Annotated in this window: 60 protein-coding genes and 1 pseudogene (1 of these 61 cut by a window edge); 31 read left to right on the top strand and 30 right to left on the bottom strand. The window is 59.8% G+C overall.

From position 1 onward, the window contains the following. The 5 genes from tusB to CLU80_RS02085 all read right to left on the bottom strand — a co-directional run. Positions 1 to 144, bottom strand: partial view of a sulfurtransferase complex subunit TusB gene (tusB, locus tag CLU80_RS02105; protein WP_099756634.1) — the 5' portion only. Its footprint begins 150 nt before the window's first position; only the first 144 of its 294 coding nucleotides appear in the window; the start codon lies at positions 142 to 144; its stop codon lies beyond the left edge, outside the window. Continuing rightward, positions 144 to 500 (bottom strand): sulfurtransferase complex subunit TusC, encoded by a 357-nt coding sequence (gene tusC, locus CLU80_RS02100; protein WP_095048061.1) that lies wholly within the window; start codon positions 498 to 500, stop codon positions 144 to 146. Before tusC ends, tusB begins: the two co-directional genes overlap by 1 nt. Position 501: 1 nt before the next feature. Next, entirely contained in the window at positions 502 to 894 is a 393-nt protein-coding gene (tusD, locus tag CLU80_RS02095) for a sulfurtransferase complex subunit TusD (RefSeq protein WP_095124703.1), read from the bottom strand. A gap of 171 nt (positions 895 to 1065) precedes the next feature. After that, the gene (locus CLU80_RS02090) at positions 1066 to 1770 is read right to left on the bottom strand and encodes a YoaK family protein (RefSeq protein ID WP_099756633.1); all 705 of its coding nucleotides are present in this window, start codon (positions 1768 to 1770) and stop codon (positions 1066 to 1068) included. Between the two features lie 25 nt (positions 1771 to 1795). Continuing rightward, positions 1796 to 2125: a DUF6388 family protein gene (locus tag CLU80_RS02085; RefSeq protein WP_099759333.1), complete on the bottom strand. Its 330-nt coding sequence runs from the start codon at positions 2123 to 2125 to the stop codon at positions 1796 to 1798. A gap of 134 nt (positions 2126 to 2259) precedes the next feature. Between CLU80_RS02085 and CLU80_RS02080 the strand changes: the two genes are divergently transcribed. Beyond that, positions 2260 to 2610, top strand: coding sequence for a hypothetical protein (locus CLU80_RS02080; protein WP_093434342.1), 351 nt, complete (start codon positions 2260 to 2262; stop codon positions 2608 to 2610). A 119-nt stretch (positions 2611 to 2729) separates the two neighbouring features. Here the strand turns inward: CLU80_RS02080 and CLU80_RS02075 are convergent, their stop codons facing one another. Further along, complete coding sequence (locus CLU80_RS02075; RefSeq protein WP_093434345.1) at positions 2730 to 3155, bottom strand: GNAT family N-acetyltransferase; 426 nt, start codon at positions 3153 to 3155, stop codon at positions 2730 to 2732. A 147-nt stretch (positions 3156 to 3302) separates the two neighbouring features. On the opposite strand from CLU80_RS02075, the gene CLU80_RS02070 reads away from it, so the two are divergent. From CLU80_RS02070 to CLU80_RS02060, 3 genes and pseudogenes are all read left to right on the top strand, one after another. Beyond that, a complete protein-coding gene (locus CLU80_RS02070; protein ID WP_093434348.1) occupies positions 3303 to 3740 on the top strand; it encodes a hemerythrin domain-containing protein in 438 nt (145 codons plus the stop codon). A gap of 221 nt (positions 3741 to 3961) precedes the next feature. Next, positions 3962 to 4597: a lytic polysaccharide monooxygenase auxiliary activity family 9 protein gene (locus CLU80_RS02065; protein ID WP_099756632.1), complete on the top strand. Its 636-nt coding sequence runs from the start codon at positions 3962 to 3964 to the stop codon at positions 4595 to 4597. Positions 4598 to 4640: 43 nt separating this feature from the next. Then, positions 4641 to 5642, top strand: a pseudogene (locus tag CLU80_RS02060) (chitinase); the annotation flags it as partial. Positions 5643 to 5769: 127 nt separating this feature from the next. Here CLU80_RS02060 and CLU80_RS02055 read toward each other — a convergent pair. Together CLU80_RS02055 and CLU80_RS02050 are read right to left on the bottom strand one after the other, a co-directional pair. After that, a complete protein-coding gene (locus CLU80_RS02055; protein WP_099756630.1) occupies positions 5770 to 6189 on the bottom strand; it encodes a DUF6896 domain-containing protein in 420 nt (139 codons plus the stop codon). Next, the gene (locus tag CLU80_RS02050) at positions 6186 to 10964 is read right to left on the bottom strand and encodes an RHS repeat-associated core domain-containing protein (protein ID WP_099756629.1); all 4779 of its coding nucleotides are present in this window, start codon (positions 10962 to 10964) and stop codon (positions 6186 to 6188) included. The genes CLU80_RS02055 and CLU80_RS02050 overlap by 4 nt, the downstream gene beginning before the upstream one ends. 195 nt (positions 10965 to 11159) lie before the next feature. Here CLU80_RS02050 and CLU80_RS02045 point away from each other — a divergent pair, with 195 nt between their 5' ends. After that, complete coding sequence (locus CLU80_RS02045; protein WP_099756628.1) at positions 11160 to 11750, top strand: NUDIX domain-containing protein; 591 nt, start codon at positions 11160 to 11162, stop codon at positions 11748 to 11750. A 1-nt stretch (position 11751) separates the two neighbouring features. Here CLU80_RS02045 and CLU80_RS02040 read toward each other — a convergent pair whose 3' ends face one another. Then, a complete protein-coding gene (locus CLU80_RS02040; protein WP_099756627.1) occupies positions 11752 to 12267 on the bottom strand; it encodes a methylated-DNA--[protein]-cysteine S-methyltransferase in 516 nt (171 codons plus the stop codon). A 153-nt stretch (positions 12268 to 12420) separates the two neighbouring features. On the opposite strand from CLU80_RS02040, the gene ggt reads away from it, so the two are divergent. The 3 genes from ggt (at position 12421) to CLU80_RS02025 (ending at position 15960) form a co-directional block, all read left to right on the top strand. Next, entirely contained in the window at positions 12421 to 14148 is a 1728-nt protein-coding gene (gene ggt / locus CLU80_RS02035) for a gamma-glutamyltransferase (protein WP_093441230.1), read from the top strand. A 66-nt stretch (positions 14149 to 14214) separates the two neighbouring features. Beyond that, entirely contained in the window at positions 14215 to 14748 is a 534-nt protein-coding gene (locus CLU80_RS02030) for a cysteine hydrolase family protein (RefSeq protein WP_099756626.1), read from the top strand. Positions 14749 to 14946: 198 nt separating this feature from the next. Next, positions 14947 to 15960 (top strand): lysozyme inhibitor LprI family protein, encoded by a 1014-nt coding sequence (locus CLU80_RS02025; RefSeq protein WP_099756625.1) that lies wholly within the window; start codon positions 14947 to 14949, stop codon positions 15958 to 15960. Positions 15961 to 15991: 31 nt separating this feature from the next. Here the strand turns inward: CLU80_RS02025 and CLU80_RS02020 are convergent, their stop codons facing one another. Beyond that, entirely contained in the window at positions 15992 to 16624 is a 633-nt protein-coding gene (locus tag CLU80_RS02020; protein ID WP_099756624.1) for a TetR/AcrR family transcriptional regulator, read from the bottom strand. 143 nt (positions 16625 to 16767) lie between these two features. On the opposite strand from CLU80_RS02020, the gene CLU80_RS02015 reads away from it, so the two are divergent. Together CLU80_RS02015 and CLU80_RS02010 are read left to right on the top strand one after the other, a co-directional pair. Continuing rightward, positions 16768 to 17226, top strand: a complete 459-nt coding sequence (locus CLU80_RS02015; RefSeq protein ID WP_099756623.1) for a GNAT family N-acetyltransferase — start codon at positions 16768 to 16770, stop codon at positions 17224 to 17226. A 128-nt stretch (positions 17227 to 17354) separates the two neighbouring features. Continuing rightward, a complete protein-coding gene (locus CLU80_RS02010; RefSeq protein WP_099756622.1) occupies positions 17355 to 17990 on the top strand; it encodes a hypothetical protein in 636 nt (211 codons plus the stop codon). Positions 17991 to 18030: 40 nt separating this feature from the next. On the opposite strand, the gene CLU80_RS02005 is transcribed toward CLU80_RS02010, so the two are convergent. Further along, on the bottom strand, positions 18031 to 18576 hold the full coding sequence (locus CLU80_RS02005; protein WP_007908120.1) for a hypothetical protein: 546 nt from the start codon (positions 18574 to 18576) through the stop codon (positions 18031 to 18033). Positions 18577 to 18629: 53 nt separating this feature from the next. Beyond that, positions 18630 to 18947: a DUF7693 family protein gene (locus CLU80_RS02000; RefSeq protein ID WP_099756621.1), complete on the bottom strand. Its 318-nt coding sequence runs from the start codon at positions 18945 to 18947 to the stop codon at positions 18630 to 18632. Positions 18948 to 19104: 157 nt separating this feature from the next. On the opposite strand from CLU80_RS02000, the gene CLU80_RS01995 reads away from it, so the two are divergent. After that, positions 19105 to 20550, top strand: a complete 1446-nt coding sequence (locus CLU80_RS01995; RefSeq protein WP_099756620.1) for a SulP family inorganic anion transporter — start codon at positions 19105 to 19107, stop codon at positions 20548 to 20550. Between the two features lie 571 nt (positions 20551 to 21121). Here the strand turns inward: CLU80_RS01995 and CLU80_RS01990 are convergent. Continuing rightward, a complete protein-coding gene (locus CLU80_RS01990; protein WP_093441201.1) occupies positions 21122 to 21634 on the bottom strand; it encodes a carboxymuconolactone decarboxylase family protein in 513 nt (170 codons plus the stop codon). Between the two features lie 131 nt (positions 21635 to 21765). Between CLU80_RS01990 and CLU80_RS01985 the strand changes: the two genes are divergently transcribed. Beyond that, positions 21766 to 22581 (top strand): AraC family transcriptional regulator, encoded by an 816-nt coding sequence (locus tag CLU80_RS01985; protein ID WP_095048045.1) that lies wholly within the window; start codon positions 21766 to 21768, stop codon positions 22579 to 22581. 3 nt (positions 22582 to 22584) lie between these two features. On the opposite strand, the gene CLU80_RS01980 is transcribed toward CLU80_RS01985, so the two are convergent. Next, a complete protein-coding gene (locus tag CLU80_RS01980) occupies positions 22585 to 23478 on the bottom strand; it encodes a DMT family transporter (RefSeq protein WP_099756619.1) in 894 nt (297 codons plus the stop codon). An 89-nt stretch (positions 23479 to 23567) separates the two neighbouring features. Between CLU80_RS01980 and CLU80_RS01975 the strand changes: the two genes are divergently transcribed. From CLU80_RS01975 to CLU80_RS01960, 4 genes are all read left to right on the top strand, one after another. Beyond that, a complete protein-coding gene (locus CLU80_RS01975; RefSeq protein WP_099756618.1) occupies positions 23568 to 24899 on the top strand; it encodes an aminotransferase-like domain-containing protein in 1332 nt (443 codons plus the stop codon). 52 nt (positions 24900 to 24951) lie between these two features. Then, positions 24952 to 25338 carry a c-type cytochrome gene (locus CLU80_RS01970; RefSeq protein WP_093441176.1) on the top strand — a complete coding sequence of 129 codons (387 nt, stop codon included), beginning with the start codon at positions 24952 to 24954 and terminating at the stop codon, positions 25336 to 25338. A gap of 197 nt (positions 25339 to 25535) precedes the next feature. Then, positions 25536 to 26231 (top strand): hypothetical protein, encoded by a 696-nt coding sequence (locus CLU80_RS01965; protein WP_099756617.1) that lies wholly within the window; start codon positions 25536 to 25538, stop codon positions 26229 to 26231. Between the two features lie 112 nt (positions 26232 to 26343). Further along, positions 26344 to 26637 carry a hypothetical protein gene (locus tag CLU80_RS01960; RefSeq protein ID WP_099756616.1) on the top strand — a complete coding sequence of 98 codons (294 nt, stop codon included), beginning with the start codon at positions 26344 to 26346 and terminating at the stop codon, positions 26635 to 26637. Here CLU80_RS01960 and CLU80_RS01955 read toward each other — a convergent pair whose 3' ends face one another. The 3 genes from CLU80_RS01955 to CLU80_RS01945 form a co-directional block, all read right to left on the bottom strand. After that, positions 26638 to 28278 (bottom strand): sensor domain-containing diguanylate cyclase, encoded by a 1641-nt coding sequence (locus tag CLU80_RS01955; RefSeq protein WP_093441156.1) that lies wholly within the window; start codon positions 28276 to 28278, stop codon positions 26638 to 26640. A 147-nt stretch (positions 28279 to 28425) separates the two neighbouring features. Beyond that, entirely contained in the window at positions 28426 to 28749 is a 324-nt protein-coding gene (locus CLU80_RS01950; protein ID WP_099756615.1) for a hypothetical protein, read from the bottom strand. Between the two features lie 166 nt (positions 28750 to 28915). Continuing rightward, complete coding sequence (locus CLU80_RS01945) at positions 28916 to 29479, bottom strand: chorismate mutase (RefSeq protein WP_093441152.1); 564 nt, start codon at positions 29477 to 29479, stop codon at positions 28916 to 28918. 199 nt (positions 29480 to 29678) lie between these two features. On the opposite strand from CLU80_RS01945, the gene CLU80_RS01940 reads away from it, so the two are divergent. Continuing rightward, positions 29679 to 31034: an MATE family efflux transporter gene (locus CLU80_RS01940; RefSeq protein WP_099756614.1), complete on the top strand. Its 1356-nt coding sequence runs from the start codon at positions 29679 to 29681 to the stop codon at positions 31032 to 31034. Between the two features lie 74 nt (positions 31035 to 31108). Then, complete coding sequence (locus CLU80_RS01935) at positions 31109 to 31666, top strand: YceI family protein (RefSeq protein WP_099756613.1); 558 nt, start codon at positions 31109 to 31111, stop codon at positions 31664 to 31666. Between the two features lie 15 nt (positions 31667 to 31681). Here CLU80_RS01935 and CLU80_RS01930 read toward each other — a convergent pair whose 3' ends face one another. The 3 genes from CLU80_RS01930 to CLU80_RS01920 form a co-directional block, all read right to left on the bottom strand. Beyond that, the gene (locus tag CLU80_RS01930; protein ID WP_007908149.1) at positions 31682 to 31894 is read right to left on the bottom strand and encodes a YXWGXW repeat-containing protein; all 213 of its coding nucleotides are present in this window, start codon (positions 31892 to 31894) and stop codon (positions 31682 to 31684) included. Between the two features lie 42 nt (positions 31895 to 31936). After that, on the bottom strand, positions 31937 to 32260 hold the full coding sequence (locus CLU80_RS01925; RefSeq protein WP_007908150.1) for a YXWGXW repeat-containing protein: 324 nt from the start codon (positions 32258 to 32260) through the stop codon (positions 31937 to 31939). Between the two features lie 181 nt (positions 32261 to 32441). Then, positions 32442 to 32927, bottom strand: coding sequence for a DUF3592 domain-containing protein (locus CLU80_RS01920; RefSeq protein ID WP_099756612.1), 486 nt, complete (start codon positions 32925 to 32927; stop codon positions 32442 to 32444). A gap of 151 nt (positions 32928 to 33078) precedes the next feature. Between CLU80_RS01920 and CLU80_RS01915 the strand changes: the two genes are divergently transcribed. Beyond that, positions 33079 to 33765 (top strand): GNAT family N-acetyltransferase, encoded by a 687-nt coding sequence (locus CLU80_RS01915; RefSeq protein ID WP_099759332.1) that lies wholly within the window; start codon positions 33079 to 33081, stop codon positions 33763 to 33765. 64 nt (positions 33766 to 33829) lie between these two features. Here the strand turns inward: CLU80_RS01915 and CLU80_RS01910 are convergent, their stop codons facing one another. Continuing rightward, the gene (locus CLU80_RS01910) at positions 33830 to 34270 is read right to left on the bottom strand and encodes a hotdog fold domain-containing protein (RefSeq protein ID WP_099756611.1); all 441 of its coding nucleotides are present in this window, start codon (positions 34268 to 34270) and stop codon (positions 33830 to 33832) included. Between the two features lie 163 nt (positions 34271 to 34433). Between CLU80_RS01910 and CLU80_RS01905 the strand changes: the two genes are divergently transcribed. Further along, entirely contained in the window at positions 34434 to 35066 is a 633-nt protein-coding gene (locus CLU80_RS01905; protein WP_099756610.1) for a TetR/AcrR family transcriptional regulator, read from the top strand. Between the two features lie 349 nt (positions 35067 to 35415). Here the strand turns inward: CLU80_RS01905 and CLU80_RS01900 are convergent, their stop codons facing one another. Together CLU80_RS01900 and CLU80_RS01895 are read right to left on the bottom strand one after the other, a co-directional pair. Next, positions 35416 to 36534 carry a DmpA family aminopeptidase gene (locus tag CLU80_RS01900; RefSeq protein ID WP_099756609.1) on the bottom strand — a complete coding sequence of 373 codons (1119 nt, stop codon included), beginning with the start codon at positions 36532 to 36534 and terminating at the stop codon, positions 35416 to 35418. 159 nt (positions 36535 to 36693) lie between these two features. Next, a complete protein-coding gene (locus CLU80_RS01895) occupies positions 36694 to 37809 on the bottom strand; it encodes an extracellular solute-binding protein (protein ID WP_099756608.1) in 1116 nt (371 codons plus the stop codon). Positions 37810 to 37919: 110 nt separating this feature from the next. On the opposite strand from CLU80_RS01895, the gene CLU80_RS01890 reads away from it, so the two are divergent. Next, on the top strand, positions 37920 to 38693 hold the full coding sequence (locus tag CLU80_RS01890; protein ID WP_093441120.1) for a helix-turn-helix transcriptional regulator: 774 nt from the start codon (positions 37920 to 37922) through the stop codon (positions 38691 to 38693). Between the two features lie 149 nt (positions 38694 to 38842). On the opposite strand, the gene CLU80_RS01880 is transcribed toward CLU80_RS01890, so the two are convergent. Further along, positions 38843 to 39784: a class I SAM-dependent methyltransferase gene (locus CLU80_RS01880; protein WP_099756607.1), complete on the bottom strand. Its 942-nt coding sequence runs from the start codon at positions 39782 to 39784 to the stop codon at positions 38843 to 38845. A gap of 199 nt (positions 39785 to 39983) precedes the next feature. Here CLU80_RS01880 and CLU80_RS01875 point away from each other — a divergent pair, with 199 nt between their 5' ends. Both CLU80_RS01875 and CLU80_RS01870 read left to right on the top strand, forming a co-directional pair. After that, on the top strand, positions 39984 to 40397 hold the full coding sequence (locus tag CLU80_RS01875) for a response regulator (RefSeq protein ID WP_093441112.1): 414 nt from the start codon (positions 39984 to 39986) through the stop codon (positions 40395 to 40397). 78 nt (positions 40398 to 40475) lie between these two features. Next, a complete protein-coding gene (locus tag CLU80_RS01870) occupies positions 40476 to 41144 on the top strand; it encodes an HAD-IA family hydrolase (protein ID WP_099756606.1) in 669 nt (222 codons plus the stop codon). A gap of 126 nt (positions 41145 to 41270) precedes the next feature. Here the strand turns inward: CLU80_RS01870 and CLU80_RS01865 are convergent, their stop codons facing one another. Further along, positions 41271 to 41930, bottom strand: a complete 660-nt coding sequence (locus CLU80_RS01865; RefSeq protein WP_099756605.1) for a methyltransferase family protein — start codon at positions 41928 to 41930, stop codon at positions 41271 to 41273. A gap of 216 nt (positions 41931 to 42146) precedes the next feature. Next, on the bottom strand, positions 42147 to 43043 hold the full coding sequence (locus CLU80_RS01860; protein WP_099756604.1) for a LysR substrate-binding domain-containing protein: 897 nt from the start codon (positions 43041 to 43043) through the stop codon (positions 42147 to 42149). Positions 43044 to 43155: 112 nt separating this feature from the next. On the opposite strand from CLU80_RS01860, the gene CLU80_RS01855 reads away from it, so the two are divergent. From CLU80_RS01855 to CLU80_RS01845, 3 genes are read left to right on the top strand one after another with little or no spacing between them, the layout of a single operon-like run. Then, entirely contained in the window at positions 43156 to 44178 is a 1023-nt protein-coding gene (locus tag CLU80_RS01855; protein WP_099759331.1) for an aldo/keto reductase, read from the top strand. Continuing rightward, positions 44175 to 44972: an SDR family NAD(P)-dependent oxidoreductase gene (locus CLU80_RS01850; protein WP_099756603.1), complete on the top strand. Its 798-nt coding sequence runs from the start codon at positions 44175 to 44177 to the stop codon at positions 44970 to 44972. Before CLU80_RS01855 ends, CLU80_RS01850 begins: the two co-directional genes overlap by 4 nt. 21 nt (positions 44973 to 44993) lie before the next feature. Next, positions 44994 to 45404, top strand: a complete 411-nt coding sequence (locus CLU80_RS01845) for an SRPBCC family protein (protein WP_099756602.1) — start codon at positions 44994 to 44996, stop codon at positions 45402 to 45404. Between the two features lie 131 nt (positions 45405 to 45535). On the opposite strand, the gene CLU80_RS01835 is transcribed toward CLU80_RS01845, so the two are convergent. Together CLU80_RS01835 and CLU80_RS01830 are read right to left on the bottom strand one after the other, a co-directional pair. Beyond that, positions 45536 to 46930, bottom strand: coding sequence for a sensor histidine kinase (locus tag CLU80_RS01835; RefSeq protein WP_099756601.1), 1395 nt, complete (start codon positions 46928 to 46930; stop codon positions 45536 to 45538). Then, complete coding sequence (locus CLU80_RS01830; protein WP_007914996.1) at positions 46908 to 47591, bottom strand: response regulator transcription factor; 684 nt, start codon at positions 47589 to 47591, stop codon at positions 46908 to 46910. Before CLU80_RS01830 ends, CLU80_RS01835 begins: the two co-directional genes overlap by 23 nt. Positions 47592 to 47898: 307 nt before the next feature. Here CLU80_RS01830 and CLU80_RS01825 point away from each other — a divergent pair, with 307 nt between their 5' ends. Next, complete coding sequence (locus tag CLU80_RS01825; protein WP_093441079.1) at positions 47899 to 48828, top strand: hypothetical protein; 930 nt, start codon at positions 47899 to 47901, stop codon at positions 48826 to 48828. Positions 48829 to 48852: 24 nt separating this feature from the next. Here the strand turns inward: CLU80_RS01825 and CLU80_RS30105 are convergent, their stop codons facing one another. Beyond that, on the bottom strand, positions 48853 to 49062 hold the full coding sequence (locus CLU80_RS30105) for a hypothetical protein (RefSeq protein WP_286079691.1): 210 nt from the start codon (positions 49060 to 49062) through the stop codon (positions 48853 to 48855). On the opposite strand from CLU80_RS30105, the gene CLU80_RS01820 reads away from it, so the two are divergent. The 4 genes from CLU80_RS01820 to hcnC all read left to right on the top strand — a co-directional run bounded on the left by CLU80_RS01820 (position 49055) and on the right by hcnC (position 52810). Then, entirely contained in the window at positions 49055 to 49594 is a 540-nt protein-coding gene (locus CLU80_RS01820; protein WP_099756600.1) for a hypothetical protein, read from the top strand. The genes CLU80_RS30105 and CLU80_RS01820 overlap by 8 nt on opposite strands. 240 nt (positions 49595 to 49834) lie before the next feature. Further along, on the top strand, positions 49835 to 50152 hold the full coding sequence (gene hcnA / locus CLU80_RS01815; protein WP_099756599.1) for a cyanide-forming glycine dehydrogenase subunit HcnA: 318 nt from the start codon (positions 49835 to 49837) through the stop codon (positions 50150 to 50152). After that, positions 50149 to 51558 (top strand): cyanide-forming glycine dehydrogenase subunit HcnB, encoded by a 1410-nt coding sequence (gene hcnB, locus CLU80_RS01810; RefSeq protein ID WP_093441066.1) that lies wholly within the window; start codon positions 50149 to 50151, stop codon positions 51556 to 51558. The genes hcnA and hcnB overlap by 4 nt, the downstream gene beginning before the upstream one ends. Continuing rightward, positions 51551 to 52810, top strand: coding sequence for a cyanide-forming glycine dehydrogenase subunit HcnC (gene hcnC, locus CLU80_RS01805; RefSeq protein ID WP_099756598.1), 1260 nt, complete (start codon positions 51551 to 51553; stop codon positions 52808 to 52810). Before hcnB ends, hcnC begins: the two co-directional genes overlap by 8 nt. A 113-nt stretch (positions 52811 to 52923) precedes the next feature. On the opposite strand, the gene CLU80_RS01800 is transcribed toward hcnC, so the two are convergent. Next, a complete protein-coding gene (locus CLU80_RS01800; protein ID WP_093441057.1) occupies positions 52924 to 54732 on the bottom strand; it encodes a monovalent cation:proton antiporter-2 (CPA2) family protein in 1809 nt (602 codons plus the stop codon). Positions 54733 to 54828: the final 96 nt, after the last annotated feature.

The raw sequence follows: 54828 nt of genomic DNA, 5'->3' as shown, positions 1-54828 counted from the left end.
GGTGAACGGCGCGGTGCCCGGTTGCAGAGCATAGACCGCGTCGCCGGACAGCAACACAGCATCAGCGCTGCCGATCAGGCGCAGGCAACTGGTCAGGCGATCGTCGCCAAACGGGGAATGAGACAACACATGCAAAGTCGACATCAGAGGGTGATCACCTGGTCGTAACGGTCAATAAGGGCGGTGATTTGCTCGGCGGCCAGCGGCTGCGCTTCGTCCAGCGACAGAGTGCCGAGGCCACGAGTGCTGGCGCTCTCTGCGCAGTAGAACAACTCTTCGACACCAAACATCGGTAGCGCTTGCAGGTTAGCGCTCAAGTCTTTCTGTTGCAGGGCCTTGGCGCTCTGCCCGGCGGCGAGTTGTAAGACGCCATCATCGAGAAACAGCAAGCCAATGGGCAGATCGAAGGCGCCACCGGCCAGCACGATGTCCAGCGCTTCGCGGGCCGCGGGGCCAGACCATGGTGATTGACGGCTGATGATCAACAGGGATTTAGCCATCTCACGCACCTCCGAAGCAGATCAAGCGGTCAGCGTCTTGTACCGCGTCATGCAACTGACCGAGGCCGGACAATTCCCACGGCGCGCTCACGGAAACGGCGTCACGCTGATAGCGCTTGGCTTCTTCAGCGTCCAGCACGCCACGGCGCAGGGCGGCGGCGATGCACACCACGCCGTCGAGCTTTTGCTCGGTGATGAAGGTGCGCCATTGTTTGGGCAGGTCCAGTTCGTCCTGCGGGGTGACCACCGCGTCCGAAGCGTTGTAAACGCCGTCCTGATAGAAAAACAGCCGGACAATTTCATGCCCACCGGCCAGCGCGGCTTGTGCAAACAGCAGGGCGCGGCGCGAGGAGGGCGCATGGGCGGCGGAAAACAGCGCAATGGCGAACTTCATGACGGACTCGATCAGCAAAACTGCGGCCATGATAAAGCTTTATCGAGGCTGCCGCGAAACCTTGTAGGAGTGAGCCTGCTCGCGATAGCGGTCTGTCAGTTGGTGAAGATGAAGAATGTGCCGGCGTCTTCGCGAGCAGGCTCACTCCTACAAAGATTTTGTTGTCCTCGGTTAGCGCGGCATATAGCCCAGTTGCCAGCGCCGTGGGATTTTCAGCGAGACCAAGCCGATCACCGCCGCCAGCAAACCGCTGACAAACAACGCCTTCAGTCCCAAATGATGTTCCAGCACCGCCCCCAGAATCGCGCCGATAAACATCCCGCTCCACGGCACCAGTTGCACCCGCCAGCCGCTGCGCCGTTCGCCAAGCATCCAGCGCCCCAAACCACGGCCGAACCGCGACAATGCGCCAGTCACGTAAGTCAGTCCGACCGGCAAGCCGTTCACCTCTTCGACCGACGCGTTGAGCATGCCCATCGCAATGATCGCCGCCATCAGCGCCGGCAGTTGGGTGTCGAATGGCCAGGCGGCCGCCGCACACAGCAGGGTGGCGATACACAGCAGCAACGGCAGCGCCCGGCGGCCACCGAAACGGGCAACGATAACGCCCAAGGCGTTCCCGGCTATAAAAGTGGCGACGAGGATCAACAAACGCAGGGTCAGCCCGATATCACCATCGCTGATCGCCACGGCAAGTCGGGTGGTGTTGCCGCTCATGAACGAGACGAAGTCGCCGCTGGCCATAAAGCCGATGGCGTCGGTCATGCCGGCCAGTACCGAGAGGCCGGCCACCAGCGCCAGACCAATCCGCCCGCGCCACTTCTGAGTGTGCAGATGCCCGGGGCTGGCGCGGTGAGTCGAGGCGGATGGCAGCATCGGTAGAAGTGTCCTTGGGCGGCGGTTATGGTTCTATGCCATACAGATCGCAATATTCTGGCCAGCCCATATGAGCCATTTCTGCGACTTCACGATGCACCTCAAGGCGCTGCGCTTGGTATTCCTCAGGCGTTGCGGCCGTCAGTAGCAGTGTCAGCTCCCAGGCAAACAGACCTTGTTCTTCCGCTTCGGCCTCAAATGCTTCATGCAGTCGCTCCTCACGATACTGCGCCTGCGTTTCGCCTTTGGCCTGAGCCAGTAGCGGGTTGAGGTGGTCGAGGGATACGCGTAGTTCGGGACGCGCCTCGAGAAATACTTTCAGGGCGTGTTCATGTCGCTGGTCGGTAGGCGCCATGTGTTTTCCTTGTGAGGCTGATGACCTTAGGTTGCCGCAGCGGCCTGCGCCTGTCGCGCTATAAATGCAGTAAAGCAGAACGATTCCTGCTGCTGCGATGATACAGTCCGCTTTTTTCTGAATGAGCGAATGCAATGCGAATTCTGATGGTAGCGCTGGCCGCGACACTGCTGGCCGGTTGCGCAGGCTCGGTGATGGACGATGCTCGCACGAAAACCCCGTACAAAGTGTTGACGTCGGACAAAGCCGAAAAAGACGTGGCGCGTTGTGTGCAGTTCGGCTGGCAGGACGAAGCGGTGTTTGGCGTGGATGCGGCGGCGTATCTGGAACCGCGTAAATCGGGCGGTACGACGGTGTATACCCGTTCGGCAGAGTCTTTTGTCGATGTGCTCACCGAAGCATCGGGTACGACGCTGAATTACTACGCGCAGAAGGATGACTTTGTCGCCAAGCGCCGGTTGGCGGCGTTGGCGACCTGTCTGTAGGGCCAATGGTCGCGGTGAGGTTCAAGCCGCCTTCGCGAGCAAGCTCGCTCCCACATCGATTCTTTGTCGATCACTCATCCAGTGTGGGAGCGAGCTTGCTCGCGAAGGCGGCGTCACATTCAACCGTTCAGGCGCTTCTGGAAAAAATGCCGCTTGTGCCCCGGCGGATAATCGACAATCTCACCAAACTGGCTGTACCCGAGTTTCTTGTAGAACTCCGGTGCCTGAAAGTCGAACGTGTCGAGCCATGCGCCGATGCAGCCTTTCTCCCGCGCCAGCTCTTCGGCCATGCGCATCAGTTTCGAGCCAATACCCTGGCCCCGGCCTGCTTCAGGCACTGACAGCAAATCGATGAACAACCACTGGCAGACCAGCCGGCCATAGAGTCCACCCAGAATCTGATCGTGATCGTCACGCACCAGCAGGGTGAGCGGTTCGGATACCGCGATCCCGGCCTTGGCCACGTTATAGGCATGCAGGGGGGCGAGAATCGCTTGGCGTTCTTCTTCTGTGGAATGTTGTGACAACTCGATGCGCAAGTTCATGCCTGACTTCCTTGTGGTTTGAACCCGCAGCCTATCCTGCCCGGCGGTGATATTCCAAGCCCCTCTCAACCCGGTGGAACTGCCGCCCACGCGCCGGGGTCTAGCTGTTACAGCGTCATTCCAGCACGCGGTTGATGAGGATCCCCCATGAATATTTTCGAAGCCCTTCGCGAAAGCCATGAGCGCCAGCGTAGCTACGCCAAAACCCTGATCGAAACCAGCGGCGACACCCCGGAGCGGGTCGAGGCGTACAAACAACTCAAAGCCGAACTCCAGGCCCACGAAACCGCCGAAGAACGCCATTTCTACATTCCGTTGATGGAGCTTGACGAGGGTGTCGATCTGAGCCGCCATGCCATCGCTGAACACCATGAAATGGACGAGATGATGGAAGAACTCGACGAGACCGAGATGTCCAGTCCGGCGTGGTTGGCAACCGCGAAGAAGCTGTCGGATAAGGTTCATCATCATTTGAAGGAAGAAGAACAGAAGTTCTTCCAGATGGCCGGCAAATTGCTCAACGAGAAACAGAAAGTACAACTCGCCGGGCAATACGAAAAGGAGTTCAAGGCACAGTTGCCGTGAGTACTGAATGGCAGTTTTTGCAGCATCGGCGTGTAATCTTTTGGCGTCATCTCGGGTGGGTATTATCGTAAAAGACTGGATACACATCCAGTATTTGCAGTGTTTTGCTGGCCTTCATCCGCTGACTGCGACAAAACCGCCGATGGACAAAAAATTCGCCTCCGTTAGCTTGAAGACCTCTCCTCGGAAAGGAGAGTTCTTAAATCAACGGAGTGAAAAACATGAATCAACCACAAGCACAAACCCAACTGCGACATGGTCGCGTCATCTCTCCTGCCAGCCGCGGTGCGGTGGCCATTGAGCAAGGACTGCTCGGTGCCTGGCAGGTCAATGAAATGGAAGGCGGGAAAAATTTCCCGGCGCTGGCAGCGGGGCCGTTTCCGGCGCCATACCAGAGCGACTCGGACAGTGTCACGCCCCCGGCCGACGGCTACATCCTCAGTGGTGGCAAGAGTGATGCCCGCGACTGCGTTAACTTCACCCATGAAGAAATGAGCAAGAAACTCGGTCGTCCATTCACTTGGCCGCTGCTCAATGTCACCCCGGGACAAACCCTCGAAATCAAGTGGGAATACACCGCGCCCCACACCACTCGTGGCTATCGCTGGCTGATCACCAAGGACGGCTGGGACCCGAAGCAGCGCATCACCCGTGCGCAACTGGAAAGCCAACCGTTCTTCGAGGACTTCTACACTCAGGTGCCGTATTACAGCTACCCGAATGAGCTGAAGGCCAAGGTCAATCACGCGGTGAAACTGCCGGCCAACAAAAAAGGCCATCACGTGATCGTGCTGATGTGGATCGTCGCCAACACCGGCAACGCTTTCTATCAGGCCTTCGACGTCGACTTCAAATAACGGCGCTGCGTCGCCAAACCCACACGTTCTGAAGGATTAGAACATGTCAAAAATCGATTTCTCTTTAGTGCAAAACGCCGCGAGCGATGCCGCGTCGCTGATGCCGAGCATTGCCGGCAAAAAGATCCTCATGGGCTTCTGGCACAACTGGCCCGCAGGCCCGAGCGATGGTTATCGTCAGGGCCGCTTCGCCAGCCTGTCGCTGGAAGAGGTGCCCAAGGAATACAACGTCGTCGCGGTAGCCTTTATGAAGGGCAGCGGCATTCCGACCTTCAAGCCGTTCAACGTTTCCGATGCCGAGTTCCGCCGTCAGGTCGGTGTGCTCAACAGCCAAGGGCGGGCCGTGTTGATTTCCCTCGGTGGTGCCGATGCGCACATCGAGTTGCGCAGCGGTCAGGAACAACCGCTGGCCAATGAAATCATCCGTCTGGTGGAAACCTATGGTTTCGACGGGCTGGACATCGATCTTGAACAGAGCGCGATTGATTTCGCGGCCAACAAGACCGTCCTGCCGGCCGCACTGAAACTGGTCAAGGATCACTACGCAGGCCAGGGCAAGCACTTCATCATCAGCATGGCCCCGGAGTTTCCGTACCTGACCAGCACCGGCAAATACGTGAGTTACCTGCAGGCACTGGAAGGCTACTACGACTTCATCGCCCCGCAGTTCTACAACCAGGGTGGCGACGGGGTCTGGGTGCCGGAAGCCAACAACGGCGCGGGTGCATGGATTGCGCAGAACAACGATGCGCTGAAGGAGGATTTCCTTTATTACCTGACTGAAAGCCTGGTGACCGGTACTCGCGGCTTCACCCGCATCGCGGCGGACAAGTTCGTCATTGGCCTGCCGGCCAACAACGATGCGGCTGCCACCGGTTATGTGATCGACAAAACCGTGGTCGGGAATGTCCTCAAGCGTCTGGCGATCAAAGGGCTGCCGATCAAAGGCTTGATGACCTGGTCGGTGAACTGGGACAACGGCACCAGCAAGGATGGCGTGCCGTACAACTGGGAGTTCAGTCGGCGTTATGGGCCGTTGATTCACGGGGTTCGCTCAGTCGAGCAGGATGTCGATGACTCGCTGTCGCACGTCGCTCGTTAGTTGCAAATAAAGAAGCCCGGTAGCGCTGCCGGGCTTTTTTTGTTGGTTTGGAATGCGTGTGGGTATGTTTTTATTCGGTTTTAACCAGGACATAAAGATTGTCACTGATCGACATTTTTTCGATTCTGTTTAAAGAGATAAGCTCTTTGAATTCTTTTTCGAGTGTTTTCTTGTCGCAGTATTTTTCATATATATGCGGCCTGTCCGAAGCGTAAATGTAAAGACGCCATACGTCAAAGCCGTCGATTCTGCTGTTCGAACCGTAATCGAAGTCCACTGATTCTGATGGGAAATGAATGGCGCACCCTACGCCGTGCAGTTCATATTGAATTTCATCAGTTATTTCACCGCAGCGTTCGATTTGCTTGCTCCGCCAGAGTCTTAAAATATTCCGAGTGCCAAATTTTTTTTGTAGTAATTCTGTTCCACTTTCAACTTTTGAAAGAAAGTCAGTTATTAGGTCCTCAAGATTTTTATCGGCTATTTTCATCTTCTTCTGTGATGCTCCAATCGGTCGTGTCCGACATTGTTAGCTGATTCAATGACCTCTTCGATCGTATTAAGTTGTCCTTTGTGCTCTCTGATGTTCGTGATCAAATTTATAGTTATTGGCGTTGCTGTTTGTTTTGCAGCTGCTGCACGGTGATGTCCATCTAGAATATAGAAGGTGCCCTGATGTTCTGCTACGTCTATGGGATAGCTGACATCGTAGCCACCTGCTCGCATCTGATCTCTTATTTTTTCGACGCGTTTAGTTGAATTTTTTCCCATAATTGCATGCGTTCGCTTCACTGAATGTGGGTCAACGCCATGAATCAAGTCCGGTAATTGTGGATCACCCTCATCAACCTTAGCCCCACCAACCCCACCCGGCACCTCACACCCAGGCTTATTCGGCGGCGGACAATTGGAGTTCAACCCCAACGGATCCACCCACCCCGTCGGATTCGGCACGTACTGGTACTGATTCAGCCCACCCGCCAATTTGATCGGATCCGGCGTCAGATACCGCCCCAGCCGCGGGTCGTAATACCGATGCCGGTTGTAATGCAGCCCGCTCTCCCCGTCGAAATACTGCCCCTGAAAACGCAGCGGCTGGTTCAGGTAATCCTCGCCGGCCAGGGTCAGGGCGGCGACTTTGCCGTAGGCGTCGTATTGCGCGGACCAGACGATGTCGCCGCTGTAGTCGGTGAGTTCCTGCGGGGTGCCGAGGTGGTCGAGTTGGTAGTAGAAGGGGCAGGCTTTTTTCGGGCCTTTGCCGTCGAGCAGTGCCAGCGGGCGGAAGGTGCCGGGTTCGTAGACGTAGCTGCGGTATTCGCTTTCGCTGCTTTCGGCGACGAGGTGGTCGCCTTGCCAGAAGAATTCGGTGATCTCGCCGTTGACGGTTTTGCGGATGCGCCGGCCGAAGGCGTCGTATTGGTAACTGGCGGTCTGGCCGTCGGGGCGGGTCAGGCCGATCAGGCGGTGCTGGCTGTCGTAGCGGTATTCGGTGACGAGTGTCTGCGCGCGGCCGCGACGTTCGCGGATCAGGTTGCCGAAGGCGTCGTAGTCGTAATGACGGTCGCCCTGCATGAGCAGGCGATTGCCCTGGATCTGGCTCGGACCTGGGCGGTCCTGCATCAACAGGTTGCCGGCCGGGTCGTGGGCGAAGGATTCCGGCAGTTCGTCGCGTGAGTGACGTACGCGGATCAGCCGGTCGAGGGCGTCGTAGCCGTAGGTGCGCTGGCCGTGGCGGCTGTCGGCGATGTGCGCGAGATTGCCGTTGGCGCTGTAGGCATAATCGCGGCGGTACAGGGCATCGCGCTGATGGCCTACGGCGTGGGCGAGTAATCGTCCCTGATCGTCGTAGGAATATTCGCTGAGCAGCAGGCCTTGCTGGCGCTGCAGTTCGCGACCGGACTGGTAGACATGGCGGGTCAGCGGCGCGCCGTTGAGGTCAATCCCGTTCAGCGCGCCGCCCTTGGCGTGGCGGTAGTCGAGCACGCTGTTGTCCGGCAGGCGCATGCGCTTGAGCTGGCCGCAGGCGTCGTAGCGGTAACGCAGGGTGCCCCAGCCCTGATGCTCGGTGATCAGCCGGTCCTGACGGTCGTACTCGAAGGCCAAAGGATGTTGCTGGCCGTCATCGACCCCAATCAAACGACCGAGGCGGTCGTACTGATAACTGACCTTGATCCCGTCCGGCAGGGTTTTGACCAGCAAACGCCCGGCGGTATCGCGTTCATAAGCGGTGAGCAAACAAGAGCCGTCATCACCGAACTCGGTCTTCTCCAGCAGATGCCCGTTGAGGTCGTAGGCATAGGCGGTGCGGCGGCCGTCAAAACCGCTTTCCTGACGAATCAGCCCGGTCGACGTGTAGTCCAGCCGGTACTTTTCCCCGGATTCGTTTTCAATCTCGGTGAGCAGCAGTTGCGCATGGTCATAGCGGTACTGCACCCGCGTGCCGTCGGGGTTGATCCGCCGCGAGACCAGGTGCAGATCGTCGTCATACTCATAACGGGTGATGTGCCACTGTTCATCGCGCTCGGCGGTGACCTGACCGTAGGCGCCGTAGCTGTAGGCGCGGGTGCTGCCGCCAGGAAATGTCGTCTGAATCAGTCGGCCAACGGCGTCCCAGTGCTGACGGGTGACCGCACCGTGTTCGTCCGCAGTCGTGGTCCGCCGCCCCAGTGCATCGTAGGAAAAGCGCCGCACGCCACCTTCGGGCAGGGTTTCCTCGGTCAACTGGCCAAGGCTGTTCCAGACCAAACGATGCCGGCTGCTGTCCGGGTAGCGGATCGACAGCAATTGCCCCCGGGTGTCGTAGTAGTAATGGGTGACCTGACCGTCGGGGTCGACCGCTTCGGTGACGTCACCCTCGGCATTGCGCCGGTAGATCCACACCGCCTCGCCGCGCGAACGCCGATGCAGGAAACCGTTGCGATACTCGTAGGACGTGGGCGCCTCATCCGGTGGAATCAGCGCAATCAGCCGTCCGACGTCGTCGTAGCGGTATTCGGTGACAGCGCCTAACGCATCCTGCTCGGCGATCAAACGCCCCGAGGCGTCATAAGCCTTTAGCTGCTCGCCACCATCCGCCGAGACTTGACGCACCAGCCGCGCACGTTCGTCGTGGACGTAGGTCTCTTCGGTGCCATCGACGTAATGCACCGCGACACTGCCGTCATCGTTCCAGACGTAACGCGTGTCCATCTGCGAAAACGATGCCCAGTGACGCACGCAGCGCGCGGCTTTCCCCGACCGTTCCCACTCCCAGAAGAAGCTCGCACCGCCAGCCAGTTGCCGCTGCAGAATCACGTGAGCGTCGTCGTAGTCGTAACGCTCGCTGTCACCGACAGCGTTGGTCGCTTCGATCAGGTGCCGGTAGGCGTCGTAGCGGTAACTGACCAGTGCTTGTTCGGTACTCCAGGCACCCTCGCGAAACACCTGATAATCAACACCCAGCAACTGCGCCTGCTCATAGCGCAACAGCAGTGAGCGCCCGGCGCCATTGTCCAGGCGCTGCACCCGGTCAGAGCGATCGCGTTGCACCGTCAGACGGTTGCCATAGGCATCGCTGATCGCCGTCAGCCGTCCTGCACGAAAGTGATAAAAGCGCGCCGTGTCCCCGGCCAGCGCGAGGATCAGCTCTTCCGGCTCCTCGCCCAGAAAAATCGCCGCCCGCGACAAACTGTTGTGAATCGCCGGCCGCTCACTACTCGGCAACGGAAAACGGGTACGCCGGTTTTCGTGATCGACCCAAACCACCTCATCAGCGAAAAACTCCAGCCGATGCGCCAGCGAATGGCTCCAGCCAAACCCCAGCCCGACGTCGATTTCGACGGCGCTCGAGCGATACAACCGCGTGAACTCAAACGGCAACACGCCATCGAGCAGCGCATCGTTCAGGGTCAGCAGTTCTTCGCCAGTAACCATCGACACCGGACAACCGTTGGTGCAGGTACGCGGCACACAATCGGCGTTGTCGCCGTTGGGGTTTTTCGCCTGATCCGGCGAATCGTCGTGCGGCTCATGCCGTTCCAACCGGCTCGAAGCGCCAGACTTGTCCCGCACAACAGGCGCCGGATTCGGCACCGTCAACACCACAGAATCGGCCTGACGAATGTTCAGCGGTATCGACGGTGTCGGTTTCAACTCAACGTCACGCACATTGAGCATCAGCGGCTTCAAAACGCTGGCATGCCGCGTCAAATCCGCCGAGGACGTCAGTTCGGCCAAGCGCAAAGCCGAGGCTGCCAGCCACTCCCGCGCGCGCGGCGACTTGATCTTCGCCAGCACCTTGCTGCTCAAACGCAGCGGCACGCCGATGCCACCCGACACGCCCATCAACAGGAAGCTGATCAGCAATTCGACGCGCACTTCGGCGACCACTTCGGCCAAATGTTGCGGCGGCAGCATCTTCAGCCAACTGGTAAACGCGGCCAGATGAATGAACAGCAGCGGCTCGTCACTGAGGATCAACAGACCGTTGGCAATGGCGTCGCTGGAGGCATTCAATAACGCCTCAAGCTCGGCCTCGCTGAGGTATTCCAGCAACTTTTCACTGTTGGCCTGCAAGTCGGCGAGCAGGGCGAATACCTGTTTAATGTCATCCCAGACGCCATTCAGTGCTTTCTCGAATCCACGCCAATCGGCCTGTTGCAACTGACCGTAACGTTCAAGAAACCCGGCGCTGGAAAACTCCGTCCACTGCGGCTGAAATTCGCGCCATTCAGCGCGCAACCAGCCCTCAAGGCCTGCAATGACACTTTCATAAGAGGCATACAGCGCACGTACATGGTCCGTGGACACATCGGGAAAGAAGGTGATGCGATAACGCTGGCCCCGATCGCAGTTGGTCACTTGCAGAATGCCGCTGGGGCCAATGGTGTGATGCTTCGGTTCGCCGAACGTCAGCACACCGCCGACATCGGCAAGCACCGGTTCGAGCGTCACCGGCGTGTCGCCAATCGGCACGAACCGTGCAGCCTCGAACATGTGCACCAGCGTCAGCGACCCGCTGGCCGAACACATGACTACTGATGAACTGAGCGGTTGGCGCGACTTGATCGGCGCACTGAGGCGCACGTCGTTACCGATGGTGAATACCTGCTCGACATCCAGTGCAGTCCCCGTCCAGAACTGCTCGGCCCAGACGTCGTAGTTGTTCAGGCACAGGCGGAACTCGCGGATCAGGTGTTCGAAGTCCGGCTCATCGGGATTCAAAGCAGCCACAACGAGCAGGCCGATGCTGTTGTTCAGGGCCAGCAGCTGATCGGTTGGAAGCATTCGCAGTCTCTCGCGCACGTCAAAAAGGTGCGGGGACTTTGCGGGGGATCAAACAGGAAAGAAGTCGGGCGAGTAGGCGTTATCTGTAGGATGTTTCGACATGATTTGTAGGGCGGTATAGGGTTTCGTATTCTCGTTCACAACTAAGGGCCTTTACCTACCCGGAAGCCTTCAATGACAAAAGGATCAAGCGTCATGTCCAACACAGCCGAGCGGGTCAGCATCGTCGACACTCAGGTGTTGTCCCATGACTGGTATCTGCTGAAGAAAATTACCTTCGACTATCACCGCAACAATGGTGAGTGGCAGCGTCAGACTCGTGAAGTCTATGACCGAGGCAACGGTGCAGCGATTCTGCTGTTCAACCGTGCACAGCGCACGGTGGTACTGACCCGGCAGTTCCGCTTGCCGGTGTTCGTCAATGGTCATGATGGTTTGCTGATCGAGGTGGCGGCCGGGTTGCTCGAAGGCGCGGCACCGGAGCAGCGTATCCGCGACGAAGCCGAGGAAGAGACCGGTTATCGCGTGCACGATGTGACGAAGGTGTTCGAGGCTTACATGAGTCCGGGTTCAGTGACCGAGAAGCTGCACTTTTTCATTGCCGAATACGATTCGGCATCGAAGGTTGGCGAGGGTGGTGGACTGGAAGAAGAGACCGAAGAGCTGGAAGTGCTGGAGTGGGGGTTCGACGAGGCGTTGGCAGCGTTTCAGCGCGGTGAGATCTGCGACGCCAAGACCATCATGCTGTTGCAGTATGCGGCGATGAATAATCTGTTCGGCGCTTGATTCAGAACAGCTCGCCGGTTTTGCCAATTTGCGACCACTGCCCACCCTCCAGGCTCAGCAAGTGCTCTTTCGCCTCAAGCCCACCGGCAAACCCGGTCAGCTTCCCCGACGCGCCGATCACCCGATGACACGGCGCGACAATGGAGATCGGGTTGCGTCCGTTCGCTGCGCCCACTGCCCGTACAGCGCTGGGATTGCCAATCTGTCTGGCGATCTGGCTGTAGGTGCGCGTCTGGCCAAAGGGAATGGTCAGCAGCGCCGCCCAGACCTTTTTCTGAAAATCGGTGCCAGCGAAATCCAGTTCCAGGTCAAAACAGTCCCGCGTCCCGGAAAAATATTCTCCGAGTTGTCGAGCCGTTCGAATCAGGATCGGATTGTCGTGTGCCTCGCTCATCGGCCCGAGGCGCACGCGGTCGGGTTTATCGTTTTCCCAGAGGATGGCCGCCAGTCGTGAGCCGTTCGCGACCAGCTTCAGCTCGCCGACGGGCGAGGGCAGGGTGATGAACGTATAAGACATGACGACAGACTCCGGAGCAGGGCGGCAACAGCGCCCAGCATACTGCCTGATCGGGGAGGCGCAATACGCAAAGCCGACCATACTGCTTGGTGCTCTTGCAGCGTATCCCCCTCTGTTCTGCACAGACCCTGAAAACAAAAAAGAGATCGACTCATGAAGTACGAACCTTTGGCCAAATCGCTGATAGCGACCTCACTGGCACTCAGCTGTCTCATGGCTCACGCGGCGTCGGTGGCACCGGTTGCCGCAGAAAACGGCATGGTGGTCACCGCGCAACATCTGGCCACCCATGTCGGCGTCGACGTATTGAAAAGTGGCGGTAATGCCGTCGATGCGGCGGTCGCCGTGGGTTACGCGCTGGCGGTGGTCTATCCCGCAGCAGGCAACCTGGGCGGAGGCGGCTTCATGACCATTCAACTGGCAGACGGGCGCAAGACCTTCCTCGATTTTCGTGAGAAAGCACCACTGGCGGCCACTGCCAACATGTACCTCGACAAGGAAGGCAACGTCATTCCCGACTTGAGTACCCGTGGCCACCTGGCGGTGGGCGTGCCGGGCACCGTGTCCGGCATGGAGTTGGCGCTGAGCAAATACGGGACCAAACCGCGCAAGGAAATGATTGCACCGGCGATCAAACTGGCGGAAGACGGTTTTGCGCTGGAGCAGGGTGACGTCGAGTTGCTGGAGTACGCCACCGACGTGTTCAAGAAGGACATGCGCGACTCCGGTTCGATCTTCCTGCATAACGGCGAGCCGATGCAGGTCGGGCAGAAACTGGTGCAGAAGGATCTCGGCAAAACCCTGCGGACCATTTCCGAAAAAGGCGCCGACGGCTTCTATAAAGGCTGGGTTGCCGACGCCATCGTCACCTCCAGCCAGGCCAACAAAGGCATCATCACCCAGGCTGACCTCGATAAATACAAGACCCGCGAACTGGCTCCGGTGGAATGCGACTACCGTGGTTATCACGTGGTCTCGGCGCCGCCGCCAAGCTCTGGCGGGGTAGTGATCTGCCAGATCATGAACATCCTCGAAGGCTATCCGATGAAGGATCTGGGCTTCCATTCGGCCCAAGGCATGCACTATCAGATCGAAGCCATGCGCCACGCCTATGTTGATCGCAACAGCTACCTGGGCGATCCGGATTTCGTCAAAAACCCGATCGAGCATCTGCTGGACAAGAACTACGCGACCAAACTGCGCGACGCCATCCAGCCGCAAAAGGCCGGCGTGTCGGCCGAACTCAAACCCGGCGTAGCCCCCCATGAGGGCAGCAACACCACTCACTACTCGATCGTCGACAAGTGGGGCAATGCGGTGTCGGTCACTTACACCCTCAATGACTGGTTCGGCGCGGGCGTGATGGCGAGCAAGACCGGGGTGATCCTCAACGATGAAATGGACGACTTCACCTCCAAGGTCGGCGTGCCGAACATGTACGGCCTGGTGCAGGGCGAAGCCAATGCGATTGCTCCGGGCAAGGCACCGCTGTCGTCGATGAGCCCGACCATTGTCACCAAGGATGGCAAAGTGGTGATGGTGGTCGGTACACCGGGCGGCAGCCGTATTATCACGGCGACTTTGCTGACCATGCTCAATGTCATCGACTACGGCATGGGCCTGCAGGAGGCGGTCGATGCGCCACGTTTCCACCAGCAGTGGATGCCGGAGGAAACCAACCTCGAAGACTTCGCCGCCAGCCCCGACACGAAGAAGCTCCTTGAGAGCTGGGGTCACAAGTTTGCCGGCCCGCAGGACGCCAACCACATCGCCGCGATTCTGGTGGGTGCACCTTCGCTGGGCGGTAAGCCGGTCGGCAAAAACCGTTTCTACGGCGCCAACGATCCACGCCGCAACACGGGCTTGTCACTGGGTTACTGAGGCGCGTAAAAAGGGGGCGGGCTTACGTCCGCCCCTGTCTCAAGGACTGATCAAGGAAGGCTCATCATGACCACCGCATTACTGATCATCGACGTCCAGCGCGCCCTCTGCTCGGGCGAATATCAGTGCTACGACATTCAGCGCGTGCTCGACACCATCAACGGTCTCAGTGCTCGCGCACGCAAGGCTGGCGTGCCCGTGGTGCTGATCCAACATGAAGAAAAGGACAGCCCGTTGGCCCATGGTGCCGAAGGCTGGCAACTGGCCGAAGGGCTTGAGACATCGCCTAAGGACCTGCGCGTACGCAAGACCACCCGGGACTCGTTTTACCAGACTGACCTGGGTAAATTTTTGCCAAGTGAAGACTTCGAACGACTGGTTATTTGCGGTCTGCAAACCGATTACTGTGTCAATGCGACCGTACGCCGGGCCCATGAGCTGGGTTATGACGTAGTGCTTGCCGCCGACGCGCATTCCACCGTCGACAACGGCAATATGAGCGCCGAAGACATCATCGCCGAGCACAACAAGGATCTGGCGCATCTGACTGGCTCGGTGGCGCGTATCGACGTCAAACCCGCAGCCAGCATCACGTTCTGACCATCCAGACAAAACCCTGTGGGAGCGAGCCTGCTCGCGAAGGCAGTGTGTCAGTCGACATTGATAGTGGCTGATCCACCGCTTTCGCGAGCAAGCTCGCTCCCACATTGATTGAAGAATCCTGATTGCTGTGACCATCAGGGATTTCCGTTGGCAGCACTGGCATACTGCGCGCCGTCCGAAGAATGGAATCTCTCGATGTTCGCTATCTCCCGGCGTCATGCCTTGGCGCTGATGTGCCTTGCGTTTGCCTCTATCACCCACGCCAGCAGTTTCGATTGCGCCAGCGCTGCCAGCAAAACTGAAAAAGCCATTTGTGGCGACCCGCAGATCTCGCAACTCGATGAGAAGCTGGGCAAGCTCTGGCACTCGACATCGGCTGATGTCCCCGATGCCAAAGCCCTCAAGGCAGACCAGCGGCAGTGGCTGAAAAACCGCAACGCCTGTGGCGATCAGACAGCCTGTTTGCGTCGGCAGTATTTAATGCGCCTGACCGAACTTGAACACGCCACCCAGCCCTTCAGTTGGGACGCGACCTGGCAGCTCATTCCGCCAGGGACCTCAACCTCGGCGACAGTCATAACCCAGCGCCGCGACCCCACGCACATCAGCATCGACATCACGGCGGCTGAGGGCGCCAACTCCGGTGATCTGGATGGCGTTGCCACACTCAAGGACGGTAAAGCCGTTTACTCGGAAGACCAGTGCACCCTGTTGTTCACCCCCATCAATGGTGTGCTGGATATTTCTCTCGTCGGTGCAGGCGGATATTGCAGTGCCGGGTTGGGCGTCTACTACACCGGTCGTTTTGTCGCTTCGCAGCAACCGCTGACGCTGGATTACGACATGCTCAGCCTGGGCCTGGCGCAAACACCGGGAGAAAACCAGGCACTGCACACGTTGCTCAAGACTGATTATCAGACGCTGGTGGAAAAGTCCGGCTCGTTGATGACCGCTGAATCTTCCGCTGATGTACCGGGTAGTCAGGTCTGGGAGATGTGGATGCGCGGCCTGGGTGGCACCGGCATCGTGATGCGGTCAGCCGATGGCCATTTCTGGGTCTTGTTGGTTACCTACGACAACACCGGACACTCGCGCCTGCGCTATTACACCGATGTTGCGAAATGGAAAAAACGTCTACCCGGCGCTTTGCACGACTGGAACGAGCGCATGAAAGATCATCTGGAACTCCCCGTAGACTTCATGCCCTGATCTGCGCAGCATTGCGCCATCACGTCGCAAACTACACCCCACGAATCTCGCCCACCCGCGGCGCTACGACCACGCCCTCCAGCACCATGCGCGTGATCGTCTGTGCCGCCGTTTGATAATCCTCATCCTGCGGCACTTCGCGCCCCATGATCCGGCCCATCTGCCAGCCGATATTGGTGTACGTGCGCGTTGCCGACCAGATGAACAGCATCAAATGCTCCGGATCCACCGGCGCGAGCAAACCGCGCTCGATCCAGCTGCGCAGACATTCAACGTTGCGCTGCGCTTCGGCCTGCAACAGATCGCGGCACTCATCCGGCAACTGGCGACCGCCCAATAACAATTCGCCACTGAACACCTTGGCAATCGCCGGATGTTCGCGGGCGATGCGAATGCGTGCGGCCACGTAGGCGCGCAGTCCCGTCAGCGGATCATCACTTTCACGCAGCACCGCCGAGGCTTCCAGCAGCGGCTCGACAAACCCCAGCAGCACTTTGCTGTAGAGGTTTTCCTTGCTCTGGCAGTAGTAATACAGATTGGCTTTGGGCACCCCGGCACGCGCCGCGATATCGCGGGTCTGGGTGGCGTTGAAGCCGTTGGCGGCGAATTCCTCGCTGGCAGCGGCGAGGATCAACTGCTCGTTGCGTACGCGGATGGCACTCATGGCAATACAGGTTGGCTGGACGGCATGGAAAGATTCTGGCGATTTCGGTTTCGCAATATACAAAACTATATAGCGATGAAGCCAGCACACTCGAAGGGCGACGCTATGCTGGTTCGATCATTGACTGGAAACGGAGCAGGCACATGACCCTTCAGACACTGCGGGCCGACGCGACACACCTGGATGCGGTGGCGCAGTTGTTCGACGCTTACCGAGTCTTTTACCAGCAGCCGTCGAACCTTGAGCAATCACGAACCTTCATCGCCGCGCGCATGGCCGGCGATGAATCCGCGATTTTTCTGGTTCAGGATGAAAAGGGCTTGGCGCTGGGGTTCGTGCAGTTGTATCCGACGTTCTCGTCCATCGATGCCCACCGCACCTGGCTACTCAGCGACCTGTTCACCACGCCCGCCACCCGTGGGCGTGGGGTTGGCCGATTGTTGATGAACACTGCACGCGACTTTGCCTTGGCGACCGGTGCCAAAGGGCTGGTACTGGAAACCGCTACCGACAACTTCACGGCTCAAGGCTTGTACGAATCCCTCGGCTACGTGCGTGACAGCGGTTATTACACCTACAACCTCGACTTGCGGCAGGGCTGATCAAATTTTTTTGCTGATTTCCTCAATTCAGGCTTTCGCCCGAAGGCCGCTCTCTCTAGAATCCGCCCGGCCTTCACAATGAAGGCGCAATGCCATCATTTGGTTTTGTACACATAGGGACGGACATCATGCAATTCGGGAAAATTCTGGCGCTGGGGCTGGTACTTGCGCTGGGCGGTTGTGCCAGTTTCACCAAAGACGAAGTGGCGCCGGTGACCATGCCGTCGATGGCCAGCTACACCAACAAGCCAAACGTCTACGTCGATTTCGACTTCTACCAGGGCGAACCGAAAAGCGGCTCCGCTGTGGAAGTGCCGCAAGCGCGCGATCAACTGAAACCACAGCTGCAAAAAATTCTCACTGACTCGGGTCTGTTCGGCCGTGTCACCCTGGACGAGTTCCAGAAGCAGCCGGGCGATTACAGCCTGCGTCTGAAAATGTACAACCATCCGCCGAATGCCGGTTCCATGGTGCTGGCCTTCATCAGCGGCTTCAGCATGATGGTGATCCCGGCGTATGGCACCGATCAGTACACCATGAGCCTGGAAGGCATGGATGGACAAGGTCAGGCCCTGACCACCGCGAGCAACCACGATGCGATCGGTACCTGGATCGGCATCTGGTTCATCCCGCTGATGGCCAACACGCCTAAAGACGCGGTGAATGACACCTTCACCCGTCAGGTCAACGCGCTGCTCAAGCAGATGGTTGATAGCAAGAACCTGAAGTACTCGGCACTCGAAACCCGCATTCCACGGGGCTGAAGCCAAAAAAAGAGCCGCAATCGCGGCTCTTTTTTTACCCTTACTTCAGGGCCTGAATGAACTGTGGATCGCTGTAGAGTTCCTTGAGCAAGTCACGCACCATCGGGTTGTAAGCGTTGACTGCGTTCGGGATCGCAATGAAGCCGAAGAAGCTGCTGCTCCATTGGCTGCTGACATTCTTGGTCGCGTCGTACACCACATCGTTGCCGTTGAGCAGGGTGAAACGTGCAGCAAGTTTGCCGTCGCCCGTGCCCATGCCGGCGGACAGTTCGTTCTTCACCACCAGCACTTTCAACTGACGCTGAGCCTGCGGATCGAGCAGACCGGCCTTGCGCAGTTCTTCGGTGATCGCATCCTGAATGTGTGCCGGGATGCTGCCGGACGGCGAGCGAACCGGGTTGGCACGGACCACCAGCGAACCTTCACCGGATTCGGCCGTGACCTGAGGATTGCTGATCGCGTGCAGCGGCGGGGTTTGTTTTAACTTCTGCACGTTCTCGAAGCTTGGTTCGTAACGGGTCATGGTCATGCCACAGCCTTGCAGGAGCAGGGCCAGCATCGGGATCAACAACAGCGACTTCTTCACGGCAGTTCCTTGCGTGGGAATAGAGGAGGGCGCGAATTATGGGCAGAGTGCCATCATTGAGCAACCTCGTTCGTTTGCGCGTTGAGCATTCGCTCGATCTGCGCCAATTCCCAGGTACTGAGCAAACTCACCGGATCGGTGCCATAACGCTGCCAACTGTCCAGCGCGCCTTCTTGTCCGTCACCATTGCGGGCGAATTCACAGTGATGTAACCGCCCACCTTCAACATCCAGCCGCAACTGCCAGCCTTCGATATCGACCGTGACCAGCCCGGCCTTGGTAGGCCGCTCGCAGATTTTCAAAGCGAGCACGCCCAGCGCCGCTTCACGCAAACGCTGACACACCTCGCGGGCGCTCAGAAATGCAGACATGTCGAACTCAATGACCAGAGGAGCGCGCCAGCATAAAGGTCGGACCGACAAGTGTCAGCGTTCACTGGCCCGATCCGCGACAATTCCGTAACATCCGCAACCCTCTTTTTCCCGAACACCTGCAGCCGCACTCGGCGGCCGCTCAATCAGGTAAGCCATGAAACCGATTCGTCTGCGCGCCGATGTCCTGGCCGGACTCACCACCTCGTTTGCCCTGTTGCCCGAATGTATTGCGTTCGCACTGGTGGCGCACCTCAATCCGCTGATGGGCCTGTACGGTGCCTTCATCATTTGTACGCTGACGGCGTTGTTTGGCGGCCGGCCGGGCATGGTCTCTGGTGCGGCGGGCTCGATGGCCGTGGTCATCGTCGCGCTGGTGGTGCAGCACGGCGTGCAGTATTTACTGGCGACAGTGTTGCTCGGCGGTCTGATCATGATGGCGTTCGGGCTGCTGCGCCTGGGCAAACTGGTGCGTATGGTGCCGCACCCGGTAATGCTCGGCTTCGTCAACGGGCTGGCGATCATCATTGCGCTGGCGCAACTGGAGCATTTCAAGAGCGGTGAAGACTGGCTCAGCGGTACGCCGTTGTACTTGATGGCCGGACTGGTGGCGCTGACCATGGCCATCGTCTACATCCTGCCGCGTCTGACGAAAGCGGTGCCGCCGGCACTGGTGGCGATCCTCGGCGTCGGCTTGCTGGTTTATCTGTTCGGCCTGCCGACCCGCACCCTTGGCGACATGGCACACATCGCCGGTGGCTTGCCGACCTTCGCCTTGCCGGATATTCCGTGGAATCTTGAAACCCTGCGCATCATTGCGCCTTACGCGATTCTGATGGCGCTGGTTGGTTTGCTGGAAACCCTGCTGACGTTGAACCTCACCGATGAAATCACCGAAACCCGTGGCTACCCGGATCGTGAGTGCGTGGCGCTCGGCGCGGCCAATATGGTCTCGGGTGCGTTCGGCGGTATGGGCGGGTGCGCGATGATCGGCCAGACCGTGATCAATCTCAGTTCCGGTGGGCGCGGGCGTTTGTCCGGTGTGGTCGCCGGGGTGCTGATTCTGTTGTTCATTCTGTTTTTGTCGCCGCTGATCGAGCGTATTCCGCTGGCGGCGCTGGTGGGTGTGATGTTTGTGGTGTCGCAGCAGACTTTTGCCTGGGCGTCGTTGCGGGTGGTGAACAAAGTGCCGCTCAATGATGTGCTGGTGATCATTGCTGTGACTACCATCACGGTGTTCACTGATCTGGCCACTGCGGTGCTGTGCGGCATCATTATCGCTGCGCTTAACTTTGCCTGGCAGCAGGCGCGTGAGTTGTATGCCGATGAGCATCTGGAGGCTGACGGCAGCAAGCTTTATCGTTTGCATGGCACGTTGTTTTTTGCTTCGACTACGCCGTTTCTCAATCAGTTTGATCCGGCTAATGATCCGGCTCGGGTGACGCTGGATTGTCGGCATTTGAGTTTTGTTGATTATTCGGCGATTGCGGCTTTGAGGACTCTGCGCGAGCGCTATGCCAAGGCGGGTAAGCATTTGCAGGTGTTTCATTTGTCTGAGCGGTGCAAGAAATTGTTGAAGCGGGCGGGTGAGGTGCATCACTGATTGTCTGGTTGACCGGGTATATATCCGTTGCTGCGGGTGTTGCTGATTAGGGTTCCGCCCTTACGGCGGGTCACTTTTTCCAGACGCCGAAAAAGTAACCAAAAAGGCTTGCTCCTACGTGCGGCCCGCTCGCTGGGGCTCGGGGTTCCTTCGCTCCGGGATCCATCCGGGCGCATCGCCTACGGTTTGCTTCGCTGCACCTCCTCTCGCTGTGTTTGGCTGCGCCAAACGGTCGCTGCGCTCCCACGCCCGGATGAATCCCTCCACTCAGCCTTCCGACGTCGCCCGTGGATCAAGATCAAGATCAAGAGCTGCAGCCGAGCTAACGCTCATCCTGTTGAGTGGGGCGGCTTTGCCGCTGGGGTTGTACGCACGTTAAAACTGTGGGAGCGAGCCTGCTCGCGAAGGCGGCCTGACAGCCGACCTGTTTCTGGCGGGTTGTAGGCGATCCAATTGTAGGAGTGAGCCTGCTCGCGATGGCGTCGGGTCGGTCAAAGATGCTTTGAATGACACGCCGCTAGCGCTTGCAGATTCGCTCCCACTGTTGTTGTTGTTGTTGTGTGGCCAGACTTCAGATGGCCGGGAAGTCGATATCGGTCAGCGCCGCATTGTTCAGGTAGTTGGTCAGGCTCTGCACGGCCACCAGTGCAATCACTTCAATGATCTTCACGTCGTCGATGCCGGCAGCGCGGGCGGCGGCGATTTGTTCATCACTCAAGTGGCCACGGCTTTCAGTCAATTGGCGGGCGAGGGTTGCGTAGGCGTTGAGCTCGCCCTGGCGTGCGGCGACGATGTCCTGCGCCGAGAGCCCGGCTTTGCCGGCAAACAAGGTGTGTGCCGCCAGGCAGTAGTCGCAACCGTTGACCTGTGAGGTGGCGAGGTACACCGCTTCTTTTTCCTGGGCGTTCAGCGAGGTCTTGCCGAGGATGGCCGAGGCTTGTACGTAAGTTTCGAGGGCCACCGGTGCTTTGGCCAGGGTGGTGAAGACGTTGGGCAGGAAACCGATTTTCTTTTTCACGCCTTCCAGCACAGGGCGGCTGGCGTCGGCGGCGGTTTCGAGGCTGATAGCGTGGATGCGGCTCATGGTGATTCTCCGAAAGTCCGGTGCGAAGTGCGCCGGGGATGGAGGTCATGTTATGCAGTGAGGCTGGTGGATTGGCGGCAAATCGTCGAGGATATGCGGCAGATCGTCCAGATATGCCCTCGGAGTCGTCCATGGATCGCCTTTCAACATTGCTCAGCCATTTCGGCGTGAATGCCGGTACGTTCCACAGCGGCGCGTTTTGCGGCGTCAGCGTTCATGACAACGAGCCGGTGGGGCATGTGCATCTTTTGCAGGCCGGTGAATTGCTGCTCAAACCGGGCAACGAGCGTGAGATTCGCCTGAGCGAACCGTCGCTGATCTTCTTCCCCCGACCCTTTACCCATCGCATGTTTGCCGATGAAGCCATGGACACCCGATTGGTCTGCGCCACGCTGACGTTTGATGGCGGCTCCGGCAATGCCCTGGCGGCGGCGCTGCCGGATTATCTGGTGCTGAAACTGACGGACATCCCGGAGTTGGGCAACACCGTGGAATGGCTGTTCAAGGAAGCGTTCGAAGGTCATTGCGGGCGGGTGGCGGTGATGGATCGCCTGTTCGAACTGCTGGTGATTCTGTTGCTGCGGCACTTGATCAGCAGTCGCGAACAACAACCGGGGATGATCGCCGGGCTGGCCGATCCACGCCTGTCCCGTGCCTTGAACCTGATGCACGAGCAACCGCAAAAACCGTGGAGCGTGGCGGATCTGGCCGCTGTCGCCAACCTGTCCCGCGCCGGGTTTGCCGAGCAGTTTCGCCGGGTTGTCGGGCAAACGCCGGCCGATTATCTGCTGAGTTGGCGCGTCAGCCTGGCGCAGAAACGCCTGCGCGAAGGCAGACCGATTGCGCTGATTGCCGAAGAGGTCGGTTACGAAAGTCCTTCGGCGCTGGCCCGGGCGTTTCGGCGCAAGACCGGGCTCAGCCCACGCGAGTGGAAGGCGGGTGCCTGAAGATCATTTGGCGAATTTCTTCGCCCCGGCGACACACAGGATCACGCCAAACGTCACGGCGAGCATGCCGAGGCTGACCTGTTCATGTAGCAGGGTCGCCGCCAGCGCCAGACCGAAAAACGGCTGCAGTAATTGCAACTGACCGACCGCGGCAATCCCGCCCTGAGCCAGGCCGCGATACCAGAACACAAAACCGATCAGCATGCTGAACAGCGACACGTAACCCAGGCATAGCCACGCCGACAGACTGATTGTGTTGAACGAGGCGGGCGCCAGCCACACACTCAACACCGCCATGAGTGGCAGCGAAAGCACCAGCGCCCAGCAAATCACCTGCCAGCCGCCGAGAGTGCGCGACAACTTCGCGCCTTCGGCGTAACCGAGACCGCAGGCCAGAATCGCCGCGAGCATCAGCAGATCGCCAGTGGGCGAGGCAGTCAGACCTTGTGCCAGCGCGAAGCCGACCACCAGCGCGCTGCCGAACATCGAGAAAATCCAGAACACCGGTCGCGGCCGCTCACCGCCGCGCAGCACAGCAAAAATCGCTGTGGCCAGTGGCAGCAAGCCGACAAACACAATCGAATGCGCCGACGTCACATGTTGCAGCGCCAGGGCGGTAAGCAGTGGAAAACCAAGTACCACGCCCAGCGCGACAATCAACAGCGACAACCACTGATTGCGCGCCGGGCGCCGCTCGCGAAACAGCCACAACAGCGCCACCGCCAACACCCCGGCGATGGCGGCGCGAACCACCGTGAGAAACACCGGATCGAACTCCAGCACCGCCATACGCGTGGCCGGCAGCGAACCGCTGAAGATCACCACGCCGATAAAACCGTTGATCCAGCCACTGGTTTTTTCCAGTGCCGGGGTCGTCAGATTCGAAGTCCTTTCCATCACCGTTCACGCTCGGAAGTGGGTTGCATTGCAGCCATGCTAGAGCCGAGAATCAGCACAATCAAAGAATTGTCATGGATACATCCGGCATGCCACGTTCGCGCTACAAGACACTGGTTGACGCCTACGCGGCGGACATCCGCTCGGGGATGTTGCCGCCGGGTACACGGTTGCCGACCCACCGGCAACTGGCCGCTCAAGAAGGGCTGGCGCTGGTCACGGCCTCGCGGGTATATGCAGAGCTGGAGGCCATGGGCCTGATCAGCGGTGAGACCGGGCGCGGTACGTTTGTCCGCGAAACGTCGCTGTCGCCGGGGAAGGGCATCGATCAGAAAGACGTGGCGGTCGGCGTGATCGACCTCAATTTCAATTACCCATCGTTGCCCGGTCAGGCGGATTTGTTGCGCACAGCGCTGCGCCAATTGGCGTTGTCGGGCGATCTGGAGGCGTTGCTGCGTTATCAACCGCACGCCGGGCGCGGCCACGAGCGCGCGTCGGTCGCGCGGCACCTGCTGACGCGCGGGGTGAGGGTCGAGGCCGAGCAAGTGCTGATCGTCAACGGCGCCCAGCAAGGCCTCGCAGTGACGCTGATGGCGCTGCTCAAACCCGGCGATGTGATCGCCGCCGACGCGCTGACCTATTCCGGGTTCAAGGTGCTGGCCGAAGCGCTGCATCTGGAAGTCGTAGCCATTGCGCTCGGTGATCAAGGGCCGGATCTCGCCGCGCTGGACAAACTCTGTCGCAGCCGCTCGGTGCGCGCCGTGTACAGCATGCCGACGTTGCACAACCCGTTGGGTTGGGTGATGCCGCTGGCGCAGCGCGAGCAGTTGGTGGCGATTGCACGGCGATATGATCTGACAATAATCGAAGACGCGGCCTACGCCTTTTTGGTTGAAAACCCACCGCGTACGCTGATCGATCTGGCGCCGGAGCGCACGGTTTACGTCTCGGGCCTGTCGAAAAACATCGCCACAGGCCTGCGTGTCGGTTTCATCGCCGCCCCGACCGACGTGGTGCCAGCACTGGAACGCATCATCCGCGCCACGACCTGGAACACCCCAGGCGTCATGACTGCCATCGCCTGTGGCTGGCTCGACGACGGCACGGTGACGGTGCTTGAGGAACAGAAGCGCAACGACGCCAAGGTGCGGCAGGCACTGGCCACCGAAGTGTTGAAAGGACTGCCGAGCATTGGCCATCCGGCGTCGTATTTCCTGTGGCTACCGCTGCCGGAAGACGTGCGCGCCGATCAGATTGTCGTCGAGCTGATGCACGAGCAGATTTCCGTCACCACGGCTGAACCGTTTTCGGTGGCGGGTCATGTGCCGCATGCGATTCGCCTGGCGTTGGGCTCGGTAGAGATGGACGTGTTGCGTCAGGCGTTGAGCAAAGTCAGAAAGATCATTGGCGCTTACCTGTAAAAACATAATGCTACCCTTGCGTCGCCCGATGCAGACCGATCCGGAACTCTCGATGAAAAACACCGCTGCACTGTCACTCGCCCTGATGCTCGCCACTGGCCTGTCCAGTACGTTCACCCTCGCCGCAGGCGACCCCGAAGCCGGCGCGAAAATTTTTCCGCGTCTGTGCGGCGGCTGCCATCAGGTCGGCGAATCGGCCCGCCCCGGATTCGGTCCGCAACTCAATGGCATCATCGGTCGGCCCGCCGGTACGTCAGCGAATTACGTGTATTCAGAGGCGATGAAGAACTCGGGAGTGACCTGGGATCGCGAAACGCTGATCGCCTATCTGAAGGATCCGAAAGGCGTGGTGCCGGGTACGCGGATGATTTTCTGGGGCTTGAGCGACGAAGAAAAACTCGACAATTTGCTGGCGTACCTCCAGACCTTCACGCAATAACGGTAGCTCCTACAGGGCGTGCGTGTTTTTGAGGTGCCGCGATGTCGGTTGATGCTCTCTGTGGCAACCCCCTCCATCACGCTCGATTGATTCCGCCGCCAGGGTCATGACCGTCACCACTACGTCTTCTTCGCGACTCAAGTATTGCGGTGTTCGGGCGATATGCCGGACACCCAAGTCCCTGATTGAAAAATGACATGAAAAAGCTACTCGTCGCTGTTGCTGCCCTCGTTTTGCTGACGGGTTGCGTGACCAAAGATCTCAGCGTTGAAGACCGCCAGCAGATCAAAACCGTGAAAGTGCTGCCGGTGTTTGTTGCCGTCGATAACTTTCAATACACCAGCATGACGCAGGCCTGGGGCGCCGGCCTGGGTGCTGGAGCCGGCGCAGCGGCAGGTATGGCCTCAGGTGCTTCGACTTCTGGCGCCGGTGCGTTAACGGGGGCGGGCTCTGTGGCAGGGACGAAAGCGGCGGACGTGGCCACCGGCGATATCACTCTGGCGATTCGCAACAACATGAAGGCCAATGGCATCGACCTGAGCCAGTTGATCCGGCAAAGCTTCGAAAAACGCGTACAGCAGGAACATCTGTTTACCGTGGTGGGCGAGGGTGATCGAGCCGATGCCGAGGTCGAAATTCTGGTCTCGCAATGGGGCCTCTGCCTGAAGAACTTCAGCACCGTGTTGTATCCCGTCATCGGTGCCACGGCGCAAATCAAGCGCAACGGCTCAGCGGTATGGCGTAATTTCGACACGATCTCTGTATCCAACGATGCCAACACCATCGCCTATACACCGGAGCAGTACGCCACGGATCCCGAGGCGTTGCGCAAAGCGTTCAGCCATGTGTCCGATCTGGTGGTCAACAAGCTGGTCGATCACTTGAAACAGTAATCGGCACAAGGCGATCGTGTTCGCGGAACGCTGCGGTCGGTCACGGGTCGATAGGGTACTTGTGCGGTATTTCCCTATCGTCCGGCACACCGTTGCACTCAAGGAGCTCACCATGAAATTTCTGCTACTGGCAGCCCCGCTGTTGCTTGTCAGCGCAATCGCCCATGCCGGCATCCCTATGCTCAACGCGACGTGCCCGGGCAAGATCGAAGTGCACGCCGATGAAGGCGGGCCGATCTATATCAATGGCAAGGAAGGCCAGTTGAAGAAATTCAACGAGAACTACTTCGAAGCCAAAGGCGCGGGCGTGACCATTTCCCTGAGCATCAATCCCGACGGTTCGCCTGCGGTGTCGTACACCGGGAAGAACCGGGCCAACGGGATTTGCGAAGTGAAGAAGGGCTGATCACGCCACCTGATTACGACCTGCCGCCTTGGCCTGATACAACTGCTGATCGGCGCGTTTGATCAGTGCGTTGTGGTTGTTATCGGCCGGGTCCGCCAGGCCGATGCCGATGCTGACCGTCACTTGCCCGATCACCGGGAAGTGAGCTTCGGCGACCGCCACGCGGATCTTCTCGGCGACGACTTCCGGAGTGTCGGGTTTGGCGATTTCCGGCAACAGCACAGCGAACTCTTCGCCGCCGTAACGGGCGACGAAGTCCGTGGTGCGCAAACTGCTCTGAATCAACTGCGCCAATTGTTGCAGCACATCATCACCCACTGCGTGGCCGTGGGAATCATTGATGCGCTTGAAGTGATCGGCATCGATCAGCAGCAGGGAGAACGGACGTCCGGTGCGGCGGAACAGCAGTGTGTATTCGGTGAGTTTCTCGTCGAAACGGCGACGGTTGTAAACGCCGGTCAAACTGTCGTGGGTCGCCAGGCTGAGCAATTCGGCATTGGCCTGCGTCAGCGCAGCGGTGCGTTGCGCGACGGTTGCTTCCAGCGAGGCATTGGCCTCTTGCAGCTCGCGCTCTTTGCCGAGCAGCGATTGCGTCATGGCATCAATGGACTGGCCGAGCTGGGCAATTTCCAGTACTGGGTGCTGCAGCGGGAATTGCGCACCGGGCTGTTGGTTTTGCACCTGCCGCGCCGAGCGCGCGAGCTGTTCGATCGGTCGGCTCAGGTACAGCGCCAGGTAGTAAGCCACCAAGCCGAACAGCACCGCCGCGACCACACCCAGAATCAGCAATTTGTACATCAGCAGGCGCGCCGGTTGCAGTGCGGTTTCCAATGGCTGGCGCACGGCAATCGACCATGACAGCACCGTACTCGACGGCGTCGGTACGGTGACCACGCTGGTGAGGAATCCGTTGCCCGCCGTCCAGCCTTGCCTTTTGGTGTCAATTGCCAGTTGCTGACCCATCAGCGCTTCCGGGTAGAGCACTTTGCCATCGTGATCGATGATCAACGCTTCGATATCCGGCGTTGAGTTTTTATGCGAAAGCGCCGCCGACTCAACAATGCGGGTCACCCAGCTCCAGTGTGCGTGGGCGCCAAGAACACCAATCACCTGGCCGTCTGCGTTGCGGATCGGTGCGGCGAAATCGATGAAGCGCAGCGGTTCACCGTTCGGCAGGGCCGGCAGCATTTTCGCCAGCAACACCGCCTCATGAGGATCGCCGGTGTACTCGCCGCGCAACCCGGCCTGGAACCAGGGCCGTTGCTGCACCGATTGGCCGACCAGCAAGTCGTTCACCGCCTGATGCACCTTGCCCTCGGCATCGGTGACGCCCATCCACGCATACTCGGTGCGGGCCTGGGTGCGCAGTTGCATCGATTTCAGAATCGCCGGGTTATCCAGATCACCACGCTCCAGATGCGGCGCACGGCTGAGCAGATACACCTCCAACTGGCGTTCGCGCAGTCGTTCACCCAACAACGATGCAGCCGAGCGCGCGGTGTTGAGCAACGCATTGCCGCTGGCCTGCTTCATTTGTTCCGTGGCGATATGGCCGACATAGAAGCCCACGCTCAGCAGCGTCAGCAGGGATAAACCGGCAAACCAAAGGGTGAGGTGGCTACGCAGACTGGCTTTGAGCATGGGCAGTCGAGGTCTGTTTTGGAGTTGTGGCCGCATGGTATGCGCAATAGGCGGTGGGTGGCCAGTCGGGGAATGGATGGCGCCGGACGTGAAAAAGCCCGGCTGATCAGGCCGGGCTTTCATTGTGATTGCGATGAAGCCGCAGAGTTATGCGACGCGTCGTTCGATCAGGCGATCAGCGCCACCTTCAGCAACACGACGTTCGATCAGGCGATCCGAGCCACCTTCAGCAACGCGGCGTTCGATCAGGCGATCAGCGCCACCTTCAGCAACGCGGCGTTCGATCAGGCGATCCGAGCCACCTTCAGCAACGCGGCGTTCGATCAGACGATCAGAACCGCCCTCAGCAACACGACTTTCAATCAACTTGTCCGAGCCGCCTTCTGCGACTTGGGTGTGTGCCGGGGTGGCGGCAAAAGCGTTAATGGCGAAAACCGAGAAAGCGATGCTGAGAAGGGTCTGGCGTTTCATGATCGTGTGCTCCGGGGTGTTGTTGGTTGGTATGGAGCTGATGTTACGCCGTGGAATTTTTATGAGAACTTCATTGCCGTGATGGTGAACATCGACCGCAATGATGGTTCACCAATCCCCCCTGTAGGAGCTGCCGCAGGCTGCGATCTTTTGATCTGGCCGTTTCTCAGCGCGAGTTCGCCGCCCGCACACACAACTCACCGGTCGCCCGTGTCAGGGCCAGTTCATGCAGCGCGTCGTGGGCCAGACCGATGCGCGCCTTGGCCAGCCACACCGGGCAATTCGCATCATGGCGATACGGCGCGAAATCGGCGTATTGCTGCAGCAGGCGGGTTTGCAGCTCATCCAGACGCGGGCGAATCTGTTTAGCCAGGTCGGGGCGCGGGGTGTCCGGCGCAGCGCCGGACGCTTGCCATTGTGCGAGCAAGCCGTACTGCACCAGTTTATTCGCCTCCATTTGCGCGGCGATCAGTTGCGCCACGTCTTCCGCGTCGAGCTGGCGCTCGGTGGCCAGGTTGCGGGCATTGGCGATAACCTGCGCTTCACGCGGGCTGTCCTGAATCGGCTTGCCGCTGTCCCATTTGGTCAGCGCGACGAGGTCGCCGATGTTCAGGCGTTCGTTGAGTGTTTCCAGCAACGGCTTCAACGTTTCGCCAGGCGCGGCGGCGTGAGCGCTGGTGGTGAGCACGGCGAGGAGGGTGGCGGTCAGCAGATGGGCAAAGCGCGGCATGAACAGAGCCTCAATGAGAGAAGTGAAAGTGGGCAGTTGTTTACCACAGCTCTGAACTTGCACCTACAGAAGCGTGTCCGTTACACAGGCGCGGCCACCGGTCATAAACACCGATTTGAAATGTTAATTGCGCCCCGCGTGCAACTCACCGAAGCTATCCTCCATCAGCCCTCCCGCCGTCGAGATGGACCTCTATTCAATGCAAGCCGTCGCCCAACGCCCACTCTGGCACACCTACCTGCTGTTCCTTGCGCCGATGGTGCTGTCGAACTTTCTGCAATCGATGTCGGGCACGGTAAACAGCATCTACATCGGCCAGATGCTCGGCACCCAGGCGTTGGCGGCGGTATCGGGGATGTTTCCCATCGTGTTCTTCTTTATCGCACTGGTGATCGGCCTCGGCGCAGGCGCCGGAGTGTTGATCGGTCAGGCGTGGGGCGCGCGTGAGCCGCACATGGTCAAGGCGATTGCCGGGGCAACGCTGTTGCTCGGGGTGTTGATCGGTCTGGTGGCGGCGGTGTTGGGCAGCGTGTTCGCGCGGCAGGCGCTGGCGGGGCTGGGGACGCCGGCGGATGTGCTTGACGATGCGGTGGCGTATGCCCATGTGATGATGTGGATCTTGCCGTCGCTGCTGGTGTTTGTGTTGTTCACCCAGCTGTTGCGCGGGGTCAGCGATACGCTGTCGCCATTGCTGGCGCTGATGGTCTCGACCTGCGTCGGGCTGGCCCTGACCCCGGCGCTGATTCGCGGCTGGTTCGGCTTGCCGCAATTGGGTATTCAAAGTGCGGCGTACGCCGGGCTGGCCGGTAACCTCGCGGCGATGGCATGGCTGGCGTGGCGCCTGATTCGCAAAGGGCACCCGTTGGCGCCGGATCGGGAGTTCTTCGCCGCGCTGCGCCTTGACGGGGCGATTCTCGGCAAGGTCTTGCGCATCGGCCTGCCGACCGGCGTGCAGATGATTGTGCTGTCGCTGTCGGAGCTGGTGATCCTGGCGCTGGTCAACCAGCACGGCTCGCAAGCGACCGCCGCGTATGGGGCGGTGACGCAGATCGTCAACTATGTGCAGTTCCCGGCGTTGTCGATTGCGATCACCGCGTCGATTCTCGGTGCGCAGGCCATCGGCGCCGGGCGGCTGGAGCGCATGGGGCCGATTCTGCGCACCGGGCTGTTGATCAACGTGTGCCTGACCGGCGGTTTGATTGTGCTCGGCTACCTGTTGTCGCACTGGCTGCTGGGGCTGTTCCTGACCGAGGACTCGACCCGGGCGATGGCTGAGCATCTGCTGCACATCATGTTGTGGAGCCTGTTGGTGTTCGGCTTCCAGGCAATCATCGGCGGGATCATGCGCGCGAGCGGCACGGTGTTGGTGCCGGTGGCGATTGCGATCATTTGCGTGGTTGGCGTGCAACTGCCAGCGGCGTACTGGCTGGACGGGCAGTACGGTTTGCAGGGTGTGTGGATGGCGTTTCCGGTGGCCTATCTGGGCATGCTGGTGTTGCAGACCTTGTATTACAAACTGGTCTGGCAGCATCAGAAGATCGAGCGTCTGGTGTAGGCGCTGGCGTAACAGTCGGATGTTTGCTTAATTCAATCGAAGCCCTCGACGGCTAGCCCCGTCCGGAGAATCCCATGTCGATCCGATTGCTGCTGGTTGCCGCGTGTTCGCTGTGCGTCGTCTGTACCGCGCAGGCTGTCGAATACACGCGGGTCAACACCACCGCCAGCCAGATCAGTTTTACCTACAACCAGATGGGCTCGCCGATGTACGGCACCTTTGGAAAGTTTGAGGCGACGCTGGACTTCGATACCAACAACCTCGCCAACGCCCGTACCACCTTGCACATCGACCTCAACAGCATCGATGCCGGCAGCGAAGACGCCAACACCGAGCTGGTGAAACCGGCGTGGTTCGACACTGAAAAATTCCCGGTCGCGGTTTTCGAATCCAGCCACTTCACCCAAGTGGCCGAGCACCACTACCTGATTGCTGGCCAGCTCACCCTAAAAGGCATTACCCGTGAAGTGCAGGTGCCGGTGGAATTGAAACCGGACAGTGCCATCGGCATTTTCGACGGTGAACTGGTGCTCAAGCGTGACGAGTTCGGCCTCGGCGCGGGGGAGTGGGCGGACACCGTGGTGTCCAAGGACATCGCCATCAAATTCAAAGTGGTGGCGCCACAGCAGTGACGCCCGCCTTTGCAATCAATAGGCCCGCCAGTGCCCCGGCACCCAGCGCCATTGGTTGCCGCCCCAGCGATAGTGCCCGGCAACCCAGTGATAACCCGGCGCCGGCATCACCGGAACGACCTCGACCAGCGGCGGAGGCCGATGCGGACGGGCCGGTTCGACGACGCAACCGGACAACGTGACGGCCACCAGCGTGGCGGCCAGCAGTGCTTTAACGGTCTTCGACATGGTGGTGTTCTCGCAAGAAGTGATGGTCAGGCTGTCGCGCATTCATCGCACCCAATGCCCCTCGACCCAGAACCAGTTTGGTCCGCGTGCCTGCCAGTGCCCGGGTTTCCAGCGCGCGCCGTACCTCACCGGTTGCCAGTGGCCGGGTATCCACACGTAACCGCGTCCTTGCCAGCGCCAATGACCTTGATCCCAGACATAACCGGGACGTGCGCCGGGCATCACTTCCATGCGCATCGGCGGTGGAGCTTGCTGGACGATCACCACCGGTTGCGCAAACACCGGGGCGCTGCTCAGCGCCGCCAGCGTCAACGGCACCAGCAGCAGGGTTTTTCGCCATTTGGACAGGGAACGCAAAACGCTCATGACAACTCCTCAAGGCCTGCGTTGAAAAGTGAACGCAGCTGCAGAATTGGATGCCTGATTTGCGAAAGATCCCGTCTGAGGTGGATGAAATTTTTTTCAGGGAGGGCGGTGCGAGAACGTCAGGATGGCGCCGCAGCAAGACGCCCGGCGCGCGTGAAGGTTGTTGCCTGTGAGGCTGGACTCAATAAAACCGGTCTTGTTCTTTCATTACCTGAATCTGCCAGAACGTCCTGCCCGAGATCAGCAGAAACAGCAGTGCGAGCAACACACCGCCGGTCATGATGTAGAAGCTCGTACGGTAACTCTGCAACTGGCTGGCGATACAGCTTTTATCCGGCATCCACGGCGACACCAGCAGGGTGATGGGGCCGTCGACTTCATATTGGGTATGCTCGACGTAGCGTTCGTCGGCGTGTTGCCCTTCATGGGTCTGGCCTTGGGCATCGGTGTATTGATAGTGAATGACCTTGCCATTGGCGTTCATTGGAATCTTTTCCAGTGCCGTGACGCTGCCGCGGGTTTCCACACCGTTGAAACTCAGCGCCCCATAAAGCATGCCCGACTTGTGCGCCATTGCAGCGAGCAGCAAAACCACGCAGCAAGCAACGGTCAGCATGACGATACGGTTGTAAAGGTGATCCTTGGCAGCTTCGCGCGGGTAGTACATGGCCGATCCCTGGTGGTGACATTTGTAGGAGACCGTTACATCGGCGCTCGGAACAGGAACTTTAGACGTCGAGCGCGTGCGTCACGGTATGATGTCGCGGTTCGTCGACCGCTGCGGCGGTCGGCAACGCTTTTTACCGTCGGAGTTCGTCATGCCACGCATCACCCACTACAAATCCCCATGCCCCGAAGGCGTCAACAGCCAGATTCTGCAGATGGTCGTCGACTACCTGACCGACATCAGCGCGGTCGGACTCGGCCCGAGCAACCTGCTGTACAACGTCTATCAGTACGCGGTCGGCTATGAGGTGCATCTGTATCTGGAAGCGTTGAATGGCGAGAAGGGCACCGACGTCGAGTTGCTGGTGGCCACCGACGAGGATGATCCGGAGCAAGTCATTGGTTTTCTGTTGTACCTGCCGGTGCAGGGCGATTGGGAAGCCTGCAGCGTCGCCTATATGGCGGTGCGCGAAGGGCATCGGCGTCAGGGTGTGGCGCGGGCGCTGATCGGTGAGATGGTCGGGCGCTATCCCCATGCGGAACTGGCCTGCACGATCGGCAAAGTCCCGTACTTCGAAGCGTTGGGCTTTGAGGTGATTGGCCAGCGTGAAACCCAGGTGTTGATGAGCACCCGGCATTACCGCAGCAACGGCCTGCGCGGATTTATCGACACCACACCGATCTACCGGTCGCTGGAAGTGCAGCAGATTCACACCTACCTGCTGCAGAAAAATGGCAAACGGGCGATGCTCGACGCCGAGAAACAACGCGACCGACACCTCGATCAGACCACTCGCCATGTCGAGGAGTTTGTCCGCCAGCGCCTGACCGTGCACTGACCTCACATCGCTGAAAAAGCCCTTGCTGTGAATGCCGCAGCAAGGGCTTTTTTGTGCGCGTCATTCAGCCGAGTTTGACGTTCATGGTGATCCGCGCCGTGAACACTTTTTTGCCCTCGGTATCGTGAATGTCCACGGTGACGATCTTGTCGCCTTCGCTCTGCCAATCCACGCCTTCACCACTGGCCACCGCCGTCACATCGGTTTTTGCCTTGGTCAGATATTCCACGGTCATGCCTTTGGGGATCCAGCGTGCGCCGGCCGGGATCGACACATCGGTCATCATCCCGGCGGCGAGTTCTGCGGCGTTGCACATGGCAATCGCATGCACGGTGCCGAGGTGGTTGGTGATCTCACGGCGAAACGGCACTTGTACCGTCGCCGAGTTCGCACGCAACTCGGTCACCAGCGGGTTGATGCTGCTGAAGTACGGCGCGACCTGGCAGGCCATCTGGCTGAACGCTTGCGGGCCTGCGCTGTTGAACATGTTGAGAAACTGACTCATGGAAACGCCTCGCGGAAAGTGATTTTGCAGAATAATGTTCCGTTACAGAATAATATTCTGTAACGGAACGGTATTCGGTCTGCGGGAAATCTGTCAACCTGTGCGTGTTTTTTCATGGGCACGACGTGTGCCTTTCAATCCCGATTTTCAGGCAGTGAGCCGCATGGACACCGCAGATCTACTGGAACGCAGCTACCCCGGCCGCCGCGCCGAACTCAAGCGCGATATCTTTCGCAAGGCGCTAAGCCTGTTCAACGAGCAGGGGATCGAGGCCACCACCATCGACATGATTCGCGCCGAGTGCGATACCAGCGTCGGGGCGATCTATCACCATTTCGGCAACAAGGAGGGCTTGGTCGCCGCGTTGTTCTTCACCGCGCTGGAGGATCAGGCGCGCCTGCGCGATGCCTATCTGGATGCAGCGCAAACCACCGAGGAAGGTGTGCAGGCGCTGGTGTTCAGCTACGTCGATTGGGTCGAACGTCAACCGGAGTGGGCGCGCTTCCAGTACCACGCGCGGTTTGCCGTGACCAAAGGGCCGTTCAAAGACGAACTGGCCGAGCGCAACAAAACCCGCAATCTGCGTCTGCGCGACTGGCTGGCCGAATCGGGGCGCGCTGCCGAACTCAAGGCCTTGCCCGCCGAGCTGTTGCCGTCGTTGATCATTGGTCAGGCCGACAGTTACTGCCGTGCCTGGCTGGCGGGGCGGGTGAAGGGCAGTCCGGCGGGTTATCGCGAGTTGCTGGCGCAGGCGGCCTGGCGCTCGATTCGCGTCGATGCGCTGCCGGACTGCTGATTTACGCAGACAAAAAAAGAGCCTCAAAGCTCTTTGATGGGGAGGAAGTAGAGCCCTCGAGGCTCAAGATGCGCATGAAGCAAGGCACGGGCTTGATTGGGGTTCAGAGCACCCGTGCCTACGCAGCGCCCGAAGAGCGGAGCCCCTGCGTGATTCCATCGTAGGAGTGTGCAAGTGACGGCTCAAGTACCGCCAGTCGCCCGAACTGCGGCGCGGGAGCCTTCCACAAATATTGATGTAACCCTTTGTGGGAGCGAGCCTGCTCGCGAGCGCGGTTTGTCAGTCAAATCTACTTCGACTGACAAACCGCGATCGCGAGCAGGCTCACTCCTACAGGGGAAAAGCGCTGTCAACGGGCGCCAGGCCAGCCTGATTTTTCGAGGGCAGCGAGCAGGGTTTCGGCATCCAGTCCCGGCACCGAGTGACCGTTGCCTTCGGTGCTGTCACTGGCCAGCAAGGCATTGATGATCGCTTCCTCAACCGCCTCGGTCGCGGCCAGGAACAACTCGCTGATATGGTCGTTATTGACCATGCGCAAGCCGTCACAGGTCGGCGCGCCTTTGCCTTCGTAGGCCGCCGGTGGCATATGAGCGTTGCCGGTGGCGAAGGCGATGAAGATGTCGCCGCTGTGATCCTCGTTGCCGCCGCCGGTGCGCGCCAGGCCGAGGCTCGCGCGCTGTGCCAGGCGAGTGCACTGGTGGGGCAACAGCGGCGCATCGGTCGCCAGGCAGACGACGATCGAACCCATGCCCGGATGCGGCAATGAGGCGCGCAAGAACGGCGAATCTTTCTGTTCCATATAGCGCCCGACCGGGTAGCCATCGACCCGCAGTTCGCTGCGAATGCCGTGGTTGGCCTGGACGATCGCGCCGACGGTCCAGCCGCCCTGGGCACTGCTCAAACGCCGCGACGACGTACCGATGCCACCCTTGAATTCATGGCAGATCATGCCGCTGCCACCGCCGACGGCACCTTCCACCACCGGGCCGTCGACCGCGTTTTTCAGGGCTTCAGCCACATGCGCGGGCTGCACGTGAAAACCATTGATGTCATTGAGCAATCCGTCAAAGGTCTCCAGCACCACCGGCATGTTCCAGTAGAGACGGCCATCGTCGGGTTGCTGCTGGCGATCCAGTGCAACCAAGGCATCGCGCACCACACCGAGGCTGTGGGTGTTGGTGAAGGCAATCGGGCTGGTCAGCAGACCCGCCTCGCGAATCCATTCAAGTCCGGTGGCGTCACCATTGCCGTTAAGCACATGCACGCCGGCAAAACACGGTTGCTGATTGGTCGAACCTGCGCGCGGTTCGATCAGCGTCACGCCGGTGCAGATGTCCCGTCCGGCGCTGCTGCGGCCGCGCACATTGCTGTGGCCGACGCGTACGCCGGGTACATCAGTGATGGCGTTGAGCGGGCCGGGATGCAGTTGGCCGATGCGGATGTTGAGATCACGGGCACGAGGTTTCATTGATTGTTGTCTCTCTAAAAAATGCAGGGTTGTTCACCGGCCCTGTGGGAGCGAGCTTGCTCGCGAAGGCAATCCGACATCCAACATTGATGTCGACTGACCCACCGCATTCGCGAGCAAGCTCGCTCCCACAGGGTTTGGTGAAATGTTCAAAAGGGGTTACTGGCCGTTCTTGACCTTGCTCCACACCCGCGTGCGCACGCGTTCGGTGGCTTTGGGCAGGGGTTCAAGGGTGTACAGCGTGGCCATCGCCGTGGCCGATGGATAAACCGCCGGGTTGTCCCGCGTGGCGGCGGCCACCAGCGCTGTCGCCGCTCGGTTGCCATTGGGGTACGACAGATGATCACTGACCGGCGCAATCACTTCGGGGCGCAGCAGATAGTCGATAAACGCCAGCCCTTGGGGCCGATTCGGCGCGTCCTTGAGCAGCACCAACGTGTCGAACCACACCGGCGCGCCTTCCTTAGGCAGGCTGTAGGCGATCTTCACGCCGTTGTTGGCCTGCTCGGCATTGGTCTTGGCTTCCAGCATCGCGCCCGACCAACCGACTGCCACGCAGATGTTGCCGTTGGACAGGTCGCTGATGAATTTCGACGAGTTGAAATAGGCGATGTGCGGGCGCAGTTTCAGCAGTAGCGCTTCGGCTTTTTTATAGTCTTCGGGATCGGTGCTGTTGGGTGGCAAGCCGAGATAGTGCAGGGCGACCGGCAGCATCTCCGACGGCGAATCGAGCATCGCCACGCCGCACTGGCCGAGTTTGGCGAGGTTGGCTTCGTTGAACACCAGATCCCACGAATCCACCGGTGCCTTGTCGCCTAGCGCTGCGCGCACCTTGTCGACGTTGTAACCGATGCCGTTGGTGCCCCACAGATACGGCACGGCGTATTGATTGCCGGGATCGTTGTTGGCCAGTTTTGCCAACAAATCGGCATCAAGATTCTTCCAGCCCGGCAGTTGCTCGCGTGGCAGCGGGGTCAGCGCGCCGGCCTTGATCAGCGTCGGCAGGCTGAAGTTGCTTGCCACCACCACATCGTAGCCGCTGCGACTGGTCATCAATTTGCCTTCGAGGACTTCGGCACTGTCGAAGGTGTCGTAGACCGGCTGGATACCGCTGTCGCGCTGGAAGTCGTGGAGGGTGTTCGGGCCGATGTAGTCGTACCAGTTGTAGACGTGCACGCTCGGCGCGTCAGCGGCCATGGCGATCGAGCTGGCGCCAATACCGGCCAGCAGGCCCAGTTGAATGCTGAGGTTGATACAGCCACGGTGACCACGCATGATGCGGCACTCCTGGCCTGTGCAGGCCGGTGATGAACAGGAGTGGTCAGCCTATCGGGCCGGTCACGCCTGACCCATTCCCATCATGGGTTACTCAAAAGGGGTAGTGCGTGGACGCGTTGCTGCAGGAACTGCCAGTGCATCAGAGCCTGGCGCGGGTATTTGCCGGTGTCGGTCAGGACGGTTTCTGGCGTGCGCTGGTGGACACGTTGCGGCTGCTGGTGCCGCTGGACAACGCGCTGGTGGCGTTGATGAAAGCCGGGCAGGCGCCGCAATTGCTGATCGACTTCGACAGCAAGGGCCGCCCCGACGAGCAGGAAGAACTGGCCGGTTACAGTGCCGGAATGTACCTGCTCGATCCGTTTTACCAGAGCGCCTCGACCGGCATTGCTGATGGTTTGCACAGCCTCGCCTCGGTGGCGCCGGACCAGTTTCTGCACAGCGAGTACTACCAGAGTTACTTTCGTTCGGTGGTGGGCGAGGACGAGTTGCAGTTCATGATCAACGTCGAGGGCGGCGTGCTCGGTTTGTCATTGGGCCGTTCGACGCCGTTCGACATGGCCGAGCAGGGCCGGTTGTTGTGCGTGCGCGATTGGGTGTTGGCGGCAATGCGTCGGCATGTGCAGTTGCTGCCGCCGCAGGGCGCGGTGGCGGAAACGGTGGTTGGGGATCTGGCGACGTTGCTCGACCGCTTCGACGCGCGGCTGACGGTGCGTGAGGTCGATACGGCGCGGCTGATTTTGCAGGGCTTTTCCAGCAAGGCGATGGCCCAGCAGATGGGCATTTCGCCGGAGACGGTCAAAGTGCATCGACGCAATCTGTATCACAAGCTCAATGTCACCGGGCATGGCGAGTTGTTTGCGCTGGTGCTGCGCTCTCACTAAAGATCATCGGTCGTACACATAAACCTGTGGGAGCGAGCTTGCTCGCGAATGCGGTAGATCAGTCAACCTCACTGGCGACTGACAAAACGCTTTCGCGAGCAAGCTCGCTCCCACAGGGGATGTGTGTTGTTCAGGGGATCTTCGGGGTGTCAGGTGGTGCGTTGGAAAACCAGGGCTTTGAGGCCGCTCTGCGGGTCGATGTCCGGAAACTCCGGCGGATTCTCCAGCCGCTCTACAAAGCGCAGACTCGGTGCTTCCTGAGTCACGCCATCAATCAGAAAGTCCGAACCGAATGCCGGGTCGTTCATGCACGCCAGCACTGTGCCTTGCGCCGTGAGCAATTCCGGCAAGCGGCGCAGCACGCGCTGGTAATCCTTGGTCAGCAGGAAACTGCCTTTCTGGAACGACGGCGGGTCGATGATCACCAGATCATACGGGCCGCTGTTGATCACCTTGCCCCACGACTTGAACAGGTCGTGGCCGAGGAAACTGACTTTGCTCAGGTCATGGCCGTTCAAGCGATGATTGTCGCGGCCACGGCTCAGGGCTGCGCGGGACATGTCCAGATTGACCACATGACTGGCGCCGCCCTCGATGGCCGCCACGGAAAAACCGCAGGTGTAGGCAAACAGATTCAATACGCGTTTACCGTTGGCCTGCTCGCGCACCCAGTTGCGCCCGTAACGCATGTCGAGAAACAGCCCGGCGTTCTGTTTGCGCCCCAGGTCGACGCGGTACTGCAAGCCGCCCTCGACGATGCTCATTTCTTCGATTTCATCGCCCAGCAACCATTCGGCAGTGCTCTGTGGCAAGTAGCGATGCTGGATCAGCAACGTGTGCGCGCCAGACTGTTTCCATTCGGCGGAATCTGTGAGACCCAGCAGCAACGCTTTGAGATTGTCCAGTTGCTCAGGCGCCGGTTCCTTGAACAGCGACACCAGCACCACGCCTTGCAGCCAGTCCACGGTCAACTGCTCCAGCCCGGCCCAGCAGCGACCGCGCCCGTGGAACAGGCGACGGGTTTCGCTCGGTGCAGCCGCGAGGGCCGGCAGCAGATGGGCGTGGAGGGTGGCGAGGGCTTCAGGGTTCATCGGTCAGGATCGGCAAGCAAAAGGGCCGGCATTTTAACCACAAATACGCCGTCACGAACGATTGCCGGCGACGGGCAAAAACGGCCTTTCGCAAAAGACCTGTATCAAAAATGAATTTCTGCAGAGCCCGCTGCTCATACCAGTTAAGCAGCGGATTCAAGCCGCTAAATCGTTAATGCAATTCAGGGAGTGCAGTTCCATGTGCCCAACACCTACGGCAAGCGCGCACCTTCCTGACGGATTGATTCTGGTGGTTGAGGATGATCCGTTGATTCTGGAGTTTCTCTGCGAAATTCTTCAGGAGGAAGGTTTCAAGGTCGAGCCACGTACCAGCGCGGATGACGCCAAGCTGTATCTGGAAGAGCACGCGCCGGAAGTGGCCTTGCTGCTGACCGACATCACCATGCCCGGCGAAATCAATGGCGCCGGGTTGGCCAATCTGGTCGGCGAACGCTGGCCGGACAAGCCGGTCATGGTCATGTCCGGCTATGAAACCCCGGAGACATCGGGGGTCAAGCACCCGGTGGCGTTCATCAAGAAGCCGTGGGCCATCGGTCAGTTACTCGACTGCGTGGATAGCGCGTTCAAGTCCAAGGCTCCGCGCCTGCACTGAGATGCCGGGACGAATCGCTGGGCAAAAATGCTACATTGCCCGGCCAATCCGCCCAGTCTTGTCAAAGGATGCGATCTTTTGTCTGCTCACGATAACGTCTTCGATCGCGCGTTCGGCGCGTTTCTGTTCGACATGGACGGCACCGTCCTCAACTCCATCGCCGCCGCCGAGCGGATCTGGGCAGCCTGGGCCGTGCGCCATGGCGTCGATGTGGAAACGTTTTTGCCAACCATTCATGGTGCGCGCGCGATCGACACCATCACCCGGCTGAACCTGCCGGGGGTGGATGCCGAGGCGCAAGCGGCGTTCATTACCGAGGCGGAAATCGAAGACGTTGAAGGCATTGTCGAGATACCCGGCGCGGCGAAATTTCTCAATAGCCTGCCCAAAGATCGCTGGGCGATGGTGACGTCGGCGCCACGGGATCTGGCGTTGCGGCGCATGGCGGCGGCGGGGATTCCAACGCCAGCGGTGATGATCACCGCGGAAGATGTGCAGGCGGGTAAACCTGATCCGGCCGGCTATTTACTGGCGGCCAAGCGACTGGGTCTGGAGCCTCGTGATTGTCTTATCTTCGAAGACGCCACCGTTGGTATTCAGGCTGCCGAAGCGGCTGGCGCGGCGTTGATGATCATCACCACCACGCATCAGCATCCGCTGGAAACTACCCATGCGACGTTGGCCAGTTATGCTGCGGTCAGCGTCAAGATCGATAGCGACGGTCAACTCCACCTGCAAAAAAACTGACACCCCGAAATCCCTGTGGGAGCGAGCTTGCTCGCGAAAGCGATGGGTCAGCCACCATCAATAGTGACTGTGCCGCCGTCTTCGCGAGCAAGCTCGCTCCCACAGGATCCTGAGTGAGTTCGAAAATCAATAAACCCCCGGCACCAACCGCCAGCTCCGTGCGCAATAAGCGTCGTACTCCGCGCCAAACTGCGCCCGCAGCAGGGCTTCTTCCGAATGAATCCGGGCAATCAACGGGATCAACGTCAGCGCCGCCAGCATCAACCCGACCACCGAACGAAACGCCAATGCCCAGCCCACGGCATTGATCACCAACCCCAGATAACTCGGATTGCGCAGCCGTTGGTAAATGCCATCGGTCACCAATCGGTGCCCCGGTTGAATCGCCACCAGTCCGCTGAAACGTCGTCCCAGCACAAACACCGGCCACAACCGCAGTGTGCCGCCGACGATAAACAACAGAGCACCGAGCCAACGCACGCCTTCACCGCCCAGCGTCCAGAAATTCACCCGGTCGCAATAGGCCGGCAGAAAACCACTGAGCAGCCCGATCACCCCAAACGCCGGAATCACCCAGCGATTGGCGCGGTCTTCACGTTCGCCAGAGCTGAGGTTGACCTCACTGAACAGCGAAGCAATCACCATGGCCACCGTCGCCAGTGCGACGATCACCAGCGAACCGTGGGAAAAGAACATCGCCACGCCGCCAATGCCCCACACCGCCAGGCCGAGGTAGGCGAGGGTGGCGAGTACCGCGACGACGGTCATTTGTGCGGACATTCTCATGGTCAACTCACGGCTGGATGCTGATCTGATGAGTGTAGATCCACCGCAAAACCTGTGGGAGCGAGCCTGCTCGCGAAAGCGTTGGGTCAGTCAATTTTGATCCTGGATGTGCCGGCCCCTTCGCGAGCAGGCTCGCCCACAGGTTATGGGGTAGATTTCAATTCTGTGAACGACACGAATTCCTGTGGGAGCGAGCTTGCTCGCGAAGAGGCCCTTTCAGTCAGCGGCTATCTCACCGTCAGTCAGGACTTTCCTGAAGGTTTCCACCAATGGCCGCAGATTGATCCGGTGCCACGCCGCCCACAACGGCGTGGTCAAGGTCAGCCACGGCAGCTCCCGCAGCACCACACCCGGCGGTGCGTTATGGCTCAGGCCTTTCTGGATCATCGCAATCCCCAGCCCCGACGCCACCAGACCCAGCGCAGTAAACGGTTCGGTCGCCTGCATGCGCACATCCGGGGTGAATCCCGCGCGGATGCAGGCGCTGACGAACTCATCGTTGGCGTCCTGACGCGGCTGCACGCCGATCCATTCCTGATTGGCCAGATCCTCCGGGTTCAACGCAGTTCGCTGCGCCAGCGGATGCTGTTCCGGCAACGCCAGCAGCATCGGGTCATCGAGCACCTGGAAACCCAGCAGATCCGGATCGTCATCGGTCGGCGGCTCGCTCACCAACGCGATATCGAGACTACGCTGTCGCAAGCCTTCCAATTGCTCGGCAGAACTGAGGTTGTACAACGCGACATGCACATTCGGCCGGTCCACGCGTAACACGCGCAAGGCATTGGGCAAGACGCCGGCGTGCATGGCATTTTCGATATAGCCGATGCACAAACCGCCTTCTTCGCCACGACCCAAGCGTTTGCCGAGAGATTCCAGGCGATTGGCGTGGGTGAGCAGGGCGCGGGTTTCGGCGAGGAAAGTCTGGCCATCACGGGTCAGGCGAATGCGTTGCTGACTGCGTTCGAACAACGTCATGCCCAGGCGTTCTTCGAGCTGGGCGATTTGCCGGCTCAGTGGCGACTGGGAAATATGCAGCCGTTCGGCGGCGCGGCCGACGTGTTCTTCCTCGGCGACTACAACGAAGTAGCGCAATTGGCGGATGTCGATCATGTCAGACCTATAGGGACTCAAGTTCTGCAGATTATGTCTTGGACGGTCTCGGTGTCGCAATCTAGGATCTGCTCAACGGTCACACCGACCAAGAATGTATGAGGACAATCCGATGAGTTTGAAAGACAAACTGCCCGGGCAACTGGGCTTCGGCACCGCGCCGCTGGGCAACATGTTTCGCGCCATCCCCGAAGACGAAGCGCAAGCCACCGTGCATGCCGCGTGGGATGCCGGCGTGCGCTACTTCGACACCGCGCCGTTTTACGGTTCGGGTCTGTCGGAAATCCGCCTTGGTGAGGCACTCAAGCAATACAAACGCGACGATTACGTGCTGAGCAGCAAGGTCGGCCGGGTGATTCTCGATGAGGTCGAAGACGCCGCCGCCCGCGATCTCGGCGAAAAAAGTGGTGTATTCGAACACGGTCGCCCGAACAAGATCGTCAATGACTACAGCGCCGATGCAACCCTGCGCTCCATTGAGGACAGCCTCAAACGCCTGCAAACCGATCGCCTCGACATCGTCTGGGTGCACGACATCGCTCAAGACTTCTACGGCGATCAATGGCTGGAGTACTTCAACCAGGCCCGCACCGGCGCGTTCAGAGTCCTCACCCGCTTGCGCGAAGAAGGCGTGATCAAGGCCTGGGGCCTGGGCGTGAACAAAGTCGAGCCATGTGAACTGACCCTCGACCTCAGCGAAGCTCAGCCGGATGGCTTTCTATTGGCTGGCCGCTACACGCTGCTCGACCACGAGCGCCCGTTGCAACGCCTGATGGATGCAGCGCTGGCGCAGAACGTTGAAATCGTCGTCGGTGGCCCTTATAGCTCGGGAATCCTCGCGGGTGGCTCGCACTTCGAATACCAGCAGGCCAGCCCTGAAGTCATCGCCAAGGTCGAGCAGATCAAACGCATCGCCGCCGCTTACAACGTTGATATCAAAGCCGCTGCGCTACAGTTCTCGCTGGCCAATCCCGCTGTTGCGGCGGTGATTCCCGGCGCCAGCAAACCCGGCCGAATTGCTGAAGACGTCGCCGCATTGTCAGCCGTTATTCCTGCCGGTTTCTGGCAGGCGATGCGCGACGCCCAACTGGTTTCTGAACGTGCACCATTGCCAATCGATGAGGTGAAAGCATGAAGATTGATCTGAGTGGAAAACTGGCCATTGTCAGCGGCAGCACTGCTGGTATCGGCTTGGGCATCAGCCAGTCGCTGGCCGAAGCTGGCGCCACGGTGGTGGTGATCGGCCGCGACACGGGTAAAGTTGAACAGGCATTGGCGAGTATTCGCGAGAAAGTCCCGGGTGCGCAGTTGCGTGGTCTGGCTGCCGATCTGGGTACCGCGGAGGGCGCGCAGAAGCTGTTCGCCGCTGAACCGCGTGCGGACATTCTGGTGAACAATCTCGGCATCTTCGACGCCGTGGATTTCTTCGAAGCGCCGGACAGCGAGTGGACGCGTTTCTATGAGGTCAACGTGATTTCCGGCGTGCGCCTGGCGCGGCACTACGTGCCGGCGATGGTCGAGCAGGGCTGGGGCCGGGTGATCTTCCTGTCCTCGGAATCCGGCGTGGCCACGCCAGCGGACATGATCAACTACGGCGTGACCAAAAGCGCCAATCTGGCGGTGTCCCACGGTCTGGCCAAACGTCTGGCTGGCACCGGGGTGACGGTCAATGCGATCCTGCCGGGGCCGACCTTCACCGATGGCCTGCAAGACATGCTCAAGGATGCTGCCGCCGAATCCGGGCGCAACCTGCGCGATGAAGCCGATGCCTTTGTGCTCAAGGCTCGCCCGACCTCGATCATCCAGCGCGTGGCGGATGTCGAAGAAGTCGCGCACCTGGTGACCTACATTGCTTCGCCGCTGTCCTCGGCCACCACCGGCGCCGCGTTGCGCGTCGATGGCGGCGTGGTCGACAGCCTGACGATCTGAATTCTGGAGAGACGTTTATCTATGCCAACAGCATCCGCAACCATCGACATTCCGGCCTCGGCCGATCAGGTCTGGCAATTGATCGGCGGCTTCAACACGCTGCCCGATTGGCTGCCCTTTATTCCCAAGAGTGGACTGAGCGACGGTGGCCGTGTGCGCACCCTGCAAACCGCTGACGGCGCTGTGGTGGTCGAGCGCCTGCAAGCGTTCGATAACGCCGCGAAGACCTACAGCTATTCGATCGAACAGGCACCGTTCCCGGCGACTGATTACCTGGCGACGATCAAGGTCGAAGCCCAGGGGCAGGGTGCACGGGTGACGTGGTCGGGTCGTTTCAACGCCAAAGGCGTGAGTGATGAGGAAGTGGTGGCGTTGTTTAACGGCATCTATCAGGGTGGCCTCGAGGCACTCCGAGCCAATTACCCAACCTGATCATTGAGCACAAAACCCTGTGGGAGCGAGCCTGCTCGCGAAGAGGGACTGTCAGGCAACATCTTTGTTGAATGACACACCGCTTTCGCGAGCAGGCTCGCTCCCACATTGATTGCATTCCAAGGTGGGAATCAGGAGTTTTCGATCAGGCTCTGCCGGCAATCGAGCGCCAGTTTCGCCCCGCCCAGATCACTGCTGCCGACTTCAAGACTGAAGCCATGCAAGCTGACAATCGCCGCCACAATCGACAATCCGAGGCCAAAGCCACCCTGCGGCTGCCCACCCTCGGCGCGATAGAAGCGCTGGAACACCGCCTCGCGCTCAGCCTCGGGAATTCCCGGTCCGGAATCGTGCACCTCAATCCGCGTCTGCCCACCCGCGTTCACCCCACGCAGCATCACTGTGCCGCCCGGTGGTGTGAACTTGATCGAGTTACTCAGCAGATTGGCCAAGGCCTCGAACAGCAACGCCCGATCACCATTGAGTGGCGGCAGCGTCTCCGGCATGTTCAGCTCGAAACGCAGCTCGCCTTCCTCGGCCAGCGGCAGGTAAAACTCGTGCAGTTCTTCCAGCAATTGCACTGGATCGAGCTCGACAAAACCTGAACGGCGCTGGCGATCCTCAAGCTCGGAAATCCGCAACAACCCGCGAAACCGCGCCATCAGCGTGTCCGCTTCGGCGAGCACCAGATCCAGTTGCGCCGCTTCCTGCGAACCTTCACCAGCCTGCTGCTGCATGCGATACAGCTGCGCGCGCAGGCGCGTCAGTGGCGTGCGCAGATCATGGGCGATGTTGTCGCAGACGCCTTTGACTTCATTCATCAAGCGCTCGATGCGCTCCAGCATCGCGTTGACGATGGCCGCGAGCATGTCCAGTTCATCGCGGCGATTGGACAAGGGCAGGCGCCGGGTCAGGTCGCCGGCAACAATCGCCTGAGCGCTGGCCTGAATCGCCCGGATGCGCCGCAACGGCCGACGCCGCAGTAAATGCCAACCGGCAATGCCCGGCAGAATCGTCAGCGACACGCCCCAGAACAACGCATGCAAAATGATCCGCGTGACGGCGAACAGCGAGCCGTTATCGCGCAGCAATACCAGCCAGCGCCCATCGCGGGTTTGCGTGGCCACCGCGTCGCAGCTGTCATTGGGCAGGGTCGGGTCATCGGAGTCGGCGCAGTCGGCGAGCATGTGGATCTTGCCGTCCAGCGGCAGGCCTTCGGGGATCTGCTGGAGTGCGCCGCCAAGGTATACGCCTTGCGCATCGAACAGGCCATAAGCGTCGATGCCGCGAATGTCGAAGGTCATGCTGGCGGCGAGGGCGTCTTCGAGTTGTTCGCCGCGAAAGTGCGAAAACAGGTGCTGACGTTGCATCAACGAGTGTTTGGCGAGGTTGTCGAGGTAGCCGGAGACCTCGTAATACATGACCCCCATGAGGATCGCGCTCCAGGCCACGAACAGCGAACTGTACAGCGCCAGCAAGCGGCTGCTGGAGGAGCGCCAGCCGTCAGACGGGTTCGGCAATGACATAACCCGAGCCCCGTACCGTGCGGATCAGCGGCACATGGCCGGCGGCGTCGATCTTCTTGCGCAGACGGCCGATGTGCACGTCGATCAGGTTGGTGCCGGGGTCGAAGTGATAGCCCCAGACCTCTTCGAAAATCATCATCCGCGAAAGGATCTGGCCACTGTTGCGCATGAGGAATTCGAGCAGCTTGTATTCGGTCGGCAGCAGCGTCAGCACTTGTTCGGCGCGGCGCGCTTCATGGCTGATCAAATCAAGTTCGAGGTCGGCCACCTGCAACGTCGTTGCCTGAGTGGCGCCGCTGTTCTGCCGACGCAGCAACACTTCCACCCGCGCGGCCATTTCATCGGTGGCGAACGGTTTGGTCAGGTAATCATCGCCGCCGGCGCGCAAGCCGCGTACGCGTTCGTCGACATCGGAGAGGGCGCTGATCATCAGGATCGGCGTGGCCACGCCCATGGTACGCAGCGTGGTGACGATGGCCAGGCCATCGAGTTCGGGCAGCATGCGGTCGAGGGTGATCAGGTCGTAGTTGCCGCTCACGGCGCGGTCGAGCCCTTCGCGGCCATTGTCGACCCAGTCGACTTCCAGCCCGTGGCTGCTCAGTTCGGCGACGATTTCCCGAGCGGTCACGGCGTCGTCTTCGATGGTCAAGATACGAGTCATAGGCAGGCCTGCTGATCGGTTCAAACGGAATGGCAGCATTTTGCCAAGAAAATCTGCTGACGCTTTAAATTAACTTTCATGTTGACCTGTCACAAACGCAGATTTGGAGCGCTATTGATACTTGAGGCCAATGCATAAAACCCGCTGTTATCCGGCAGTTGTTGCAAATTGCAAGGTCTGAGGAAGTTCACTCTTTCTAACTGTCTGAAATTGAAGGATTTATTTAATTTGTTCGACTGGCACGGTCACTGCAATTCCTCTGCTGACGAGTTGTAACACCATTTTTCATGCCTGGAGCAGAACAACAATGAATAGATCCTCTGATGGGTTTTATCCTGCCGTTGAAGAGTCGAGCAGCGTTTCGGGCGTGTCCTGGGGCGCGATCTTCGCCGGTGCCGCGGCTGCCGCTGCACTGTCGATGATTTTGGTGTTGCTCGGTTTCGGTTTGGGTTTCTCTGCCGTTTCACCGTGGGCCGGAGAGGGCGTCAGCGCCAAGGGCCTGGGCATTTCCACGATAGTCTGGCTGGCGGCGACGCAAATCATCGCTTCCGGCATGGGTGGCTACATCGCCGGTCGCCTGCGGGTGAAGTGGGCGAACATGCACGGTGACGAAGTGTATTTCCGCGACACCGCGCACGGCTTCCTGGCCTGGTGCGTGGCTACATTGGTCACTGCAGTGCTGGTGGTCGGTTCGGTCAGCAGCGTGATCAGTGGTGGTGTGCAGGCCGGTGCCAGTGTGGCTGGCGGTGCTGCCAGCGCCATGACTCAAGCAGCCGGTTCTGCGGCGGCCAACACCGACAGCAACCAGTACGGCTACTACATCGACAGCCTGTTCCGCGATGACCGTCCGGCCTCTGTCAGCGATGACGCCGCTCATGGCGCTGTGGCCCGCATCTTTGCGCAAAGCCTGGCCAACGGTCAGCTGAGTGCTGAAGACCGTACTTACCTCGCACAACTGGTCGCGCAACGTACCAACCTGACTCAGGCCGATGCCGAACGTCGCGTTGACGAGATTTATGCGCGCACTCAGAAAGCCCTCGCCGACGCCAAAGTCAAAGCTCAACAAGCCGCCGACACCGCTGCGAAAGTCGCTGCCTGGACCTCGCTGTGGATGTTCATTTCGCTGTTGGCCGGTGCGTTCTTCGCCAGCCTCGCGGCTACTTACGGCGGTCGTCGTCGTGATGCCGTCGAGTACGTAGAAGTCGACACCTACACCACGACCACTCCAGTCCGTTAAACAAGGAGCATCACCATGCGCTCATTACTGCTGTTTTTCCTCGGCGTGCCAATCCCGATCATCATCCTGATCGCCCTGTTCGTGCACTGATTGCTTGATTGAGGCGTATGCCTCGGCCGCTTCCACCTTCGGGTGGAAGCGGCTTTTTGCTTTCTGACGGGGAACAAGGGGAGAATCCGCGTCGGCAACGGGGCGGCCGTTGCGCGCACGTTTAAGGATGAATAGGTTGAACAAGCAAGCAATCAAACGAAAAGTCGTCGAAATGCTCGATAGCGGGCATTCCAGGGCCGCAACCTTCAAGGTGCTTTCGGGTGGCAAGGTCAAGGATCGAGTGCTGGCGGGCTGGATCGGGGCGCATCCGGATCCCGCCCTGAGAAAACGACACGCCGTTAAAGTCAACATTCTGGTCGCACTGATGGGTATCTGGGGACTTCTCGGGGCGATAGCCGGGCTGCTTCAAATCAATGACGGTGGCACCGCTATGGCATTGACCATGGTCTTGATTATTGGCGTGATTCCGCTCTTGTTTGCGTGGGGCTTTTACAAGGGCATCGCGGTGGTTTACACAATCTATGTCACCTTCACGATCAGCCAGATTCCTCGTGAATTCTACGGCTTCAGTGAAGAACCCGTGTCGACTCTGCTCGGCGTGACGTTCATTCTGGCCATGGTGTTCTACGCCGCCTGGGTCAAATCGCTGCTGTTTCCGGACCTCGCTTTGGTCGGTACAAGGAAGATCAAGGGGCAGTACGTCTTCTCCAACTGATCGTTCGACAATCCAGCCGCTTTCACTGGCCTGGATCAATATTTCGCCGGGCGATATCGCCTAACGTAAATGATCCAGGCCTTTGCTGAGGCATGAACTACAGTGCTTCACGCGCACCTTGTTGCGCTGACGAAGTACCCGCGTCGACGCCCCTCACAGCCACAATAAACGCGTCGACCCGGTGTAGTGCAGCAAGGAGCTGACACCACCTCAACCGAACTCTCACGGATGAACATAGCAATGCACTGCCAAGAAAGAACCTTCGATATCCAGCCGTTGGCGCAGGCGGACATGACCGTCCACATCAACGGTCAAGCGGTCACCGCCGCCATCGGCGAAACCGTCCTCAGCGTTATTCAATCACTCGGCCTACGCCAGATCGCGCGCAACGATCACGACCAGATCACCGGCGCCTATTGCGGCATGGGCGTGTGCCAGTGCTGTCTGGTGAAAATCAATGGCCGGCACAAACGCCGTGCCTGTCAGACCGTGGTGCGTGACGGCATGCAGATTGAAACCCAGGTCAACCGCATCACCACGCAAGAGGTGATCGTATGAGCCAGCAACCGGTCATCGTCGGCGGCGGCCCGGCGGGGATGGCGGCGGCCATCGAACTGGCGCGCCACGGGGTGCGCTGCACCTTGCTCGAAGAAGCTTCACGCCTTGGCGGTGTGGTCTATCGCGGGCCGCTGCGTGACGGCGTGCAGCTGGATTATCTCGGCCCGCGCTACTCCGAAGCGCTGGGCAAACTGCACGGTGATTTTCAGGAACAGGCCGGGCTGATCGATGTACGCCTCAACCATCGTGTGGTCGGCGCCGAAGGTACTCGTGCATTGGTAGTGCTGGATGGCGATGAGCAATTGCACGAGATCGAGTATCCGCAATTGCTCCTGGCTGCCGGTTGCCACGAACGCAGCGTGCCGTTTCCGGGCTGGACGTTGCCGGGGGTGATCATGCTCGGCGGTCTGCAACTGCAAATCAAAAGTGGCGTGGTCAAGCCGCAAGGGCCGGTGATCATCGCCGGCACCGGGCCGTTGCTGCCGCTGGTGGCGACGCAGTTGCATGCGTCGGGCGTCAGCGTCGCGGGCGTGTATGAGGCTTGCGCGTTCGGCAAGATTGCCCGCGAAAGTCTGGCGCTGCTGAACAAGCCGCAATTGTTTCTCGATGGTTTGAGCATGCTCGCCTACCTGAAACTGCACGGCATCCCGATGAACTACGGCTGGGGCGTGGTCGAGGCGCATGGCGAGGGCGAGCTGAAAAGCGTCAGCGTCGCGCCGTACTCGGCCACGTGGGAACCGGACATGAGCCGCGTCGAGCGTTTCGAAGCCAAGACCCTCGCGGTCGGTTATGGCTTTATTCCGCGCACCCAACTGAGCCAGCAGATGGGCCTGGATCACGGCTTCAGTGACGACGGTTACCTGCGCGCCAACGCCAACGTCTGGCAGCAAAGCAACGAACCGCACGTGCATCTGGCCGGCGACATGGGCGGGATTCGCGGCGGTGAAGCAGCGATGCTCGCCGGCAAGATCGCCGCAACCTCGATTCTGCTGCAACGCGGTGTGCTCGAAGAGGAATTGGCGCGTGTGCGTCGCGACCGTTACTTGAGCAAACTCAAAGCCATCGTGCGCTTTCGCGCTGCCGTCGATCGTTACACCGAACGCGGCGTCGGCCAGACCGCATTGCCCGCCGCTGACACGGTGATCTGTCGCTGTGAACACGCCACCCGCGCCGACATCGACCTGGCGCTGGAGCAAGGCGTGCAAGACATCGCCAGCCTGAAAATGCGCACCCGCGTGAGCATGGGCGATTGCCAGGGGCGCATGTGCGTCGGCTACTGCAGCGATCGTTTGCGTCAGGCTACCGGGCGCAAGGACGTCGGTTGGTTGCGTCCGCGTTTTCCGATTGATCCGATTCCTTTTTCCGCGTTCCAGTCCGTTGGCACGGAGGCCGCTGCCCATGAGTAAGTTCTACGACGTGATCATTGCCGGCGGCGGCGTGATCGGGGCGTCCTGCGCCTATCAATTGTCCAAGCGCAAAAACCTCAAAGTAGCGCTGATCGATGCCAAGCGCCCTGGCAACGCTACCCGTGCTTCGGCCGGCGGTTTGTGGGCGATCGGTGAGTCGGTCGGCCTCGGCTGCGGGGTGATTTTCTTCCGCATGATGTCGGCCAACCGCAAGCGCGAAACCCAGGGCGCGGCGGTGGCAGTGGACGCAAGCACGCCGCACATTCTGCCGGAGTCATTCTTCGATTTCGCCCTGCAGTCCAACGCGCTGTACCCGGCGCTGCACCGTGAGCTGAAAGACAACCACGGCATGGATTTCAAGTTCGAAAAGACCGGGCTGAAATTCGTCATTTACGACGATGAAGACCGGCTCTACGCCGAGCACATCGTCGGCTGCATTCCGCACCTGGCCGATCAGGTGCGCTGGCTCGACCAAGCGGCGCTACGCGAGTCTGAACCGAGCGTCAGCCACGAAGCACGCGGGGCGCTGGAGTTTCTCTGCGACCATCAGGTCAGCCCGTTCCGCCTCGCCGACGCCTATATGGAAGGCGCGCGGCAGAACGGCGTCGACATCTTCGTCAACACCAACGTCACCGGTGTGTTGCATCACGGCAGTCGCGTCACCGGTGTGCAGACGGCCGAGGAGGGCGTGTTCCACTGCAAGACGCTGATCAACTCTGGCGGTGCCTGGGCGGCAGATCTGAGTGAATGGGCGACGGGTATTCGCATCCCGGTGAAACCGGTGAAGGGCCAGATTCTGCTCACCGAGCGCATGCCGAAAATCCTTAACGGCTGCCTGACCACCAGCGACTGCTACGTGGCGCAGAAGGACAATGGCGAGATCCTGATCGGCAGCACCACCGAAGACAAAGGCTTCGACGTCACCACCACCTACCCGGAAATCGCCGGGCTGGTGCAGGGCGCAGTGCGCTGCCTGCCGGAACTCAAGGACGTCAATCTGAAACGCACCTGGGCGGGTTTGCGTCCGGGTTCGCCGGATGAGTTGCCGATTCTCGGGCCCATGCGTGGGGTGGAAGGGTATTTGAATGCCTGCGGCCACTTCCGTACCGGCATTCTGACCTCGGCGATTACCGGTGTGCTGCTGGACAAACTGGTCAACGATGAGCCGTTGCCGCTGGATATCACGCCGTTTCTGGCGGACCGGTTTGAGGTGGCGCCGGTCAAACCAGCACTGGAATTAGAACTGGCCTGACACCGATCCCCTGTAGGCCTTCGCCTGCTCGCGATAGCAGTCTGTCAGTAATGAATAAGTCGACTGACACCGGCATCGCGAGCAGGCTCACTCCTACAGGTTCTGTGCAGGGCTCAGGTGTTGCGGGATTCTTCTTCCAGCTGGTCCGATTCAAACAACCGCGCCAGCTCCGCCCGGGCTTCCTGGGCGGTTTGCAGCACTTTGGCCGCGTCGTCGTAGACCGCGTGTTGCGCCTCCAGCACCTGTTCGTCGTGATGCTTGAAGCGCTTGATCCGCGCATCGGCCTGGGCCTGGGTCAAACCAAGTCCCACCAATGTACGCCGGCTCATTTCCAGGCTCGAATAATAAGTCTCACGAATCGCTTCCGCGCCAACATCGACCAAACGGTGCACGTGCTGACGGTTACGTGCCCGAGCGATGATCTTCATGTGCGGATACAGCTTGCGCACCACTTCGGCGGTCTTGATATTGGTCTCCGGATCATCCGTGGCAATCACGAAATATTCCGCCTCGCCGACCTTGGCTGCATTGAGGATTTCCGGGCGCATCGGGTCGCCGTAGAACACCGGCACACCGCCAAAACTGCGCGACAGTTCAATGGTTTCCACCGAGGTGTCCAGCGCGACGAATTTGATGTTCTGCGCACGCAGAATCCGCGCGACGATCTGGCCCATCCGGCCCATGCCAGCGATCACTACACGCGGCGTGTCGGTGTCGATCTCACGGTATTTTTCCGGCACTTCCACCGGCTGCACTTTTGGGCTGACCAGCCGCGCGCAGATCAGCAGCAACAACGGCGTCACCGCCATCGACAGGGTGATGGTCAACACCAGCAAGTCATACAAACGCGGTTCGAACAGGCCCTGGTCGCGACCGATCTTGAACACCACAAAAGCGAATTCACCACCGGCCGCCAAGACGATACCGAGGCGAATCGCACTGACCTTGTTCAAGCCCCCGGCCAGGCGTCCGACGATGAACAGCAGCGGTAATTTCAGCCCGATCAACAGCAGCGTCAGCCCCAACACGGTGATCGGCGCACTCAGCAGCAAGCTGAGGTTGGCGCCCATGCCGACACTGATGAAAAACAGCCCCAGCAGCAGACCTTTGAACGGCTCGATCTGCGCTTCCAGTTCATGGCGATATTCCGAATCCGCCAACAGTAAACCGGCAAGAAACGCCCCCAGCGCCATCGACACACCGACCAGATCCATCAACCACGCCGTGCCGATCACCACCAGCAACGCCGTGGCCGTCGACACTTCCGGCAGACCGGTTTTCGCCACCACGCGGAACACCGGACGCAACAGATAACGCCCACCGACCACGACCACCGCGATACCGCCGAGCACCTGCAACGCATGGTTCAGACTCTCGGCGTTGCTGGTGTCGTGAGCACCACCCGCCAGCATCGGCACCAGTGCGATCAACGGGATCGCGGCGATGTCCTGGAACAACAGAATCGCGAACGCCAGTCGCCCATGGGGGCTGGTCAGCTCCTTGCGCTCGGCCAGACTTTGCAGACCGAATGCCGTCGAGGACAGCGCCAGACCAAGGCCGAGCACAATCGCACTGTTCAGCGGTTGGCCAAACACCGACAGCGCCAGCACGCCGATCACCGAAGCCGTCAGCAACACCTGCGCCAGACCAACGCCGAACACCGATTTGCGCATCACCCACAAACGTCGCGGCGACAGCTCAAGCCCAATGATGAACAGCAGCAACACCACGCCCAGTTCGGAAATATGCGCGACGCTTTGCGGGTTGCCGATCAGACCCAAAACCGACGGGCCGATGATCACCCCGGCAAACAGATAACCGAGCACGGCGCCCAGTTGCAGACGTTTGGCCAAAGGCACGGTGAGCACGGCCGCGAACAGAAAGACGACAGCGGCTTGCAACAGATTGCCTTCATGGGGCATGGGGGGTTACTCCTGACAACGGTACGGCGGGGGTGACAAGGATAAGGGTTACAGCGATTCCATATCCACAGAAGATCCCCTGTAGGAGTGAGCCTG

It is taken from the genome of Pseudomonas sp. 29 (genome assembly GCF_002754355.1).
Lineage (GTDB): Bacteria > Pseudomonadota > Gammaproteobacteria > Pseudomonadales > Pseudomonadaceae > Aquipseudomonas > Aquipseudomonas neuropathica.
The sequence above is the reverse complement of the archived record's forward strand: the minus strand, read 5'-3'. Positions and strand labels throughout refer to the sequence as shown.

Coding starts and splice junctions, on each gene's coding strand:
- CLU80_RS01930 (WP_007908149.1), bottom strand. CDS start 31,894: ATGTCGAAGACCGTTAAAGCACTGCTGGCCGCCACGCTGGTGGCCGTC.
- CLU80_RS01875 (WP_093441112.1), top strand. CDS start 39,984: ATGTGCCCAACACCTACGGCAAGCGCGCACCTTCCTGACGGATTGATT.
- CLU80_RS02010 (WP_099756622.1), top strand. CDS start 17,355: ATGCAATTCGGGAAAATTCTGGCGCTGGGGCTGGTACTTGCGCTGGGC.
- CLU80_RS01850 (WP_099756603.1), top strand. CDS start 44,175: ATGAAGATTGATCTGAGTGGAAAACTGGCCATTGTCAGCGGCAGCACT.
- CLU80_RS01950 (WP_099756615.1), bottom strand. CDS start 28,749: ATGAAACGCCAGACCCTTCTCAGCATCGCTTTCTCGGTTTTCGCCATT.
- CLU80_RS01845 (WP_099756602.1), top strand. CDS start 44,994: ATGCCAACAGCATCCGCAACCATCGACATTCCGGCCTCGGCCGATCAG.
- CLU80_RS02065 (WP_099756632.1), top strand. CDS start 3,962: ATGAATCAACCACAAGCACAAACCCAACTGCGACATGGTCGCGTCATC.
- CLU80_RS01830 (WP_007914996.1), bottom strand. CDS start 47,591: ATGACTCGTATCTTGACCATCGAAGACGACGCCGTGACCGCTCGGGAA.
- CLU80_RS01965 (WP_099756617.1), top strand. CDS start 25,536: ATGAAAAAGCTACTCGTCGCTGTTGCTGCCCTCGTTTTGCTGACGGGT.
- CLU80_RS01865 (WP_099756605.1), bottom strand. CDS start 41,930: ATGAGAATGTCCGCACAAATGACCGTCGTCGCGGTACTCGCCACCCTC.
- CLU80_RS01915 (WP_099759332.1), top strand. CDS start 33,079: ATGCCACGCATCACCCACTACAAATCCCCATGCCCCGAAGGCGTCAAC.
- CLU80_RS01945 (WP_093441152.1), bottom strand. CDS start 29,479: ATGCCGCGCTTTGCCCATCTGCTGACCGCCACCCTCCTCGCCGTGCTC.
- CLU80_RS02000 (WP_099756621.1), bottom strand. CDS start 18,947: ATGTCTGCATTTCTGAGCGCCCGCGAGGTGTGTCAGCGTTTGCGTGAA.
- CLU80_RS02015 (WP_099756623.1), top strand. CDS start 16,768: ATGACCCTTCAGACACTGCGGGCCGACGCGACACACCTGGATGCGGTG.
- CLU80_RS01925 (WP_007908150.1), bottom strand. CDS start 32,260: ATGAGCGTTTTGCGTTCCCTGTCCAAATGGCGAAAAACCCTGCTGCTG.
- hcnB (WP_093441066.1), top strand. CDS start 50,149: ATGAGCCAGCAACCGGTCATCGTCGGCGGCGGCCCGGCGGGGATGGCG.
- CLU80_RS01980 (WP_099756619.1), bottom strand. CDS start 23,478: ATGGAAAGGACTTCGAATCTGACGACCCCGGCACTGGAAAAAACCAGT.
- tusD (WP_095124703.1), bottom strand. CDS start 894: ATGAAGTTCGCCATTGCGCTGTTTTCCGCCGCCCATGCGCCCTCCTCG.
- CLU80_RS02080 (WP_093434342.1), top strand. CDS start 2,260: ATGCGAATTCTGATGGTAGCGCTGGCCGCGACACTGCTGGCCGGTTGC.
- CLU80_RS01970 (WP_093441176.1), top strand. CDS start 24,952: ATGAAAAACACCGCTGCACTGTCACTCGCCCTGATGCTCGCCACTGGC.
- hcnA (WP_099756599.1), top strand. CDS start 49,835: ATGCACTGCCAAGAAAGAACCTTCGATATCCAGCCGTTGGCGCAGGCG.
- CLU80_RS02085 (WP_099759333.1), bottom strand. CDS start 2,125: ATGGCGCCTACCGACCAGCGACATGAACACGCCCTGAAAGTATTTCTC.
- CLU80_RS01910 (WP_099756611.1), bottom strand. CDS start 34,270: ATGAGTCAGTTTCTCAACATGTTCAACAGCGCAGGCCCGCAAGCGTTC.
- CLU80_RS02045 (WP_099756628.1), top strand. CDS start 11,160: ATGTCCAACACAGCCGAGCGGGTCAGCATCGTCGACACTCAGGTGTTG.
- CLU80_RS01985 (WP_095048045.1), top strand. CDS start 21,766: ATGGATCGCCTTTCAACATTGCTCAGCCATTTCGGCGTGAATGCCGGT.
- CLU80_RS01825 (WP_093441079.1), top strand. CDS start 47,899: ATGAATAGATCCTCTGATGGGTTTTATCCTGCCGTTGAAGAGTCGAGC.
- CLU80_RS01800 (WP_093441057.1), bottom strand. CDS start 54,732: ATGCCCCATGAAGGCAATCTGTTGCAAGCCGCTGTCGTCTTTCTGTTC.
- CLU80_RS01955 (WP_093441156.1), bottom strand. CDS start 28,278: ATGCTCAAAGCCAGTCTGCGTAGCCACCTCACCCTTTGGTTTGCCGGT.
- CLU80_RS01860 (WP_099756604.1), bottom strand. CDS start 43,043: ATGATCGACATCCGCCAATTGCGCTACTTCGTTGTAGTCGCCGAGGAA.
- tusC (WP_095048061.1), bottom strand. CDS start 500: ATGGCTAAATCCCTGTTGATCATCAGCCGTCAATCACCATGGTCTGGC.
- CLU80_RS01975 (WP_099756618.1), top strand. CDS start 23,568: ATGCCACGTTCGCGCTACAAGACACTGGTTGACGCCTACGCGGCGGAC.
- CLU80_RS01880 (WP_099756607.1), bottom strand. CDS start 39,784: ATGAACCCTGAAGCCCTCGCCACCCTCCACGCCCATCTGCTGCCGGCC.
- CLU80_RS01940 (WP_099756614.1), top strand. CDS start 29,679: ATGCAAGCCGTCGCCCAACGCCCACTCTGGCACACCTACCTGCTGTTC.
- CLU80_RS01990 (WP_093441201.1), bottom strand. CDS start 21,634: ATGAGCCGCATCCACGCTATCAGCCTCGAAACCGCCGCCGACGCCAGC.
- hcnC (WP_099756598.1), top strand. CDS start 51,551: ATGAGTAAGTTCTACGACGTGATCATTGCCGGCGGCGGCGTGATCGGG.
- CLU80_RS02040 (WP_099756627.1), bottom strand. CDS start 12,267: ATGTCTTATACGTTCATCACCCTGCCCTCGCCCGTCGGCGAGCTGAAG.
- CLU80_RS02090 (WP_099756633.1), bottom strand. CDS start 1,770: ATGCTGCCATCCGCCTCGACTCACCGCGCCAGCCCCGGGCATCTGCAC.
- CLU80_RS02070 (WP_093434348.1), top strand. CDS start 3,303: ATGAATATTTTCGAAGCCCTTCGCGAAAGCCATGAGCGCCAGCGTAGC.
- CLU80_RS01835 (WP_099756601.1), bottom strand. CDS start 46,930: ATGTCATTGCCGAACCCGTCTGACGGCTGGCGCTCCTCCAGCAGCCGC.
- CLU80_RS01855 (WP_099759331.1), top strand. CDS start 43,156: ATGAGTTTGAAAGACAAACTGCCCGGGCAACTGGGCTTCGGCACCGCG.
- CLU80_RS02030 (WP_099756626.1), top strand. CDS start 14,215: ATGACCACCGCATTACTGATCATCGACGTCCAGCGCGCCCTCTGCTCG.
- CLU80_RS02055 (WP_099756630.1), bottom strand. CDS start 6,189: ATGAAAATAGCCGATAAAAATCTTGAGGACCTAATAACTGACTTTCTT.
- CLU80_RS01900 (WP_099756609.1), bottom strand. CDS start 36,534: ATGAAACCTCGTGCCCGTGATCTCAACATCCGCATCGGCCAACTGCAT.
- CLU80_RS01895 (WP_099756608.1), bottom strand. CDS start 37,809: ATGCGTGGTCACCGTGGCTGTATCAACCTCAGCATTCAACTGGGCCTG.
- CLU80_RS02075 (WP_093434345.1), bottom strand. CDS start 3,155: ATGAACTTGCGCATCGAGTTGTCACAACATTCCACAGAAGAAGAACGC.
- CLU80_RS01995 (WP_099756620.1), top strand. CDS start 19,105: ATGAAACCGATTCGTCTGCGCGCCGATGTCCTGGCCGGACTCACCACC.
- ggt (WP_093441230.1), top strand. CDS start 12,421: ATGAAGTACGAACCTTTGGCCAAATCGCTGATAGCGACCTCACTGGCA.
- CLU80_RS02020 (WP_099756624.1), bottom strand. CDS start 16,624: ATGAGTGCCATCCGCGTACGCAACGAGCAGTTGATCCTCGCCGCTGCC.
- CLU80_RS01960 (WP_099756616.1), top strand. CDS start 26,344: ATGAAATTTCTGCTACTGGCAGCCCCGCTGTTGCTTGTCAGCGCAATC.
- CLU80_RS01905 (WP_099756610.1), top strand. CDS start 34,434: ATGGACACCGCAGATCTACTGGAACGCAGCTACCCCGGCCGCCGCGCC.
- CLU80_RS01935 (WP_099756613.1), top strand. CDS start 31,109: ATGTCGATCCGATTGCTGCTGGTTGCCGCGTGTTCGCTGTGCGTCGTC.
- CLU80_RS02050 (WP_099756629.1), bottom strand. CDS start 10,964: ATGCTTCCAACCGATCAGCTGCTGGCCCTGAACAACAGCATCGGCCTG.
- CLU80_RS02025 (WP_099756625.1), top strand. CDS start 14,947: ATGTTCGCTATCTCCCGGCGTCATGCCTTGGCGCTGATGTGCCTTGCG.
- CLU80_RS01920 (WP_099756612.1), bottom strand. CDS start 32,927: ATGTACTACCCGCGCGAAGCTGCCAAGGATCACCTTTACAACCGTATC.